This is a genomic window from Streptomyces sp. NPDC050806, from assembly GCF_055586425.1.
Map to the genome: position 1 here is coordinate 980,547 of NZ_JBVJIF010000001.1, position 57,671 is coordinate 1,038,217.

Genomic DNA, 57,671 nt, shown 5'->3' on the forward strand with positions numbered 1-57,671 from the left:
GCACCTTGGGGAAGGCGGCGGCCAGTCGGGGGGCGCTGCGCCAGTGGGTGGTGGCGCGACGGCCGTCGAGCAGTCCGGTCTGGGCGAGGACGAAGGCTCCTGTGCAGATGGCGACGATCCTCGCCCCGCGCCGGTGGGCGGTCCGCAGTGCCGCGGTGACGGCCGGCGGTGCGGGGGCGCCGGGCGGCTGCCAGCCGGGGACGATCACGGTGTCCGCCTGCTCCAGAGCCTCGAGGCCGGCGTCGACGACCATCGCGTAGCCGGCGGTGGTCGGCAGTCGGCCGGGGTGCTCGGTGCAGATCCCGAAGCTGTAGCGGGGCGGCTCATCCTGCGGGGCCGTGCCGAAGACCTCGCTGGCGCAGGAGAGCTCGAAAGGCGACTGCGGCGGATTGAGCAGGGCCACCACCCGATGAGGTCCCATGGCAAGATTGTACCCAAAGGTGTCTTTCTGGACTCTCGGCCGGATGGCCCGCACAGGACATGGTGGACCCATGAGCGAAACCACCGAAACGACAGTGATGAGGGCAGCGGTCCAGGTCGACGGCGAGTCGGCCAGCTACGTGACCGCCGGGCGGCAGGACACCCCGCCCGTGCTGATGCTGCACGGAACGTACTGGAGCCGAGTCTGGCTCCCCGTACTCGGCCACCTCGCCGACGCGGGGCTGCGGCCCCTAGCGGTCGACCTCCCCGGGCTGGGACGCTCAGGAGGCCGGCTCACCCCGGAAACGGCCACGGTTCCGGCCCTCGCCGGCTGGGTGACGCGATTCGTCTCCGCGCTGGATCTCTCCGGCCCCATCGCCGTGGCAGGACACGACATCGGCGGCGCCATCGCCCAGCACCTCCTCGCCCACAGCCGGCTCGACGTGTCCCGGCTCGCCTTGGTCAACTCGGTCCTCTACGACTCCTGGCCCGCACCCCACGTGGCCCGCTTCCGGAACGGGGAGACGGGCGAGGGCGTGCTCGCCGCCCGTCGGCAGGCGATTGCGAGGGTGCTGGCCGGTGTCGCCACTGAGTCGTTGATCGCGGACTACGCGGATCCGTGGACCAATGAGCGGGTGCGCCGCTCCTGGACGGCCCTGGCGGGCGCGGCCGATAACCGCTACACCCTTGACCTCGTTCCCGCGCTGCAGCGGTCCACGACGCCCAAGCTGTTGATCTGGGGGGAAGATAACCTCCATGAGACGGTGGAATACGCCGAACGGTTCGCCTCGGAGATGCCCCACACCACGCTCATCCGCATCCCGCATGCGGATCACATTCCCACAGAGAACGCCCCCGACCGCATCGGCCGCGCGCTCGCCGACTTCTTCACAGCGTAGAGATCTTCGAACTTCCCCAGCGGCGCCCGCTCACCGGTAAGCGCGACAGGTCACCGCCGCAGTCGCTCCACGCACGGTACTTCTCGACGAGCCAGGCGAGTAGCCCGGTCGACGAGTCGGCCAGCCCATAGCTCAGCGTGAGAGGGCGGGTGCTCTGTTGGTGCAGGTACCCGCCTTCTTCCGCGGACCATGCCGCGACGGAATCGAGGTAGTACTGCTCTTCAGGGGTAACACCGGTCGCGTCGTAGGCGACCGGACTGGCGACCGCCGGCGTCGGCGGCGTCGCCCCCGTACTGGCATGGCGTGGCCAGCCGGCGGGCGAGGGTGGTCAGCGCGAGGAAGGAGCTGGGCCACCCGTTGGTCAGGACGATCGGCAGGGCGTCGGGGTGTTCGCCGTCGAAGCGGAGGTATGGGGTATGGGAGCCTCCAGAGTTTGGTTGTCACACACCCGCGTTCTCATGCGACAGCGATGCGTTTCTGAGCCCGGGTCCGCTGTGGGACAAGCGGGCTACGAGTGTCAGTCCGCCGTCAGCATCCGGTGCAGGGGGTCCGAGGGGCCGAGTGCGGTGGCCAGTTCTGCGCTCGTGGGGCTGGTGGCCGGGCCGGGGCGGGTGACGGCGAGGGCGGCTGCGGCGTTGGCTGCCCGGGCGGCTTCCAGCGGTGTGGTGCCCTGGCCGAGGAGTGCGAGGAAGGCGCCGGTGTGGGCGTCGCCGGCGCCGTTGCTGTCGACGACGCGTACCGGTCGGCCGGGTACGTGAACGGCGGGGCTCGTGCCGGTGGCGAGCCAGCAGCCGTCGGCGTCGCCGCGTACGAGTACACCGCCACCGGGCTTGATCCGCCCGGTCAGTGCGTCGGCGGCTGCGGCGTCATGGAGGTCCGACAGCAGCCGGGCCTCGCGGCGGTTGCAGCTGAGCCAGTCGCAGCGGGCCAGGACGCGTCGTAGGTGCTCGGCGTCGATGTCGGCGACCAACGGGCCGGGGTCCAGGCACAGTACGACGTCGTCCGGGAGGGCGGTGGCGAAGTCGGCGAGCGCTGCGGAGGTACCGGGATAGGCCAGTCCGTAGCCGGAGAGCTGGACGATATCGCCGGGGCGCAGGGCGGCCGCCATCCGCGCCGTGTCGTCGGGGGTGAGGGTGCCTTCCGCGCCGGGTGCGGTGGCGAAGGTGCGCTCGCCGCCGTCGTCGACGAGGGCGACGCAGAATCCGGTGTCGGCGTCGGTGCGGGGCGGGAGCGCCACGTCGATCTGTTCGGCCTGGAGAGCGGTGCGTACCCGGTCGCCGAAGGGCCCGGTGCCGTGGATGCCCCCGTACACCGCGGGCAGGCCCATCCGGCGGGCGGCCGTGAGGACGTTGAGGCCACCGCCCACGCGCTGCGTTGTGCCGGAGGCGAGCACGTCGCCGCCGCGCGGGGGCAGCTGCGGCACGCGCATCACGAGGTCGATGATGACGTTGCCGGCGAGGAAGAGGCGGGTGTTCATACGGTGGTCCTCGGCGTCGTGGGGTCGGTGTGCGGCTCGGTGTGCTGGGTCTCGGCGGTCACCGCCTTGTCGAAGGGCCGCAGGAGGGCGTAGCAGGCGGCGCCGACGACGAAGGTCACCACCCAGCCCAGACCGTTGTTGCCCAGCCAGCTGTGGGAGAGCGGGCCGGAGAACCAGATGTCGGTGTCACTGGTCCTGGCCTCGGTGAGCAGCAGTCCGACGACGATCGCCAGCGCCCAGGAGAAGACGGCCGACCAGGCGAAGCCGCCGTTGTACCAGTAGCGCCCGGCGCGTCCGGCGACCATCAGTGCATCGGGGTCGTAGCTCCGGTGGCGCAGCATGTCGACGGCGAAGACACCGACCCAGGCCGTGATCGGAACGGCGAGGATGGTCAGGAAGGTGGTGAACGGCCCGTAGAAGTCCTTGGCGATCAGCATGAAGTAGATGCCGCCCACGAAGGTGATGACGACGTCGAGGCCGACGGCGACCGTACGCTTGGCGCGCACTCCCAGGGTGACCAGGGTCAGGCCAGCGGAGTACACCGAGAGGTGGTTGGAGAGCAGCAGTCCGCCGAACGCCGCGATCAGGTACGGCACGGACATCCACGACGGCAGCATCGCGTCGATGGCGGAGACCGGGTCGGACGCGGCGGCTAGGGAGGTGTCGCCCGCCGAGAGCAATGAGCCGAGGGAGATCAGCAGTACCAGGGGGATGCCGGCACCCCAGGCCGAGGCGAGGACCAGGCGCTTGCCGGGGATGGCGCGGGGCAGGTAACGGGCGTAGTCAGCACCCGCGTTGGCCCAGCCGATACCGGTGCCCGCGGCGATGATGCCGATGCCCGCGATGACGGCGCTGAGCGGCGCGGCCGGGGCGTGCGCCACCTTCGCCCAGTCCACGGTGGCGGCCAGGAAGGCCATGACGACCAGGTTGAGCAGGCCGAAGAGGTAGCTGGCCCACTTGTTGATCCACATGATGGTGGCGTGGCCCAGCCCGCTGATGAGCAGCGTGCAGGCGATGAAGACCAGCAGACACACCAGCGTCAGCACGGTGTTGTGCCCTACGCCGAAGACGATCGTGAGCAGGGAGAGCAGCGCGTAGGCGGCGGTTGTTGTGTTCACCGTCTCCCAGCCGACCCGGCTGATCCACGTCACCAGGGTGGGTCCGGCGTTGCCCCGGCGGCCGAAGACGGCCCTGGACAGGGTCAGGGCGGGTGCGCCGCCGCGCTTCCCGGCGATGCTCAACGCGCCCACCAGCGCGAAGGAGCCGAAGGCTCCGATGACGGCGACCAGTACGGCCTGCCAGATGTTCAGTCCGCGGAAGGCCACGAGCGTGGCACCGAGCGGCAGGCCGAGGAGGGAGATGTTCGCGGCGAACCAGGTCCAGAACATCTGCCCGGCGTGGCCGTGCCGCTCCGAGTCGGGTACGGGCTCGATTCCGCGGGTCTCCACGGCACCGACGCGGTCGCTGACGTGGTCACCGACGTGCTCGCCGGCATGAGCACCGGCGTGGTCATCGGCCTGGTCACCGGCACGATCGCTCGTCGTCGAGTCGGCCATGACGGAACCTCCTTACGAGGCGAGAGGGGAGGCGGGCCGGGGCGGGCCTCCCGGGGAGGGGAATCCCAGGAGCGGGGCTCAGTGTGTCCGCAGCGCGAGCAGGTCGGCGGCGAGTGGCTCCAGATCGAGGGTGTTGACGGAACGGAGGGTGGCGACGGCCTCCGGGGGGAGGGCACGCAGGCCCGCGACGGCACCGGACACCGCGCCCGCGATGGCGCCGATGGTGTCGCAGTCGCCGCCGAGGTTGGCGGCCAGGAGGCAGGCCTGCCAGGGGTCGTCGCCCGCCAGTGCGAGCACCGCGAATGCCGCGGGGACCGACTCCTGAGAGGCGACGCTGGTGCCCACCAGGTCGCTGATGGTGTCCACGGCGTCCTCGGCCGTGGCCCCGGCGACCAGGTCGCGCGCCCAGCGGATACGAGTGGCGATGTCGGCGCCGGCGGACCAGTGGCCGCGTCGCGCCCCCGCCGCGGCCGCGGTCTGCGCGGCGTCCAGCGCGGCGGTGAGGCCGCTGCCGGCCACGGCGGCGCTGACCGCGGCGGCGACGGCCGCCGCTCCGGCGATGCCGATGTTGGTGTCGTGGGTGACCTGGCAGGACTCCACGACGCGGTCGAGGAAGGTCTCCAACGGGTCGTGGGAGAAGGCGATGCCCACCGGGGTGACGCGCATGGCGGCGCCGTTGGTGGTGCCGGTCCGGCCGGTCTCGGTGACGGATACGCCACGGGTCACGGCGTCCAGCGCGGCCTTGGTGGACGGGCCCAGCAGGTCCAGGGAGCCCTTGGCCTTCATCTCGGCCTCCCACTCCAGCAGCGCGGTGGCCAGCTGAGTGGGGTCGATGCGTCCCCGGCCCTCGGCCAGCAGCCGGCCGACGATGAGGGCCTGGTCGGTGTCGTCGGTGACACTGCCCGCGGGCAGACCGGCGGCGACGGGGTTGTCCGGCGGGCCGGCCTCGAAGCCGGTGACCTTGCCGAAACGGGCGGTGATGGCGGTGCGCGACATGATCTGGGTCGGCATGCCGAGGGCGTCGCCCAGGGCGAGACCGTAGAGGGCGCCGAGCGCGCGATCGGTGCGGGGGTCGTTCATGTGCGGTGTTTCCTGGTCTCTCTCAGGGCCTTGCGGGCATGGCCTGCGGCTCGTACGGCAGCGCGGGGGCGGAGGTGCGTTGGTGGTGGGGGGAGCGGCGGCTGTGGTGCGGTGCTGTGAGGCGTTCGCGCCCGGTGTCAGAGCGAGCCCGGCTCTCCGAAGTGGGTGCGCAGCTCGAACCGTTCCGGGTCCAGGAGGCTGACCACGTGCTCGATCGGCGCGCCCGCAGGGGAGCGGCCGATGCGCGTCACACGGAGGAAGGAGGTACCGGCCGTGCGCATCAGCAGCACCGCGTCGATGTCGTTCAGCGGTACGGCGGTCGCACGCTGTTCCCCCGACGCCACCACCATCCCGACCGAGGCGAGCGTAGCGGTGAGCGAGCCGTCGACCAGACCGCGTGCCGGTACCTCCACCAGCTCGTCCTGGAACGGCACCCGGCTGCGCTCCAGCGAGATGCGGGTGCCATCAGCGAGGGTGCGGACGCGGTCCACGGCAAGGAAATCCGCTCGCTCCAGAGCCAGTTCGGCAGCGAGGTTCGCGTCCTGGACGATCTCCAGGTTCAGCACGGTGGTATCCACGGCCGTACCGTGCTCGGTCAGCGCCTGGGACCAACCGTGCCGGTGGTCCAGCACGCTGCCCTCGAAGGTGACGATCGACCCGACCCCGGGGTGGGTCGTGATCAGCCCGTCCTCGGCGAGGAGGCGCAGCGCCTCGCGCACGGTGGCCCGGCTGACGGAGAACTGCCGGGTCAGTGCGTGTTCCCCCGGCAACCGGCTGCCGGGCCGCCGGGCACCGGCCCGGATCTCCCGGCTCAGGATGCGCGCTACGCGCTGATGCTTGCGTGCCTGTTCGGACATGTCCACAGCCTAGGCGTACCTGTCTGAACCTGTCCGTTACCTGGATCACACCGGCGCGCCGCCCCGGGGCGCGGGGCTAGCCGACAGAGGGATCGGCACCGTCCGTCACCGGTGCCAGGACGATCGACCGGAACGCGGCGACCACCGGCCGCAGGTCGATCCGGTGCCAGGCCGCCCACAGCCGCACCGTCTCATCGAGCCACGGCAGCTCCCGTACGACCACGTTCTGGGCGGCCCGGACCATGCTCCGCTGTACGAGGGCCAGGCCGAGGCCGGAGGCGACGAGTCCCGTGGCGGTGAGCGGTTCCGTGGCCTCGAACCGGATGTCGGGCCGGAAGCCGGATGCCGCGCAGGAGGCCATGAAGGCGTCGCGCCAGGCAGGGTCCTGGCTGTCCTCGACCGCCACCCACGGCCGGCCGTCCAGATCCTCCGGGCGGACCTCCGCACGTGAGGCGAGCGGGTGTTGTTCCGGTACGGCCAGTAGTAGTGGGTCCTCCAGCAGCAGTGCGCCGCGCAGATCGGGGTCGTCCTGGGGTGGCGGCTCGGGGACGAGTGCGATGTCCAGGCTGCGCTGCCGCAGGCCCTCGAACTGCTCGGCGGGCGGCAGGTTGTAGAGGGCCACGTGGATGCCGGGGCGCGCTTCGTGCAGGTCCCGCAGTGCCCGGGGCAGCGCTCCGGAGTGCATGGCGTCGCCGAGGTAGCCCACGCACAGGCCGCCCTCTTCGCCGCGGCCGAGCCGGCGGCCCAGATTCTCCAGCCGGTCCGCGTGCCGTAGCAGGGCCTGGGTCTCGGAGAGGAAGGTCCGGCCGTCGGCGGTGAGCCGGATGCGCTGCTGGCTGCGCTCGAAGAGGAGCAGGCCCAGGTCCTTCTCCAGCTGGGCGATCTGCCGGCTGAGGGGTGACTGGGAAATGTGCAGCTTCTCGGCGGCCCGCCCCACGTGTTCCGTCTCGGCGACGGCCACGAAGTACCGGAGCTGACGTAGATCCAGCATGCAAGACCTTTCGTACGGCGTCTCGTAAGACCTCTGTCTCGTAACAGACCTCTGCCCCTTGAGGCCTCTGCCTCTTAAGACCTCTGGGGACTCAAGTGTGTCCAAGCATGTCTTGGACAGTCTCAAGCATCGACCATACCGTCGAACACGTAAGAGAAATGAGTGCGCAGACGGGTGCATATCCGGCCTCGCGTCACTCTGAGTGACAGATGGGAATCAGTTCCATGGGTATCAGCTCACTTCTGCCGGGACGGCTCGGCTTCGGGACCGCGCCGCTGGGCAACATGTTCCGTGCCATTCCCGGCGAGGAGGCCGCCGCGACCGTCCAGGCCGCCTGGGACCAGGGCATTCGCTACTACGACACCGCCCCCTTCTACGGCGCCGGGCTGTCGGAGATCCGACTCGGCGAGGTACTGGCCGGCAAGCCTCGCGACGAGTACGTCCTGAGCACCAAGGTCGGCCGGGTCATCCTGGACGAGGTGGAGGACCCGGCCCACCGCGACCTCGGCGAGAAGGGCGGCATCTTCGAGCACGGTCGCCCGAACAAGATCCTTAACGACTACTCCGCCGACGCCACGAAGCGCTCCATCGAGGACAGCCTCAAGCGCCTGGGAACCGACCGCCTGGACATCGTCTGGGTGCACGATGTCGCCCAGGACTTCTACGGCGACGAGTGGGTGGCCGCTTACGAGTCCGCCCGCACCGGCGCCTTCCGCGTCCTGCAAAAGCTCCGCGACGAGGGTGTCATCAAGGCATGGGGTCTCGGCGTCAACCGCGTCGAGCCGCTGGAACTCACCCTCGACCTGGACGAGCCCCGGCCCGATGCGTTCCTCCTGGCCGGCCGGTACACCCTGCTGGACCACGAGCGCGCCCTGCAGCGGCTGCTGCCGACCGCCACCGAGCAGGACGTCGACATCGTCGTCGGCGGGCCCTACAGCTCCGGCATCCTGGCCGGCGGACAGCACTTCGAGTACCAGCAGGCGCCGCCCGCCATCATAGAGAAGGTCGAGCGCATCAAGGCCCTCGCCGCCCGGCACGGTGTCAGCATCAAGGCCGCGGCGCTGCAGTTCGCCCTGGCCCACCCCGCCACCGCGGCCGCCATCCCCGGCGCCACCCGCCCCAGCCGCATCGCCGAGGACGTGACGGCACTCAACGAGAACGTACCGGCGGCCTTCTGGACGGACCTGCGCACCGAGCGGCTGATCCAGCCGGACGCCCCCGTACCGGGCGCCTGACCCCACCACGCAGACCCACCCGCTCACCCACCAGCCCCACCACCTCATCCGACCCACCACTGCAGGAGACAGAGATGGCCACCACGACCACGTCGATCGACCTTCCGTGGCCCGCGGACCGCACCTGGCAGCTCATCGGCGGCTTCGACTCCCTCCCCGACTGGCTGCCCTACATCCGTACCAGCGAACTCAGCGACGGCGGACGCATACGCAGCCTCACCAACGAGGACGGCGGGACGATCGTCGAACGCCTCCAGGCCTTCGACGACGCTGCGCGCACCTACTCCTACTCCATCCAGCAAGCACCCTTCCCGGTCACGGACTACCTCTCCACTCTCACGGTGCACGAGCTGCCCGGCGGCGCCGGATCGCGGGTGGAGTGGTCGGGCAGCTTCACCCCGGCCGGAGTCAGCGACGACGAGGCCGTAGCGCTCTTCCACGGCATCTACACCGACGGCCTCGCGGCACTCCGGGAAACGGTGACGGCGTGAGAGGCGGCCCCCACCGATTGAATCGGCGCCCCGCAAACGCGCTTCGTGGCGTAGTTGGCTGAGTAGTTGGTTGATAGGGGAGAAGCACGGCCAATGTCTTGTGCCATCTGCCAGTACGGCTACCGGCCCCGGGCGGAGGAGACTCTGCCGGGACGGACGAGCCACAGGGTGAAGCACGGGAGGAGTGGCACGTGGGTGTGCAGCAGTACGACGAGATCGGCGAGGCATTCGAGGGGTTCAAGACCCTGCCGCTGATACGTTACGGCGAGGTGCCGAGCTTTCTCTCCATGGTCGGGGATGTGAGCGGCAAGATGATTCTCGACCTGGCTTGCGGCACCGGTTTCTACAGCAGGGAGTTCAAGCGGCGCGGCGCCGCTGATGTTCTCGGCGTCGATATCTCCGTCGAGATGATCGCCGCCGCGCGGGAGAACGAACGGCGAGACCCTCTGGATGTGTCCTACGAAGTCGCGGACGTGGCCGAGTTGCGGACCCTCGACCGCCGCTTCGACATCGCGCTGGGAGTGCAGTGCCTCAATTACGCCGAGGACGCCGCGGCGATGGGGCGGATGTGCCGCAACATCCACCGCAGCCTGGTGCCGGGTGGGGAGTTTTTCGTGCTCGCTCAGAAACCCGACTACCGATTCGACTGCCCGTCCCTGGAGAAGTACGGATTCCGCTGCGAGCCCACCGGCGAGGAAGGCGAGACGGGACCGCGCGCGCGGGTCACGGCTCTCCTTGACCCGCGTCCCATCAGCATTGTCAGCACGGTCCCGCGTCGAGAGGTCTACGAGGAGTGTCTGCTGACCGCCGGTTTCAGTGAGGTGAAATGGGTCCCGCTGCAGGTATCCGAGGCCGGCATCCGTGAGTTCGGCGAAGAATTCTGGTCGGATCTCCTCGCGAAGCCGCCGCTGGAAATGCTGCGCTGCCGCGCCTGACGACGCGGTCGTGAAAGGACCGGCGAATTTCGTGACCGGTGCGCCGCCGTGGGAGACCTGACGGCGCACCGGGCATCATGACCGGCTCAGCGGTGTCAGCCGTGGGCGCTGCTGGCCTTGTTGTTGAACTTGCCCAGCGATGCCGCGCTCTCGCCCTGGGCGATCTTGACCTTCTTGCCCTCGCCGTTACGGCCGTTGGCGAGGTAGGCGTGGTCCTTGAACGGGCCGTCGCCGTTCTGGTTGTTCTTCGCGGACGAGGTCTTGTTGCTGAAGCCGTACTTGGCCAGGTTGTGCCAGTACTCGTCGTTGAACTTCAGCATGCGGCCCTTGAAGTTCTTGCCGTCGTAGAGGCAGAAGTTGTGCGTCTTGCACTTCTTCCTCTTGGCGAACTCCGCCTTCTGCTCCGCGGTGGTTGCCGCTGCCCGGTCCCAGCAGCGTGCCTTCCCGGACGCCCCGACCTCGCAGACGTCGGCGCCTGCCCAGGTCTCGCTCAGATCGATGGCCGCGCCTCCGAGCGTAGCCTGCACACTCTGTGGCGCCTTCTCCGGCTGTGCTTCCTGAGCGTTGGCGACGCCGGCGAACGCGCCGGCGGTTACGGCGACGGCAGCGGTGACCGACGCGATCTTCATGGTGGTACGCATGATGTTCCTTCCCCCTGGATGGCCCGCCGCGTGCCACTCGTCTCCGAGGTGGCCCCCCGTCCGCTGGGTTACGCGGACTTTCTGGGCGCTCGCGGGCTTCGGTAACCAAGACGCTAGAAGAGACCGCACCTGACGGCCAATGTGCACGGTGCTCAACAAAGTGCTCTAGTTGTGCACGATGCTTTCCGCCGCCCGGGTCGCGGTGATGTCCAGGGCGTGGACGACGTCGTGGATGCCGGTGCCAAGGGTCAACAGATCGAGACCGAGCGCGGCCTCGGCGGCGCGCAGATGAGCCCGGACCGTGTTGCGGCTGATGCCGAGGTGGTGGGAGGCCCGCTGGGCATCGGCGTTGACGTCGATCCACGCCTGAAGAGTCCGGCGGTGCCGTACCTCAAGGGGGCGCAGGAGTGTGCGGGCCCAGGCGACGGCGCGTTCGGTACACAGCAGGTCATGCAGGGTGGCGGATGGTCCACGGTCATCGGTTTCGAGGTCGGGATCGGTGCAGGAGCTGCTGAGGGCGAAGGCCAGGTGGACAGCGGCGCGCGAGCGGACATCGGCAAGATCGCAGCCGAGGGCCCGCTCGGCACGTTGGACATGGGCGGTGACGGTGTTACGGCTGAGGCCGAGGAGGCCGGCCACGGCGGACCGGGGCATGTTCATGGCCAGGCGGGTGATATCGGCGCTGGTCTTCGGGGCGGTGTCCAGCGGATGCAGCAGAGCGCGGGCCCAGCCGACAGCGCTCCGGCGGGGGAGGACGCCCAACAGAGGCGACTGGCCGTGCGAGAAAGCCACGCGGTCGGGGATGGTGCGGGCGGCGGCCAGGGCGTGCGCGGCCTGACTGTAGGCCGCGGCCGTAGCGTCGAGCGGGTGCGTTCCGCTGATGCCCAGCGCGTAGCGTGGGTTGTCGCGGACGAGACGGCGCAAGGTCTCGCTCAGTCCGCCGGCCTGGCCGCCGGAGTGCCCTGTTTCTCCGTCACCGCTCTTGCCGCCGCTCTTGCCACTGATCTCGACACTGGTCTCGCCGCTGGTCCGGTCGCCCGGCTCGTCATCGGCGATGAGGCAGATCACGTGTTCTTTGAAGACGGGACACTGCACCATCAGGTCAGCGCCGTGGTAGCCGGAGGGGTCCTGATGGGCCCGGACGATCCCGTCACGGTCGGCCGACGAGCAGTGCAGCAGGTGGAGACGGAGCCGGCCGACGTCCAGGAGCGGCGGGACAGCACCGGCCGTCATCCGGCGGGCCAGTAGCGGTTCCCCCGCCAACAGTGCCTGCAGTACCGCGAACCGTAGCTGGCGTGCCTTGCGCTGGTAGTCACGCCGGGTTCGGTCGCTGTCCCCGGCCCGGCGCAGCAGTGTGAGGACGCTGCTGGTGTGGGAAATCAGGGTGAGCGTGTCGGCGGTCGGTTCCGCGGCGCCGGCCACCACCAGCACCCGGCGTGGCGTGTGGGGCCCCAGTGCTTCACAGCGCACGTGCAGCCCTTCGGCCTGAGTCGCGGCCGCGGCCAGTTGTCCTTCGCATAATCGCGTGAGCAGCGAAGCGAGCGTACGCAACACCCTCCGGGGAAATCCCGCAGTGGCGCACTCCACCGTTTCCGCATCGTGGGCGACCAGCGCAACGTGTGCGCCGGTCTGCTCGTGCAGCCAGTGGAGAATCCTTCGAACATTCGGCTCCACCCCGCGTGCGGCCTGACGCCGCACCTCACACAGCAGCCCGTCGAGCCGCTCGGCTCGGCCCTGTCCCTGTCCTTGCGCCCCCATGGCACTCACGTCCCCGTCCCCTGCTGCCGACAATCCGCGCCTCCGGTCTACTCTCCGGCGACACACATGCCTTGTGGAGACGCTTCCGTCGAGCGTCCCGCTCGCGCCTCACGAATGCCATCCCTCACAAGGGCGGTCATCCGTGACCGGGCGGTCACTTGTGACTGTGACACCCGCTCTTGGTGGCTGGCGCCAGGCCGAGACACGCCGAACCCGTACCGGATTTCCGCTCTTCCCGGTCCTCGTGGCCCGGACAGCGCTAGCGTCGGGAACCGTGATCGTATGGCTCAACGGCACCCACGGCGCGGGCAAGACGACGACCAGTGCACTCGTCCAGCAACTGATCCCGGATTCCCGGGTGTTCGATGCGGAAAAGGTCGGCGAGACGCTCATGGACATCACGCCGGGGCTGCCCGTGACGGACAACTTCCAGCACTGGCCGCCGTGGCGGCCTCTGGTAGTCGAGACCGCCCGCCGCGTACTCGACTACACCGGCGGCACGCTGGTGATGCCCATGACCGTCCTGGTCGAGGAGTACTGGCGCGAGATCAGCACGGGTCTCGCCCACCATTCCATCCCAGTACGCCACTTCGTTCTCCACGCCGACCAGGGCACCCTTCGCGAGCGCATCGAGGGGGACACCGTTCTAGGCCCCTCCCCGTTCCGCCTCAAATACCTTGAGCCCTACGCCGAGGCGGCTCGCACGTGGCTGCACGCCGAGGCCGAGGTCGTCGACACCACGCACCTCACACCCGCCCAGGCCGCCTCGCGGATCGCTGAGGCCATCAAGAGCTGAGGCCGCCAACGGCATGGAGGCCGCGACACGGAGCCCACGACGCGGGAGCGACAAGGAAGCGTCCTCGACCGGGATCACGGGCAGGTACCGACGCGCAGGAGGGCGTGCTGCTACCGTGCCGCAGAAGTCAACTTGATACTTCTGCGACGGGTGTTGTGCGGAACGCACCCTGGGATGGATGGTCTGGTGGGTGCACAGGGGAGTGTGGAGCGCCCGGGACTGGGGAGCCATCGCCGCACCTACGTCCCGCAGCGCTTGGGTCCTGCCAGATATGCGCTGCAGCTCCTGTCCCTGGTGCCGTTGGCGCTTCTGGTCCTCCTGCTGGTGTTCCTTCTCGGTGAGGTCCTCGGCCTGGCACGCGCCGGCTCAGTCGCGGTGATGTCCGGCCTGATGGTGTGGGGGCTGTCCGCTGCGAGGGCGTTGTGGCGCCGAAGGCGCGCCAGGGAGATCCAGCTCTACGAGCATGGCCTGGTCGCGGTCACGGCCGACGGCTCGGAAGTGGTCTATCCGTGGTCGTCGACCGTGCTCTTCATGGATGGCTGGAACCGCTACAAGCTGGCCAATCCCGACGGGATGGTCAGCACGATAGGAACGGCGCATCGCCCGCCGTTGCTGTCCGGGGAGAAGATCCGAGGAGTGCGTACCCGGACGGTGATCAGGGGCGCCCAGTTCCCGGAGGAGAGGGAGTGGGGTTCGGCGATCCGGCAGGGGGTCCGGGAGGCCCAGGGACGATCGGCTGCCGCGGCGATCCGGAGTGGCGGTGAGGTTGCCTTCGGGGATCTCGTGCTGCGCCAGGACGGGTTGGCCGTGCGGCGCAGGTATGGCCGCAGCCGGGAAGACTTCACTTCCTGGGAGGATGTCGGTTCGGTCGCGCTCACGGACGAGCGCGGTCTCGTCGTGGCCTCGCGAGGAAACGCTGTCCTGCCGCATTGCGTCAAGCCTCTCTACCAGATGCCCAATGCCGAGGCCTTCCTCGATGTCGCCCGGCGACTGCACGAGAGCAGGGCACCGGCAGCGCCGGTTCCGGCTGCCCGCGATGACGAGGACCTGAGCGACACCACCGCGCTCGTGGGGCTGTACGTCACGCTCGGGCTGGCCGCCTGGGCGGCGTGGCGCCTGGCCACCCGGAACGAGATCGACGGTGTGGGGGACGTGCTGCTGGCCGCCCTCGGCGCAGTCATGGGAGGAGTCTTCGGGGCGGTCTTCGGGCTGGGTCTCGCGGCTGCGGTGGCAGTGGCGGGCAGGGCACTTGTCGAAGCACTGCTCCGCTGGATACTGCATCGCCGGTACGTTGCGGCAGGCGCCCTCGTACTCGGTGTCGGCAACCTGGTGGTGGCGCTCGGCCTCCTGCTCCGTGAGTTTCCCGCCCGGCTGATCCCGTTGGTGACGCTGCTCTTCTTCGGTGGCTGGACTCTGCTGCTCGCGGTGAAGCGGTGGAGCGAGTCCGAGCGCTGGGTGGTGCGCCACCTGCCTGACCTTCCCGGAGCAGCGCTGTTCGCCCTTGCCGCCCAGCAGCTCGTCGGCGGCGACGTGCTGACCACAGGCCCGGCCGCCGGGCTGTTCTTCCCGCTGGCGATCTGGCTGTCCTGGCGCGGCTGGCGGAAATTGAAGGACTCGACACGGCCGACAGTGCAGGCGGCGGCCGATCTCGTCCTCTCCCTGCAACTCGGCCTGGTGCTGGCGCTGCTCGTGGTGTGGCTGGCCAACGTGCTGTCGTTCTCTCCGGCTCAAGTCGCGGCAGCACGCCGCGTGCTGGAACAGGTACAGGGGCTGACCGAGGTGCACTGGCTGTACTGGCTGATGGCTTACGCCTTGCTGGCCATCGGCAGCTATGCCGTGCTGCGCTGGCCCGACCGTGTGGCGCGGATCAGGCAGCGGCTGCGTCCGGCCCGCTTCGGCGAAGCCCGGTTGCCGCTGGGTGCCCTCCTCAACTTCGGCCGGCGGTCCCTCGGCGGGATCAACATCGGACTCATGGTCGCCCTGCTGTGTGCCGTCGTACTGGCTCCGGTGTCCGAGGGAACATGGAGGAAGCCGGTGGCGCACAGGTATGCGTTCGAGGCACAGCGCCAGCAGTACGCAGCGGGCGCGGCGGACGCGTACGAGGAGATCCACCGGTACGTCACCACGCACCCCCGGGTCGCTGCCCGGCTGAGGGCAGTGGTGGTGGAGGTGAACCGGGCCGCTCCTTCGCGATCCGGAGAGCCCGTGAACGGGACGGCTCTGGACATCGCACGGCAGGTCGGCCGGTTCCAGGCAGCCACACTCGACCTCGATGACCCGGCCCCGCCGCAACCGGCGGAAGAACCGGAGGCCGAGAACGTCGCGGATCAGCTGGCGCAGCTCGACGAGAGCCAGCAGCGCACCGAAGAACGGGAGACACAGGTCGACCGGTTCGCCGAGCTCGCCTCCCTGGCAATCACCCGCACCTTCGACACTCTCGACCTGGGAGACAACGCGGCCGTGCAGATCGTCAAGGAGTACCTGGGCGGGCTGGTGGAGGACGGCCCGGTGAAGAAGATCTTCCTCAAGTGGGGCGAGCGGGTCGGCCAGGCCCCGCCCGACGGTGACAGGCTCGTCCGCATCGATGTCAGGAGCCTCGCTTTGGCGGCATACGACGGGACACAGGATGCGGTGGAACGTGCCAACGCCGACATGTTCGCCTTCTTCAACCGGTACGGCTTCGGAGTTTCAACCGACCAGCCCTCGATGGCCCGGGTGGTCGACCTCGCGAACGAACACCGGCAACTCCAGCAGGGGGCCGGGAGCTGCCCCGGGTGCGCGAATTCCGGGAACAGCGAAACCAATCCGGGCGGAGGAGGCCGTCGCGGCTGAGCCGTACAGGAATGGACCGGGGCTGGGTTCCTGTTCGGGCAAGTGGGCACGTCCCCGGAGATTTCCCGCGTACAGACAGAGGAGCAATCCGTGAGCAAGACCGAGCAGACCGTCGAGATCCCGCACCTCGGCGGGTCGACCATCGGATACACCTTCGGCAGGCCGTACGATCCCGCGCTCCCGACGCTGGTCCTGATCAACTCGTACACCACCTCGGCCGAGCTGTACCGGCCGCAGTACGCCGACCCGGCGCTCGGGTCCGCGGTCAACCTGCTCGCCCTGGAGCCCTACGGGCACGGCCGCACGAGAGCCTCGTACCAGCACTTCACCTACTGGGACAGCGCAATCGCGAACCTGCAGGCCCTCGCGGCCCTCGGGATTCGCGAGGCCTTCGTCCTGGGGACCTCGCAGGGCGGCTGGGTGGCGGCCCGCATGGCGCTGCTCGCCCCGGACACCGTGAAGGGCCTCATCACGCTGGGCACGTCGATGGACTTCGAAAGCCCGCGCAGCCGCGACCTGGGGTGCTGGGACGGCGTCGAATTCAACACGCCGCTCGTCGATGCCCTCGCCGAGCCGGTCGGAGAGGACTGGGTCGTGCCGGACGAGGTCGTGGACGCCGTGTTCGACACGGCCATGGGCGGCGTCTCGGCCGAGGAACGTGAGTTCTGGCTCGCCACGTACCGTGCGAACTACGCCGGCGACGCCGGGCGTCACCGCCTGCGCCTCAGCACGGTGAACCTGCGGGACCGCGACGGGCTCCACGGCCGGCTGGACGACGTCCGCTGCCCCATCCTGTGGCTGCACGGCACCGCGGACCAGGTGTACTCCGTGGCGAATGCCGAGGAGGAGATCGGTATGTTCTCCCGTTCTCCCGAGGCGCGTCTGGAAGTCATCCAGGGTGGGCAGCACTTCCTGAGCGCCTCGCACCCCGCGGAGGTCAACTCAGCGGCGATCGATTTCGTGAAGCGCTGGGGCTGATTCGTGAAGCGCTGGGCCTGAGGAGGGCGACGAGAAGTCGTACGCTGCCCAGTCGGTGAGCGCGCGATAGCCGAGCCGCTGGTAGAGGGCGTTGCTGGCGGGGTTGGACAGGTCCGCGAACAGGACGACGTCCCTCGCGCCTGCGGCTACCGCGGCCCGGCTCACCTCGGCCGTCACGGCACCCGCGTAGCGGCGACCACGTAGGTGGGCCGGGGTATAGACGATGTCCACCTGGATCTGGCCGCCGATCATCGGGTTCAGCCCCGCGATGGAGACGGGGGTGCCGTCCGGGGTCTCCCAGAGCGTATAGCGCTTGTCGGCGAAGCGCGTGTCGGCCCAGGACCCGGCGTCCATGGAAACCACCTCGCCGACGGCCTTGGCGAACTCGCCGCACCAGAACATGACTTGCTCAAGGTCCTGCTCGCCCAGAACGCGGCCCCGCCCCGCCGGCATCGGATCCGGTGGGGCGAGCGTGCCGAGGCGGTAGAGACGGAGCCGCGTGTCACGGAGCTTCGGCGTCGCCCCGGTGTGCCGCTGCCAGGCCTCGGCGAATTGGGTGGCTGTGCTGTGATCCGCGCTGACGGAAGGCAGGGAGTGCCCGAGGGCGGCCAGGTGAGCGGCGAGCGAGTCGGCCTGCTCGGGCGTGAGCGGGGAGAGGCCGAGAGCACGGGGCGGGAGGCGGTAGAAGGTGGCGCAGACCTCGCCCGCTCGCTCCAGCAGGCCGAAGACGGGGGCGTCGGCACCGAACGATCCCGCCCCACGCGTGCGCACCCTTTCGGCCCACGTCAGCTGCATGACGTGCAGGCCGGGCCGCGAACGAAGGAAGTCCCCGGCTCGGGCGAGAAAGTCGTCGACGTCTGAGGCGAGGTACCAGCCATCCGGGCGCATGCTGCATGGTCCCTCATACGGCAGAAGTGCTCAACGGCTGCCCGCCAGGGTGAGGCGTACGCGAAGGCAATGCCGGCGTGGTGTCTGTCGGTGGCGTATCGGGGCCTGTCGGTGCGATGTCGGTGAGGCTTGGCACCTTTCGAGAGGTCCTGCCGGGTGTCCGTCCGGCTGCGGGTATGGCCGAGTTCAAGGAGTGCGCATGACGATCACCGTTCGCCCGGGAAGCACCGTGATGTTCACCGGTGATTCGATCACCGACTGCCAACGGCTGGAGAGCGAGGACGGTCTCGGGTTCGGCTACCCACTGCGCGTCGCGGGCGAGTGGGCCTTCCGCCACCCGGACCGGCCCGTGACCTGGCTGAACTCCGCCATCGCGGGCCACAAGGTGAGGGACCTCGAACCTCGGTGGCAGGCGGACGTGCTCGACGCGCGCCCGGACGTGGTGTCCATCCTCGTCGGGGTCAACGACATGGGCTGGCACACGCTGGACCCGATGGGGTACGTGATCCCCGTGGAGGAATTCGAAGCAGGTTACGACCGGCTGCTCGCGCCCCTCGCCGAGGCGGGCACGGAGCTGATCCTCATCGAGCCGTTCCTCCTGCCGATCCACGGAGTCGTCGAGGCCGGTGCCGCGCTCATCGGAGAGCAAGAGCGAAAGGAGTGGCGCACCGACCTGGACCCGAAGATCCAGGCAGTGCGCAGGCTCGCCGGCAAATACGGCGCGCATCTGCTTGACGCCGACCGCATGTTCGCAGAGCTCGCCACGACGACCGGGCCGGAGTACTGGTCCGCAGACGGCGTACACCCGACGCCGGCCGGTCACGCCGCACTCGCGGCGGCCTGGTTGCGCCTGGTCGCGTGACGGGACAGCACTGAACGGTCGGCACGAGAGGTCCGCACGAGAGAGGAGCGGTTCATCGGGCGCCTTCTTCGGTGGGTGGCCGGAATGGGGGGCGGCGAGGGAGCGTGCAGGGGAGGCGCTTGCGGGGAGCGCTCCCAGAATGGATCCCAGAGGTGGGCGGTGCTGACCGTTATAAGGTCACCGTCCGACCCCGTCAACGCGCGGTGCAGCGATGGCGAGGACTTGCCCGTGTTCTGTATTGCCTGTCCGGGGGAGGAGGGCGCTCGCCGGGGCGGGGGTGTGGCGTGCCGCCGCCCTCGGCATGGGGGGTGGCCTGGCTCAACGGTGCCATTGAGGCGGAGTGTGTCGAGTGTGGTCACGAACACAGAGGAGCGGTCGGTGACGCATCTGTGCTGCTGGGGGCGGTGTGTTCACGTCGTTTCCCTTGGCGCCAACGCCCCTTGTTGCTGGGGCTGTTGACGGCTGGTGCGGGACGTGGGTCAGTGGTTCGGGGCTACGTGCGCCACGTCGGTGCCGGTTCGGCCCCACCTGACCTGCACACCGATCTCTGCGCGCCAATCTCTGCGCACCTGCCTCTGCGCACCGCGTGCTGCCTCTGCGACCTCGGGGTCCGCGCGGTGGCATTCGTACAGCTGGGTGCGGGAGCGCTCCCGTCATCAAGGAGGCCTGTCACGATGCACACTCCTTCCACTGTCCGCAGCACTGCCGTCACATCGACTCACGCCGCCGTTGCACTGCCTCGTACCGCCGCACGCCGGCGTCGGTGGACCCGCGGTGTCCGGTCCCGGTCGAGCGTCGTCGTCGGAGCGCTGGTGACCGCCCTCTGCGCTCCGGTGGCGATGGCCGGCCCGGCGCACGCCGCGACCGAACTCTGCCAGCCGTTCGACTCGTTGAGTGTCGACGGTGGTAGATACATCGTCCAGAACAACGTCTGGGGCGCCTCCACCCCACAGTGCCTGTCCGTCGACGGCACGTCCTTCACCGTCACCCGTGCCGAGCACAACAACGCCACCAACGGTGCCCCGGCCTCCTACCCCTCCATCTACGCGGGTTGTCACTACGGCAACTGCACCACTGGCAGCGGCCTGCCGCGCCGGCTGGACCAGTTGAACGAGGCGGTGAGCAGCTGGTCGACGTCGTCTCCGGACGCGGGGGTGTACGACGTCGCCTACGACCTGTGGTTCGACCCGAACCCGAACCCCACCGGGCAGAACGCCGGCGAGCTGATGATCTGGAACAAGTTCCGCGGCGCTGTGCAGCCGGTGGGGACGAAGGTCGCCTCCGGTGTGTCCGTGGCCGGTGCCACCTACGACGTGTGGGCCGGGAACATCGGCTGGAACGTCATCAGTTACGTCCGTACGAGTGCCACGGACGCGGTGACCTCCCTTGACCTGCGCGCCTTCGCGCGGGACGCGGCTGCTCGCGGCTCGCTCGACGCGTCCTGGTACCTGACGAGCGTGCAGGCGGGCTTCGAGCCGTGGCAGGGCGGCCAGGGCCTGCGGACCAACTCCTTCTCGCTCAACGTGCGATGAGTGCCGGAGCGGGTGGCAGTACGCCGCCGGGACCGGACCGCGACGTGCTGCGCTGAACAGGTGGCCCGTCGTGTGATCCAAGAGCTGCCTTGAGGGAGCCCCGCGCGCTCACGGACTGCGGTACAGGGTGCCGTCGTGAGTGTGCGGGGCTTCCCCGCGCTGTCCCGCTGCGGGGCTCCCCGCGCTGTCCCGCCCGTCCGAGTCGTCCTCGTCGTTTCGCCTGCCCGAGTACGGCAGAACGGGTACTCTTCCCGAGAGGCGTGGGAGCGCTCTCATTCGTTGTGCGTCGGGAATCGCCACTGCTGAGGCGGTCCATGCGGTAGTAGTGGCCGAGACAGCAGTGGGACGGCGGCCGCGCACGGACGGCAGGGCGCGGGGAACAACCGGCAGGGAGGCCGACATGGTGGGGCAACGCAACCCGCAGGCACGGCCGACTCTGGAAGAAGTCGCGCTCCGGGCCGGTGTCGGGCGCGGCACGGTGTCCCGCGTGATCAACAACTCGCCACGGGTGCGGGAGTCCACCCGCCTGGTGGTCGAGCAGGCGATCGCCGAGCTCGGTTACGTGCCCAACCGTGCCGCCAGGGCTCTCGCCGGCAACCGCACGGATGTCGTGGCCCTGGTCATCCCCGAGACCGAGAAGCAGGCGTTCGCCGAGCCGTACTTCTCCGACCTCATCCACGGTGCCGGAAACGAACTCGCCGACACCGACATGCAGTTGCTGCTGACGTTCGTGCGGACGGCCAAGGAGCGCGAACGCTTCGCCCAGTACGCCCGTGCCGGGCGTGTGGACGGCGTACTCCTCACCTCCATGCACGTCGACGACCCGCTGCCGGACATGCTCGCCGATCTGGACGTGCCCACGGTGCTGAGCGGCCGCCGGTCCAGCGAGGAGCCGTGCAGCTACGTCGACAGCGACAACATCGGCGGTTCCCGGGCCGCCGTGCAGTACCTGATCGACGCGGGGCGCCGCACCATCGGCACGATCACCGGTCCGGGAGACATGTACGCCGCGCAGTGCCGGCTCGCCGGCTACCGGCAGGCGCTCGCAAAGAGAGGGTACGGTGACGAGCCGTCCTTGGTCGCGGAGGGCGACTTCACGGAAGCGGGCGGCCGGGCGGCCATGGAGCGGCTGCTGCGGGCCGCGCCGGAGCTGGATGCGGTGTTCGTCGCCTCGGACCTGATGGCGCTCGGGGCGCTGGGAGCGCTGCGCGCGCAGGGACGCCGGGTGCCGGACGACGTCGCGGTCGTCGGCTTCGAGGACTCCGAACTCGCCCAGCACTCCGATCCGCCGCTGACCACGGTGCGCCAGCCCATCGACGAGATGGGGCGCACGATGGTCCGGGTGCTGTTGGAGGAGATCGCCAACCGCAGTGCCGCCTGGCGGCATGTCATCCTGCGCACCGAGCTCGTACGGCGCGAGTCCGCCTGAGGCGTCCGGACAGTGGCCGGTACGCGCTCAGGCGGTGGGCGCGATGTATTGAGGTGGCGAGGACTCAGGGCCGGCCGACGCCGGTGACCTCGCCGTTGCCGCCGTCGAATACGACGTCCGAGCAGCCGTAGAACGTCTCGGTGCTGTCGGAGCGCTGCCAGACGGAGTAGATGACGTGGTGGCCGCTCTTGCCGGAGGGCAGGTCAGCGGTCCACTTGTAGGCACCCTCAACACTTCCGACCGGTCCGGTCACCGGCGGGTGGTCGGCCGTCGCGAACGGCTCGTCCTCCAGATCGTCCCAGGTCAGTGGCTGACTGGGGTCGTACCCGTCCTTCGTCACGTAGACGTGGAACCAACCGGGGTGGGCAGCCCACGCGTTGTAGGAGAAGTTCAGCGGGGCACCGGCCGTGAGATGGGTGACCGGCCACTGCATGCTCGGCTTGTCGAAGCCGGAGAAGTTCGGGTTGCCGCCGCTGCACAACTGGCCGTCGGGGATGAAGCCTTCGGTACGGCCCGCGCCGTCGGAACGCAGCACGGAGAACCAGTTGTAGAGCGAGTTGGCCCCGCTCTCGGCGACGGCGGCGGCGCAGGCGGGGTTGATGGGCTGGATGTCGCCTTGCGGCGACAGGCCGTCCTTCCAGCACAGGAAGGTACGGCTGCCCGGAGTCATCATGGCGCCGTGCGCGGCGGCCGGCGGCGCGGCCGTCACGACCAGGCCGAACGCGGCCGCCGCTGAGAGGGCGGAGGCCAGGGAGAACCGGCGCATGGTACGGCTGCGGCCCCTCCTCCGGGTGCCGGTGGTGCGTCTGTCGTGGCCGCGGCGCGGGCCGATGGGGGAGTGCATGAGCGGAGCCTCCTTCGATGCGGTGCGGGCGGTGCGTTGCAGGGGCGTGCTGGGCGTGCTGGGCGTGCTGGGCGAGCGGGCGTGTGGGCGGCGGGGGCCGGCCCCTTCCGGGCCCCCGCCGCCGCACCTGTTCATCCGTCGAACGTCACAGTGCCGGGTGGGCGTTCTTCAGCAGTTCCTGGAACTGCGCGGAGAACCATTTGCCCGACAGCGGCGCGTCGGGCAGCGCACCGGACTTGTGGTAGTTGTTGCGGATGTTGCCCTCGTACGTGGGGTCGCACATCTGGTCGAAGCCCTTGCCCTCGTCGTTGGGGATCTCCTTGCTGGCACCGTCGGACTCGCCCGGCGGCTTCATCCACACGTACGCGTCGATGCCCGTGGCCGGGGCCGCCTGGGGCCGTTCGCCGAGGCCCGCACCCGACTGGTTGCACCAGTTGCCCAGATGCAGCCGTCGGTCGTAACGGCCGCCGTCGACGTAGGTGTCCACGCTGGTCTGCGCGCCGGGGCCGGACGGGCGGGCCGAGCCGCCCCAGCCGTTGCGGGACGTGTCGATGAGCATGCCGATGTCGGACCGGAAGCCCTTGCTGATCAGCTCCTGGCGGAAGGCCTGCGCGAAGGACAGCTCATCGGTGTAGCGGTTCCAGTCCACCCACTTCGACTGACGCACGGAGACGCCGTTCACCTGGTCGTTGATGGAGAAGTTGTCCTCCTTCAGCGCACTGTAGTTGGCGGTGTTCGTGATGAAGCCGTGTACGTTGGCCACGGTACTGCCCTCGGCGGTGGCCGCCTGCTGGAACAGCTGGGCGGAGGCGCCGAAGTTGTCGTCCCAGCCGAGCCAGCCGTGGTGGCCGGCGTCGACGTAGTTGTAGACGTTGCCGATCGCGCCCAGCTTGTTGAGCGCGTACCCGACGCCCTTGATGTAGTTGCCGTTGGCCAGCATCGTGTTGCAGTTCGCGGTGGCGGTCGGGCGGCCGCCGGCGTTGGTGACGAGGTTGGGCAGCGAGTCGATCTCGACGGTGGTGACGATCCGCAGGTTCGCGTAGGCGGGGTCGGCAAGGATGGCGGCGATGGGATCGATGAACTCGCTCTTGTACCGGTCGATGTCGTTGGGGCCGAGCTCGCCGTTGGAGGCGAGCGCCGCGCAGTCACGGCCGGGGAGGTTGTAGACGACGAGCTGGATGACCGTGGGTTTTCCGTTGGCGGACTGCTTCACGGCCGCGTCGAGGTGGTCTCTCAGCCCCATTCCGCCGTTCGCGCCTTCGATGGCGGCGATGCGGTCGAGCCAGACGCCCGTGGGCTGGTTGGCCACCTTGCTGCCGCCCGGCTCCGCCGCGGCCCGGGCCGACCATTCGGGGTTCACATAGACCTGGGCGCCCGCGTAGGGGTTGTCGACCTTGGCGGCGGCGGGCGCAGCGGCGTGGGTGCGCTGCGTGTCGGTGGCCGCGGCGGCGGTGCCGTCCAGGGACAGGGCGGCCCCGGCGGTCGCGGCGAGCAAGGTGCACGCCGCGAGCGCGGTCGCGCGGAACGACTTCCGTGGTGCGGTGATGCGGCTCATGTTCGGTCCTCTCACTGCTCGTGCGGTCTCGGTTCGTGCGGGTGAGAAGGTGCTGCGGACATCGGCCCCCGTCGGTGACGCGTGGCAGGGCCATGCGTGGTTCGACATCGATATCCGGCGCCCGGTGTCAGGCGGACGCGGTGCCGCGTGTCCGTACGCGACGGCGCCGCACCCCGCCCGGGGCGAAGGGAGAACAGGTGAGGCAAGTGCGGGAAGACGGGCCACCCGCTCGCCTCCGGCAGGAACGGTTCATGGAACCGCTCCCATTTGTCGCTCTGGAACCGTAGCGCCGAATTACGCTTCGGCAACAGGCGCACGACGAAACTCGACACACTTCGCTGATTTGTCGCCCACGGATCCTCAACTCCCTGTGTGGCAGGCACTCTTGACGCATCTGGCGCACAGTCGAACTATGGGAGCGCTCCCGTATATCTGTCCTCCAGCCGTCCCATCCGTCCGATCGGAGTGCAGCATGAGACATCCGGCGTACAGCCTGAAAGAGCAGGCAGGACGGCGTCCCTCGTCCAGGCGTACCTCCTTGCTCCTCGCGGTCCTCGTCACCTTCTTCCTGGCGGCGGTGACCGGCGCCCAGGCCGCGCTCGCCGCTGGTGCCGGTACCACCACGGGTGCCGGTGTCGGGACGACAGCCGCCCGGGGGTCCGCCGCCGGGCTGCACGTGGACTCCGGGCGGATCGTCGAGCGCAACGGTGCCGACTTCGTCATGCGTGGCGTCAACCACGCCCACGCCTGGTACCCGGACCGCACCACCACCGCGCTGCGGGACGTCAAAACCCTGGGCGCGAACACCGTACGAGTGGTGCTCAGCACCGGTGACCAGTGGACGAAGACCTCGGCCGCCGACGTCACGCAGATCATCGCGGAGTGCAAGCAGAACCGCCTCATCTGCGTGCTGGAGGTCCACGACACCACCGGGTACGGCGAGCAGGGCGCCGCCGTGAGTCTCGCCAGGGCGGCCGACTACTGGGTCGGCATCAAGAGCGCGCTGGTCGGCCAGGAGGACTACGTCGTGGTGAACCTCGGCAACGAGCCGTACGGCAACACCGGGTACACCGCCTGGACCGCCGACACCACCGACGCCATCCGCAAGCTCCGCGCCGCCGGCCTGCACCACCTGCTGATGGCGGACGCACCCAATTGGGGCCAGGACTGGTCCTTCACCATGCGGGACAACGCCCCGTCGGTGTTCGCGGCGGACCCCCAAGCCAACACCGTCTTCTCCCTCCACATGTACGGCGTGTTCGACACCGCGGCCGAGGTCGGGGACTACCTGAACCGCTTCGTGGCCGCGAAGCTGCCGATCGTGGTGGGCGAGTTCGGCGACCAGCACTCCGACGGCAACCCCGACGAGGACGCCATCATGAGCACCGCGAACACGCTGCGCCTGGGCTACCTGGGCTGGTCATGGAGCGGCAACGGCGGGGGAGTGGAGTACCTCGACATGGCCACCGGCTTCGACCGCAACCAGCTCACCAACTGGGGCCGACGGATCTTCCAGGGCCCCGACGGCATCCAGAGCACTTCCCGGGAAGCCACCGTCTACAGCGGATGACGCATCGTCACGGCTGGTGCCAGGGGACCCCTCACGTCCGGTGGCTTCGTGGAGGGTCGGCATCAGCATGACGCTGGAGCGGCGGTGCCGTCGGGCATTCCGGATGAGTTTCGGGTCCAGGTGAACTTGTGGTACGCACTCGCGGGACTGACTGTGCCATCCACAATGATCACGATTGCATCGAGGTGCACGCCCAGAATCTTGGAAGCGGGCGCATGCAGAAGTTCCGCATGCGCGACCACGGAAGCCGGCCCAGACATCGGCGAGGCTAGAGGGGACACGCGGCATCCTCGGTCGCGTGGCGGTAGATGCCCAGTTCGGGGGCGCCGGGAAGGTGCTGGACGGGTACCGGGGAGTCGAAGTAGTCGGCGCACGCCTGCCACACCCCCGGGTACTTCGCTTTGGCCGCTGCTGCCTCGCCGGGAGGAGCCGAGCCGTTTGCGTAGTCGTCGATGACGATTACCGCGCCGGGGGAGAGGCGGGGAACGCAATGGGTCAGGCCGATCATGATGGAGTCGTACAGGTCGCCGTCCAGGTAGGCGAAGGCGATCGAGTCGGGCAGACGGCGCGGCAGGGTGTCGGCGAACCACCCTTGGTGCACAAGAGGGTGAGGCAGTCCGAGCCGGTGGTGCAGTTCCGTCACCTCCGCGGGCCCCGCTGCGAATTCGCCAGCCGGCACGCCGGCGTTGTCATGTGCCCCACCGGGCGGGAGCCCTTGGAAGGAGTCGAAGGTGTGCACCGTGCGGGCTTGGCCGAGCATGGTGAGGACAGTCCGCATCCAGGCCGTCATCGCGCCGCGGTAGCAGCCCAGCTCCACCACATCCCCCGGCACGTTCGCGCGGATCACCGCGTCCAGCTCCTGCTCGATGGCGTCCAGGCGGCCCCGGTCCACGGTGCGGGTGTACTCGGTCTCCAGCACGGCCCGTACGTTCTCGATGTTCTCGGGCATGGCGCTCCCTGTGGTCGTGGCCCGGCCTGGTGGCCGGGCGGTGGCACGCCGTGACGTACAACGCTCCTGGACCGGTGAAGGTGATGGTTCTTCCGCCGTAGCGCCCAAGCGCGGCCCTCGATGCGGTACGGCGGTGCACAGCCGCAGAGAGTCGCCGGTCTGGCCGAGGGAATCGGGGCGGACCAGGCGTGACCTGTGCCGGGGGTGTGCCGTTGGATGCAGCGGGCCGGACGGCCCTCGTGCGAGGCCAGGAGGAGGCGCCATGACCGAAGAGCCGATGATCTGCGACCAGGTGGTGATCGGGGCGGGTTTTGCCGGGCTGCATTGCGCGGTGGCGCTGGCCGATGCGGGCTTCGAGGTCTCGGTGCTGGAACGGGCGGCCGAGCCGATGGCGGCGGCCAGCCGCCACAACTGGGGCCGTATCCATCACGGATGGCACTTCGCCGGGAGCCTGGCCACCGCGCTGGAGTCCATCTCCTGCGCGTTCGAGTTCCTGGAGGAGTTCGGCGACCTGATGACACCCGTGACCGCTCCCGGTGCCGGCCGGATCGCCGGACAGGGCCCGGGCTCTTGGGTGGCGCTGGCGCACGGCTCCTTCACCTCGCGGCATGCGCTTGTCCAGCGTGCCGAGGCGATGCGCGCCCACTACGCCGCCGAAGCCGCGCGGCGGTCGGTGACGTTCGGCAACGCCGAGGACTTCTTCCGGCCCCTGCCCGACAAGGTTTGGACGCGTCACCTGTCACCTGAGCGGGTGCAGATGGCAGCCGCCACGCTGGAGCCCTTCGTCGACCTCGACGCCCTGGCCGAGCGAGTCGTGCATCGCGCGCTGCGGCACCCGCGCGTGACGGTGCTCACCGGCCACGAGGTGACCGGTGCTTCGGCGGCCCACCCCGGCGAATCCGCCTCGGCCGTCCGGCTGGACATCCGTACCCCGGACGGACCCCGCACAGCGCATGCCGAACGCGTCGTCAACGCCAGCTGGTGCTCCCGCGCCACCTTGGACGCTGCGATGGCCGAGCACTGCCGCGGCCTGCTGCCCGACCCACCCTCGACCTACCGGCTGAAGGCGTTCCTGCGCCTGCGGCTGCCGCCCGCTCTGCACGCTCATCCGTCCTGCATGGTGATCCACGGACCGTTCACCGTGTTCCGCAACCTCGGGGACGGCACCGCGCTAGCGGACTACGCTCCGGCTTCCACCCTCGATATCCACCCCGGCGGCGTCCCCGACTCCTGGCCGCAGGGTCCCGCCGACCGTACCGCGTCCACCGCATGGCCCAGCGATACCGGCTTGGCCAAACGCATCCTGTACGGCGCAGATGAGTTCATCCCAGGCCTGGCCGCCGCCACGGTCCTCACCACCGTTACCGGCGTGCTCTACAACCCGGGCGACGCGGACATCCATGACCCCAGCACCGCCATGCACCACCGACTGGGCACCGGCGTGAAGGCCGTCTCCCCCCGCTGGCTGTCCCTCGACACCGGCAAACTCACCTGGGTCCCCCGCCTCACCCACCAAGTGCTCTGCCACAGCTGAACCGCGGACCGTGTGCCCGCAGCGCTCGGTCGACGCAACCGCTTCCCCGGCACGGTGCACACTGGCGTGTGAGTGGGCGGCGGCGTAGCAGCAGATAGGCGCCGGCAGCGGAGTGTCAGTGGCTGCTCCAACAGCGGGGCACGGGAGGCGCCGGCGCCGCGTACGAAGCGACTCGTTGCAGCCGGCTGCGGACGGGGCATGGGCGTGGACTGGCACTTCGCTCACGCCTCACCGCGCGAGGCCTGCTCGGCCCGGCCGGCTCGCCGTTGAATACGGGCCGCAGGTGCGGGCCGGTCGTGTGCTGCCCGGGCCGGTGCTGACCGGGGCCTGGGACGGCCTGGGGGAGGCGGAGCGGTGTGCGACCGCGCAGCAGACGGCGGCCGGGCGTTTGGGGCGGCCGGAGGAGGTGGCCGAGGCGATTGCCTTCCTGCTCAGCGCGGAAGCGTCCTACCTCACGGGTGCGGCGCTGACGGTCGACGGGGCCTGGGGCGTGGCCAAACCCGGAGTGTGACAGGGCGCATCCTGCGTGCCGCACCGTCGTTGTCGATCATGGCGCCTGCTTGCGGTCGCCGTTGCCTCAGTGCGGAGCCCTGTGTGCACGGGCTGACCGCCTCGGATAGAGAGCTGGATGGTCACCGTATGCCGCTTCAGTACCTGCGCGGGGACGCGGACGTCGCCACCGGCCGCGCCCTTGTCGCAGTCCTGGCCCGCGAGGGCGCCGACTGCCTGCTGTCCATGGCACGTGCCGCCGTTCGGGCGCGTGGGCTGACCCGGCTGCACGGCCCTTACTGCATGGCCCGCCGCTTCGCCGGACTGGCCACCACGCCCTTCGACAGCGACACCACAGCTCGCCAGAGCTGGCAGCTGCCCGGCGGCGGTCGGGCCGAGGTCGCTCTGCGGACCAACCAGAGCGACCTCACGGTGCTGTGGGAAATCTTCGTCCGCCGCTGCTACGAACTACCTCTGCCTCTTGAGGGGCGGCTTGCCACGATCGTCGACGTCGGCGCGAACGCCGGCCTGGCCGCCGCCTACCTGGCCGCCCGCCACCGCCCCGAACGGCTTCTGGCCATCGAACCGGTCGCAGCCAACCTGGACGTGCTGCGCAGCAACTCTGCCCTGGCTGCCAGGCCGTGGATGATCGAGCCGGTGGCGGCTGCGGCGCGGCCAGGTCCTCTGGAGCTCTACGTCAGTGGTCACTGGTGTACCGCCACCTCGGTCCCGTCCATCGGCAAGCACCGGCTGACCGGTACCCACCGCATCGAGCACGCCATGCCCCGCCCGCCGGTCACCGTACGCGCCGACACCCTGGACGCGATCCTCGACCGCAACGCGATCGACCGTGTCGACCTGATGAAGATGGACATCGAGGGAGGCGAAGAGGACCTCTTCACGGGCAGCCCCGTCTGGCTGTCCAGGGTCGACCGGCTGCTGATCGAAATCCACGACAAATACATCGACGGCACCTCCGTGCGCACCGCGCTGCGCGCCGAGGGCCTGAGCCCCGTGCATGCGCCGTCGCTGAATGACGCGGCGCCTCCCGACCAGGCCCTCGAACTGTGGGTCAGGGGCCGGTCGTGACCGCCAGGCAGGGCAGCTCCCGGGCGTCACCGGCCCCGCCGGCCGAGTCCGGGAGAAGACCGCCACCTTCTCCCGCCCGCGACTGACGACCAGGAGGCGATGGCGCTGCTGCCCCGGACCTGTGTCGTCGCCCGGCAGGCATCGTGCGGAAGCACGTGGCCGCGTTCCGACCTGCCTCTCGGTGACCGCGGACCTGGTCAGCCGGTCGGCGCGGGGAAGTGGCGTCGGAAGGTGAACGCCTCGGGCGACGGGCGCTTGACGCGCAGGGCGTCGAGCCGGGCGAATCCCTCCTCCTGGGTGAGGGGTTCCCCACCGGATGCCACCACAGGACGGAACTGCGCCTTCAGGTACGGCTTGTACCATTCACGTCTCCGCCGCAGCGCGCCGCCGTGCAGCCCGCCGTAGGTGAAGGCGGAGAGCGAGCCGAGGTCCTCCCAGAGCGTCAGGTTGAGGATCCAGGGGTCGTCGGGATCGCCGTTGACGACCTCCAGCCGACCCCAGGAGCGGCTGAGGCCGGCGGCCGGAGATCATGGGAAAGGAGGAGCGCCGGCGGGCTGGAGGAACGATGGATGGTGTCTTTGAAGGGGCCGAGGCCGCCTTCGAGGGGCGGCGGATCTTGGTGGTGGACGACGATGCGGCGATCCTGCGGTCGCTGCGGCGGGGGTTGCGGCTCAACCGGTTCGCCGTGGAACTGGCCGGGGGCGGGCGAGCCGCCCTGGAACACATCCGACGAGAACCCGTCGACGCGGTCGTCCTGGACGTCTCCATGCCCGACCTCAGCGGGATCGAGGTGTGCCGGACACTGCGGGCGCAGGGCGATGACATGCCTGTGCTGATGCTGTCCGCACTGGATGAGACGGCCGACCGGATAGCGGGGCTGCAGGCGGGCGGGGACGACTACCTCGTGAAGCCGTTCGCACTGCAGGAGCTGGTACTGCGGCTCGACGCGCTGCTGCGGCGACGGTCCGGCGGCCGGACCGTCGCGGCTGTTGCGGACGAGGAAACGGTGCGGGTGGGCGGCCTGGCACTGTGCCCGGCATCCCGCCAGGCTCGGCTGGACGAAGCCCTCCTGGATCTCACCCGGCGCGAGTTCGAGCTGCTGGAGGTGCTCGCCCGCAATGCCGGCATCGTGCTGACCCGGGACCAGTTGCTGGAGCGGGTCTGGGGCTATGACTTCGCGGTACGGACGGACGCCGTGGACACCTTCGTCAGTTATCTGCGTCGCAAGACGGAGAACGGCGGGCGGCCGCGGATCGTCCACACCGTGCGCGGCGTCGGCTTCGTGCTGCGCGACGACAGCCTCTCGGGACGCTCGGCATGACGGCCTACCGTACGAAGCGGTGCCGCCCGGAGGCTCGTACGAAGCCGCGGCGCACGAGGGGATTCAGGATGTCGTTGCGCCTCGGTGGAAAGGCCGCCCCGGGGCGTGGTGTCCGCATGAAGTTCTCCACCCGTATCGCGCTCGCGGTCGGCGTGGTCGTACCGGTGCTCGTCCTCACCTCCGGCTGGCTGCTCTATCTGCTCGTCGCGCACGATCTGCACGTCGAGCAGGACAACCATCTGCGGGACCGCGCCGACGCGGTGACACGGCAGGCCCGGCAGCTGCTCCGTGTCACCGCCAAGGGCCGCCCCGCCGCCGCCCAGCAGCGGGAACGGCAGATGTACACCGCCGCGCTGGACGTGGGTATCCGGGTCCGGGGCCCGTTCGGCACCGTCTCAGGAGGACCGCAGCCCGACACCCGCACCCAGCTCCCCGATACCGAGGGCCGGCCGGTGACGGTGCACGAGCGCACAACGGAGCGCGGCGAGGGCGGCGCCAGGAGCTGGCGGGTGCTCTCGCGCGAAGTGGACGGCTCCCGGCCCGGCGTGCGAGGCACAGTGTGGCTGTTCATGCCCGACACCACGCACCAGGCTCGCCTCGCCTCCGTACGCCGTCGTGTGGTTGCCGTCGCCGTACTGGGCGCGCCGGTTTCCGCGCTCCTTGCCTGGGCGACCGCCTCCCGGGCGAGCCGCCCCCTGCGTCGGCTGCAGCAACGTGCCGGCAGGCTCGATCCGCGAGGCGGCACCTCGCGGCTGGACCACGTCCCCACGGGGGTCCGCGAGGTCGACGACCTGGCCGGGACACTGCAGACGCTGCTGACCCGCTACGACGAGCAGGTGGCCCACACCACCCAGGCGCTGGACACGGCGCGGTCCTTCTCCTCGGCGGCCGGCCACGAGCTGCGCACCCCCTTGATGAGCATGCGCACCAACCTGGACATCCTCGCCGAACACCCGGATCTGGGCCTGGCGGACCGCGTGGAGGTGGTCGACGAGCTGCGCGAGGAGCACGCCAGACTGCTGAGCCTGCTGGTCATGCTGCGGGAACTGGGCAAGGGCGACCTGGTCGAGGCGGATGCACTGGGCCCGGTGGACCTGGGCGAAGTGGCGGAGGCGGCGGTGGCGGACGCCCGCCGCCGGGACCGTACGGCGAGCATCACGCTCTCCGCTCCGCTCTCCGGTGTGACGGTGACCGGGTGGGAACCCGGCATCCGCACCTGCCTGGACAACCTGCTCGTCAACGCCCTCACGCACGGCAGGAACCGTGTGGACGGGCAGGCCCGTATCACGGTGTCCGTGCAGGCCGACGAAGCGCATATGGCGGGCCGGCCTGTCATGCTGACCGTGGACGACGACGGGCCCGGCATCCCGGCCGAGCTGCGGGAGACGGTCTTCCGGCGCTTCCATCGCGATCCGCGCAGCACCGGTTCCGGCCTGGGCCTCACCCTCGTCGCGCAGCAGGCCGCACTGCACGGTGCGACGGCGTGGGTGGAGGACGCGCCGGGAGGCCACGGCACACGATTCGCCCTCCGCTTCCCGTCATCGCACAGTGCCGCGTCACATGCGGCGCTGCCGGTGCAGCGTGACTGGCTGGCCGGTGCCACCGCGGTCACGGCAGCCCGGCGCCACCCACAAAGAAATCACAAAGACGGTCCCTAACTTGTGCCGCGGCGCGGCCGCCGGGCCGCGTCGCATGCCGGAAAGGAGACCGTTCATGAGGTCAGCGAAGAGCACCATCATCGCGGCTGTCGCGGCGGCCACGCTGCTCGGCGGTGGCGCCACGGCGTTCGCCACCAGCGGCGAGGGCGCAAGCCACGCCTCCGACAGCGCCGCTCAGCAGACCGACGGCGCCACGAAGCAGGACAAGAAGCAGGACAAGGGGAACAAGAAGGCGCACGTCCCGAAGAAGGACGGTGCTCGTCACCTCTGCAAGCACGCGCCCAAGATCGAAAAGCGCATCGACAAGGCCGTGCAGCGGCTGGACGGCAGCGCTGCGAAGCCCGGCTCGATCGCCCGGCTGGAGAAGCGGGTGGACAACGCGAAGAAGGCCGGCCACGACGAGATCGCGACCTACCTCGGGGACCGTCTCAAGGACCGTAAGGCCCGTGTGTCCCACTTGAAGGAACGCAAGAAGAACCTCGACAACGTGTCCGAGTGGTGCACCAAGCACGACAACCGGCGCGACGCGGACAGCGGCAACAACGGCACGAGCAGTGGGAACAACGGCAAGAACGCCGACGGCGAGAGCTGACGCTCGTCATCCGGCGTTCGAGGGCTGACGGTACAGCCTGAACCGACGAAGCAGCGGTACGTGCGTACCGCTGCTTTGGCTTGGCGTCGCCGACCGCAGCGCGATCCGCGCCGGCGGGCCGGGGGACCGGAGCCGGAGGGGTTGCTACTTCCAGCTATGGACCCGGATCTTGGTGTTCTGTTCTCCCGGCGCCAGGGTGTAGGCGTACGCCCCGCAATTCGCGTCCCGGTAGAAGTCCCAGGACTGGTCGTCGTTGTTGTAGACGCTCCCGGCGGAGATGCCCGGGGTCTCCCCGCAATCGTGGCCACTCGGGTTCTCGTCGACTGTCATGTTGCCCGCAAAGTTTTCCTCGGTCCAAAAACACACGTACCCTTCGGGGCACCTATCGGATTCCTTGGCGGACGCCGCCCCAGCGGGGCCGGCAATAATAGAGACCGAAGCGATGGCCAAAGCGCCGAATGTGGCGCAGAAGCGGCGGATACGCACAGGCTGCCTCCTTGATGCGAGTGCTGATGTCCCGGAAATTCTTGCCCCCCAAAATTCCGGGAAACTTCGTTTCCGTGCATTCCCTCGCACGAGTGAGGTGCGAGGGGATTCTCTTTTTTTGGGGTGTTCGGCGAAGAGGGGGCGCGAGGTGTTGCAGTGGTCCGCCGGTGCTGTGAGTTCGCAGTGAGTATTGTCAATCTCTGGGACTGTTGGGGCGGATTGAAATTGGCCTCGAATCACTGTGGTCCGGGGATGCCGCAGCTCATGACCGATGGCTTCGGCGCGCGAGGTAAGCGAGGTCAGCGAGGTCAGCGAGGAAAGCGAGGAAAGCCTTCTGATTTTCCCTGGGTTATTCATTGCGAGTGCCGTCTCCGCTCTGGGGATAAACGTTTTTTGCTTGTCCTGGCGGGGCGATGAGCTGAATCCTTTCGGCGCTCAGATCGGTCGCAGAATATTTAGTCACTCGATGGAGTTAATCGGCCCGGCAGGCGCGTCCGACTCTCCGCCACGGGTAGTTCGAGGATTCAAGGCCCGAGATGATTCGGGTCTGTCTCGTGTACTTGCCTGGAGGGGTGGATGAGCCATGCCTGGACGTGAAGTAGAGGGTGTTGAGGAACCGACCGCAGGCCAGCAACAACCGGATTCCGGTGCACCGGGTCAAGGAAATTCCTCAAGCACTTCCGGAAGGGAAGTCCCGGGGGTTGGGGAGCCGAATACCGGCCAGCAGGGCGGGGAATCCGCAGCGTCCGCGCTCACGATTCCCCAGCAGCAGCCGCCCCCCGTGGTCGCCCCGGACCGGCAGAAGGAACCCGTAGGCTCTCCTCCGGACGGAGGCGGCCGGACCTTCGCGACGCAGGAGCGCATCGACGAGGTCGCTCGCGCCATCCTGGTGATGGACGAGAACGAGCAGCCGCTCACCGAGAAGTACCTCGGTGTGCTGCGCGACGGCCTGCCGGCTTCCGGTACCGCCCTGAAGGACGTCCTCGTCCTCGGCGCCGGTCCTTCCGGCCTGTACGCGGCCCAGCTGCTCAAGCAGGCCGGTCACCGGGTGACGGTGTTGGAAGCCAATGGCAACCGCGCCGGCGGACGCATCAAGACCTTCCGCAGCGGCGGCCACGAGCATGCCCAGCACCCCTTCGCCGACCCGCGCCAGCACGCCGAGGCCGGCGCCATGCGGCTGCCGAGCCAGCACAAGCTGCTCATGACGCTCCTCGACAAGCTGCGGATCCGCAAGGAGCCCTTCCGACTCGTCGGCGAAGACACCAACGGCAACAAGACCGACGCCACCTGGATCGTGGTCAACGGCGTGCGCGTGCGGCACGGGGATTACCAGACCTGCGAGACCGAGCGGAGGAAGATCAACGAGAGCTTCGGCGTCCCCGAGAAGTACCTCAACAAGCCCGCCAACGAGATCCTCCACGATGCGCTCAAGCACCTCAAGAAGAAGATCGAAGGCTCCGAGGCGCAGCAGCTCCAGGGCTGGAAGGACATCATCAGGGAATACGGCGCCTTCTCCATGCGCCGTTTCCTGCGCGAGGCCGCCGGGCTGGACGAGGCCACCATCGACCTCATCGGCACCCTGCAGAACGTCACCTCCCGCCTGTCCCTGTCCTTCCTCAACAACTTCATCGACGAAGCCCTGATCAGCCCGAAGACCACCTTCTACGAGCTGCACGGCGGTACCGCCGTCCTCGCCGACAAGCTGCTGGAACCGGTCCGCGACGAGGTGCACTTCGACCGCCGCGTCACCCGCATCGAATACCTGGACCCGGAGCGCGGTCCCCAGCCCGATGCGCCGCAGGTCGCCGATGCCGCAGGCAAGCGGGTATGGGTCGACACCGTCACCGAGGGGCGCGACGGGCAGCTGCCGGAGCGCAAGCAGTACAGCGCCGACGTCGCCATCGTCACCATCCCCTTCTCCGGGCTGCGCCAGATCCAGATCGCCCCGGACATGTCCTACCTCAAGCGGCGCGCCGTCATCGAGCTGCACTACGACGCGGCCACCAAGGTCCTCCTCGAATTCAGCCGCCGCTGGTGGGAGTTCAGCGAGGACCAGTGGCGGACCGAGCTCGACGGTATTCAGGAGGGGCTGTACCAGAAGTACGCCGATGGCACAGCCCCTGACGACTCCTCCCTGCTGGGCATCGCCCCCACCGAGCATCCCCACCACATCAGCGACGCCCAGCGTGCCCACTACGCCGCCGACCGCTGGATGGCCAAGAACCAGCCGGACGCGGTCGAGGTCATCGGCGGCGGCTCCATCAGCGACAACTCCAACCGCTTCATGTTCCACCCCTCGAACCCGATCACCGGCACCAAGGGCGGCGTCGTGCTCGCCGCCTACTGCTGGTCGGACGACGCGGTGCGCTGGGACAACCTCGACGACGAGTGCCGCTACGCCAACGCCCTGCGCGGACTGCAGGAGGTCTACGGCCAGCGCATCGAGGTCTTCTACACCGGCGTGGGGCAGACCCAGAGCTGGCTGCGCAACCCGTACTCCTACGGCGAGGCCTCCATCCTGCTGCCCGACCAGCACACCGAGGTCTTCCCCGACATCGGCACCGCGGAGGGCCCCCTCCACTTCGGCGGCGACCACACCTCGCTCAAGCCGGCCTGGATCGAAGGCGCCCTGGAATCCGCCATCCGCACCGCGCTGGAAGTCCACACCCAAAGCTGACCGGCCGCCGCGACCACAGGAGAACCGGATGACGACGACCACCACCACCGAAACCGGCACGGCCACCCCGAAGAGCGGCACGGCGCTGCCATTGCGCTACAGCACCCAGATCCAGGGCGACATCCTCGCCGGGTTCAAGAAGGACCACACCACCGTCCTGTTCCTGCACTTCACCGACGCCGTCAAGGCCCGCGGCTGGCTGACGGACCTCATCCCCAGGATCGCCACCACCGCCCAGGTCACCCGCTTCAACGAGGACTTCAGCGCCCACCGCCGCGCCGGCGGCGGCACCGACCCGGAGCACCTGAAGGTCACCTGGCTCAACTTCAGCGTGACCTACCCCGGGCTGCAGCTGTTCACCGGCAACGACCAGATCTTCGAGAGGGACCAGGCCGACACCACGCTGGAGGCCTACCGGCAGGGCGCCGCCGCCCGTGCCGAACTCATCGGCGATGTGGACGCCAGCGCCCCCGAACGCTGGTCCTACGGCGCCGGTGACGAAGCCCGTGCCGTTCACGGCGTCCTCACCCTCGCCTCGGACGACGACGAGGAACTCATCCACGTCATCGAACTCCAGAAGAAGGCCATCGCCCAGGCGGGTGGCACCGTGGTGTTCCACCAGCGCGGAGCCGTCCTGCCCGGTCAGCTTGCGGGGCGTGAGCACTTCGGCTTCATGGACGGGGTGAGCCAGCCCGGAGTGGAGGGGTACGACGAGCCCGACCCCGATGACCCCACCCAGGTCAAGGGCAAGCCGGGCATGCAGATGATGCCCGCGGGCGAGTTCATCATCGGCTACGACCGCATCGACGCCGAACCGGCCCGCGCCTCCTACCCGGAAGACAAGATCCCCGCCTGGATGCACGACGGCTCCTTCCACGTCGTACGCCGCCTGGCCCAGGACGTGCCCGGCTGGTGGAACCAGGTCGACCAGGCCCTCCAGCAGCTCAAGGCCAAGGGGGCGGTCCCCGAGGACACGACCTCCGACTGGCTCGCCGCTCGCATGGTCGGCCGCTGGAAGAACGGCACGTCGCTCATCAAGTGCCCCATGGCAGAGCCGACCGATGGTCAGCAGCCCGACAACGAATTCGACTTCGCCGACGATCCCGACGGCCTGGTCACACCGCTGTTCTCCCACACCCGCAAGAGCGCACCCCGCGCCGGCCTCGTCAACGACGGCAAGAAGGTCCCCGAGATCCTCAACCGCAGGCGCCGCATCATCCGTCGCGGCAGTCCCTACGGCAAGCCCATCGCCACCGACGGCAGCCCCGGCGGCCGCCCCGGGGACGAGCGCGGCATGGCCTTCTCCTGCTACCAGGCCGACATCGTCGGCCAGTTCGAGTTCACCCAGATCCGCTGGATCAACAACGACGACAACCCCCAGGGCCGTACGCCCCCGGCCGGCCCCGACGCCATGATCAGCGGAATGCTGACCGCCGTCAGCGACGGCAACATCGGATTCGAGGGAAAGAACAAGGAAGGCGCCCGCACCAGCACCCAGGTCTGCATCAACCCCTTCGTCACCACCGAGGGCACCGCCTACGCCTTCTCCCCCTCCCTGGACACCCTGCGCCGCCTCACCGACGGCCGCCTGGAGGGCGAAGTACCCGACATCCCGACCCACGACCCGCACGGCGCCCACATCGACGCCATGCTGCCCAGCTCCTCCCATCCCGGCCGCTACTGGTCCTTCCAGGGCCGGACCGTACGCCCGGCAACCGAGACCAAGGGCAGCGAAACCACCGACCTCCTCGCGGGCCCCAGCCACTCGATCGCCTCCTGGCCCGCCCTGCACAACATGGACCGTGTCGACGCCGTCCTGCCGATCCACGACGAGCCCGGCCAGTACTGGGTGTTCTTCACCGGCGAGGACGGTGCACAGCACTACCGCTACCTCGGCGTGGAGGACACCGGCGCCGATACCCCCGGCAGCCGTCACAGCGGCGCCGACGCCAACCCCGTCTCCACCTGGGGTTCGCTCGCGGACGTGACCCACGTCGACGCCTTCGCCCCGGTCCCGGACGCGCAGCCGGACGCCGAAGGCAACCACCGCTACTGGGTCTTCCACACCACCTCCGCCGGGCAGCGCTACCGCACCATCTCCATCAGGCCCGCCCCGCACGGCGACACCAAGGTCTTCGACGACGGCCCGATCAGCGACTGGACATCGCTGGCAGGGGTGGAAACGGTCGACGAGATCGTCCCCGTTCCCGGCAAGCAGCGCGAGAACGGCGAGAGCTGGTTCTGGGTCTTCCACCGCGACGGATACCGCATCATCGGCGTCGCCGACGGAGCACACCACACCGACCGCATCGTCCAGCAGGACCGCCCGCTGGGTGAATGGAACAGCCCTTCCTGAGCGCGTCGGGCGGCGCACACACACGGCCGAGGGTGGTGCCGGCACCTGCGCGCTCCCCGCGGCTACTCGTTCCCAGGTGGTGGTCGCTGGCTCATGGCTCGGGCTGGGGCGGCCGGAGGAAGCCGCGGTCTGTGCCCGCACCGCTCTCGCGGCCCTCACACGGCTGCGGCTCCGCTCTCTCTCCGGGCGCCGCCTGTGCGGCCCGAACCGCCGGTACCGGTACCCGGCCGCCTGGACGCCGTACCGGGTCGCGGGAGTATTCCGCCGGTGATCAGACTGCCGACGACCCGGTCCAGGTAGGACGCGTCCAGCGACGGCGGAGAGAGGCCTGCGCGGCCGAGTACCGCCCAGGTGGCATCCGAGCGCACCGTAGGCGCGCGGTCGGTGGCGTGGCCGTCTTCGGTGCCGAAGGCGTAGTGGAAGACGTCGCTGAGTATGGTCATCGGCTGGATGTCCGGGTGGGGCGCGGCGGCGTCGACAGCCTCCCACCACTTGGCGGGCGTGACTGCTTCGAGCCGGTAACCGGCGCGGCGGGCCGCGGCGAACAGGTCCGACAGCGGCAAGGGCTCCGGCCGGACCAGGTGGAAGGCATGACTGTCGGCGTGGGGGAGCCCGGCCAGTGTCACGATGCCGCGGGACACGCTTTCCACTGTGCCCACCGGAACCGTGGCCGTGGTGTCGGGGGCGCGGCCCAGGGCGATGACCGCTCGGAGAAGCGGTACGAGGAGATCGGCTTCGAAGGTGTGGCCGGTGCGGGCATCCGCAGTGATGATCCCCGGCCGTACCAGGGTGACCGGCAGGCCGCGCCCGGCCGCTGAGCACAACAACCGCTCGGCCCGTGCTTTGCTCCGCGGATAGCCGAGCGGTCCTGCGGTCGCGTCGGAGGCCACCGTGTGCTCGTCGACGACGGGCATCCCCGAACTGCATGCTCCCAGGAGGGTGCCCAGTGTGGAGACGTAACAGATGCGCGGTGGGCGCCCGTTGAGCCGGGCAGCGCGTTCGGCGAAGGCGATGACGGCGCGGGTGCCGCTCACGTTGACCGGTGCAAGCTGCTCGTAGTCGGCGGCCAGGTTGACGGCCGCGGCGCAGTGGATGATGCATCCGACGGATTCCGCGAGCGCATCGTAGGACCGTGGTGTGAGGCCCAGCAGGGGGCGGCGGACGTCTCCGGGCACCGGGATTACGCGGCCGTGCCACGCCGCGGCCTCCTCCCCGCCCTGCTCCAGTCGCCCGGCGAGCCTGGCGGCCGCGGTGCTGCGGTCGTTGCCGCGGACCAAACAGTGCACGGTTGCCGCGGTACCGGCGACCAGGTCGGCGCAGACATGGCCGCCCAGGCTCCCGGTCGCGCCGGTCAGCAGTACCGTTCGCAGGGCGCGGGCGCCGGTCATGCCGCGCGCTCCGCCCGTTGCTCGGCCAGTTCGGCCAGTTCGGCGGCGAGTGAGCGCAGACTGGTGGTGCTCATCAGCCGGGAGACCGGGACGTCGATGCCGTGTTCCTTGCGCAGTCCCGTGCGCAGTTCCAGGGCCATGAGGGAGTCGAGGCCGAGCCGGTTCATGGACCGGCTCCGGTCGATCTGGGCGGGGCGCAGCCCCAGGATGCTGCAGAGCCGGCTGACGATGTACTCCTCTACGGCGGCTCCGTCGGGGTGGTCTGCGGGCGTCGTGTCCGCGGCCGTCGTGGCCGTATCCGTGCCCGTGACCGCGCCCGTGTCTGTGTCCGTGCCCGTGTCCGTCTTCGTTTCAGTGGTGTCAGTTTCCTTGTGGGCGTCGGGGAGTGCGGTGCCGTTCGTCGCTGGGGAGTCGGTTTGCTGCGGTGACAGGGCGTTCTGCGGCTCGGCGGCGGGACCAGGCGTCTCCTGTGCCGTGTGTGCCGCGGACAGCTCGTGCAGGAGCGGGGCCTCGGCGTCACCGGGATAGGCCTGCAGGTAGTGGTGCCAGTCGACGGGAGGCCAGATGGCGTGTTGTCCGGGCGCGGTAAGCCACCTGTCGAACAGGGCGGGGGCGTCGGTGGGACGGATGGAGCCCATCCCCTGCGGGCGGACATCGTGGCCGCTCTCCTCGCTCAGGCGCGCGGCCAGCCCGACCTCCTCCCAGTAACCCCAGTTGAGGACGGTCGCGGGCTGCCCCATCGCAAGGCGGTGGGCGGCCAGTGCATCGGCGAAGGCGTTGGCCGCCGCGTACGCTCCCAGATGGGTGCCGAGGGTCAGGCCGCCGAGTACGGCGGCGGCGGACGAAAAGAGGGTGAAGAATTCCAGCGGCCGGTGGGCGAAGACACGGTGCAGTGCCCAGCCGCCGGCCACCTTCGGGCGGAAGGTGTTGTGGAGTTCCTCCGGACCCAGGTCCGCGGCGCTTCCCGGGCTCAGCACGGCCGCGCAGTGGGCAACGCCTGCCACCGGCGGCAGTCCGTCACTCTCCCGCCGGTCGAGCACAGCGGTGAGCCCCGTAGCGTCGGCGGCGTCGAGAGCGAGGTACTCGACCTGCGTGCCACGTCCCCGCAGGTCTTCCAGGAGTTCGGCCCGGGGATCGGTCTGCGCCATCGTGGAGAGTTCGGTACGTCCGGTCAGCAGCAGGTGCCCGGCGCCCCGTTCGGCAAGCCACTGCGACAGCAGCCCGCCGACTCCGCTGAGGCCGCCGGTCACCAGGTACGTGGCGTCGGAGCGGATCCGTACCGGTTCCTCGTGCGGTTCCGCCCGGTCGGTGGCGGGCCCGGCAGGAAAGGACAGGACTACCTTGCCCGTATGACCCGAGCGTGCCATCAGCCGGAAGGCGTCGGTGGCTTCTTCAGCGGGGAAGACACGGGGCGCGGGCGGCTCCAGTCGCCCTTCGGCTACCAGGTCGGTCACCGTGTGGACCAGTGAGCCCAGCGTTCCTCGGTCTCGCTCGTACAGATCGAGGAGGTTGACGGGCAGGTAGGAACGGCCCTCGGTGAACACCCCCATGGGCAGCGGCCGGTTCGCTGCAATGTCGTTCACGGCCAGGTCGACGTAGCGGCCGAAGGGATTCAGCAGCGAGAAGTTGGCCTCGACGGCTTCTCCGACGAGGGTGTTGAGGACCACGTCGACACCGCCCTGTTCCTCGTCGCGCAGCTCCTGGGCGAATTGCGACGAGCGCGAGTCCGCGACCTTCTCCGCCCCCAGCTGTTCCAGCAGGCGGCGTTTGGCAGGGGTACCGGCCGTGGCGTACACCGTGGCCCCCAGCATGCGGGCGATGCCGATCGCCGCCTGCCCCACTCCGCCGGTGGCCGAGTGGATGAGTACCCGCTCTCCCGAGGCCAGGCGTGCGCGGTCCACGAGTGCGTAGTACGCCGTGGCGTGCGCGGCGGGCAGGGCTGCGGCCTCGGCCAGGCTCAGCCCGGCCGGCTTCCGGCGCACCAAGGGGGCCGGAGCCACCACTCGGCTGCTCATCGCGGGATGGACGAACGCGAGGACCTCATCGCCGATGTCCAGCCCTGTGACGCCGGTTCCCACGGCAGCGACGGTGCCGGAGCATTCGCACCCCAGCAGGGGGATGTCGCCTTCCGCGCTCCCGTCGGTGCGGGTCGCTGCGAGAACATCGTGAAAGTTGATCCCGGCGTGCGTCACCTCGATCTCCACCTCGCCCGGCCCCGGCGGCGCGGTACGGGGCACATCACGCATGCTCAGTGCGCCGTCCCCGGTCTCGGCCTGGACGGTACGTGTCGGTGCGCAGGCCGTTGGTACGGTGGGCGCACCGAGACGTGGGGCCAGCACCTTTCCACCACGGAGTGCGATCCGGGTCTCGGGGGAGCGGGAACCGACCACTTCCATCAGCGCCGCGACGTCCCGCGCAACCTGCTCCTGCGGAACCTGGTCCTGTGGAACCTGGTCGTGTGATGCCGACGTCGCCGGGGGCAGGTCCACCATGGTCAGATGCACGTCCGTGTTCTCCCGGTCGGCCACCGGGCCGCGCCCCCACACAACGGACTGCCACGGAGCCGGTACGGTGTCGTGTTCGCCGACCGCCTGGGCACCGCGGGTGACCACGTACAGCTGTGCGGCGGCGTCCGGGGGCGGCACCATGGCGCGTACAAGGTTTCCGAGCGTGGCGCAGCGCATTACTGCCGCATCCTGCACGTCGCTCGGTGTCGCCGTGTCGGCGTCGAGTTCCTCGCGGTCGTGCCGGTCGGACCACAGACAGATCACGCCGTCGAGCGGCCGATCCTGCGCCGCCTCCTTGAGCAGCGAGGCAATGGCCGCCTCGGAGCCGGGCTCAGCTGCGGCTGGAGTGACGGTGTGGCCCGCCGCGGTGAGGCGACGGACGAGGGCCCGGCCGACGTCTCCGGTGGCGCCCAGCAGCAGCCAGTTCCCGCCGATGGTGGCCCGGGACGCGTTGAGCTGTACCGGCAGCCACGACAGGGGCTGCTCCCAGTCCAGGTGGTCGCGATCCGTGTCGTCGTGGTGCGCCTGCCCGTCGTGATGCGGTCGATTCGTGTCGTCGCGGTGCGCTCGCTCGGCCTGGTGCGATCGATCCGCGTGGTCGTCGTCCGCCTGCTCGTGGTAGTGCTGCAGGTCGTGGCGCTCTGACGTTGTCGCCGGGCGTGACGCCGTACGCAGTCCGCTCACCGCCATGACGGTGTTCCCTTCGCTGTCGGTCACGACGATGTCGGCCGTTAGGTTTCCGCCGTCCCGGCGAGTGACGCGCGCATGCGCCCATGCCTCCCCCGTGGGCTGTGGCGCGGCGGCCCAGAGGCGCTCGACGCCGGCGAGCAGCAGGCTGCGTGGGCCGCCCGCCTCCGGCACGAGCGGGATGGCGGACTGCAGGCACGCGTCCAGGAAGGCCGGATGAACCCGGTGGTCACCGGCCGGACGCGCGGTGACCCGGGCGAGGCATTCGTCCGGTGCGAGCCACAGTTCCTCGATCCCGGCGAAGGCCCCACGCCAGGCGTTCCCGGCGGGGGAGTACCGGAGGTAGAAGCCGGCCCCGTCCAGCCGCCGGGGGCAGCGGCGCCGCACCGCTTCACGGTCCTCAGCACGCCCGCGTTCCGAGGTGCGGTCCCCGGCCCGACCGGTGGCGTGCGTCGTCCAGGTGCCGGTCTCGTCACTCCGGCTCTCCACTGCCAGCAGGCCGCCGTCCGCCGACCCATCGGCCCCGGATCCGACTCGCAGTCGTACGGCAGTGTCCTCTTCCAGCGCCAGCGGCTCCTCGAACTCGACGTCACGCACTTCACCGGAGGGTCCGGCAGTGTGCAGCAGGATGTCCAGGAACCCGGCGCCGGGCATCACGGCGGTGTCCCCGACCCGATGATCGAGAAGAAACGCGTGACGCGTGAGATCCAGTGGTGTCCTCAGTAGGGGATGCTCCGACTCCCCGGCGGCCTCATCGGCTGTCTTCGGGGCGGTCTCCTCAGCCGCATTACCGGCGGTCTCGTCCGTTGTTTGGCCGGCGGTCTCCTCGGCCGGGCGGGGGCTGCCGATCTCCGGCCACCGGTAGGAAGGAGCCTGGTACCAGTGGCGCTCGCGCTGCCAGGGGTAGCGCGGCAGGCGCTCCGAGCGGCCGCCGGTCGGGTGGACCGCGTCCCAGTCCGGGTCCGTGCCCGCCTCGTACAGTTGGCCCAAGGACCGGTAGAGGGAAGCGAGTTCGGGGTGCCCCTGCCGCAGCGAAGCGAGCACCAGCGCGCGTCCCTCGGAACACACGCTCAGCGCCGGCGTCAGCAACGGGTGGGGAGAAATCTGCAGGAAGGCGACCGGTTCCTTGCCGAGCGTGCCGCGGACCACGGGCTCCAGCAGCACGGTGTCCCGGAGGTTGCGCCACCAGTAATGGTGGTCGAGGCCGGTCCCCGGGACCTCCGCGCCGGTGACCGTCGACAGGAACGGTACCTCGGTGGGCCGGGGCGTGAGCTGGGCCATGGCGTCCAGCAGTGGGCGGCGCACCGGGTCGATCTGCTCACTGTGTGCCGCGTACGCCACTTGGACCGGCCGGCAGTCCATGCCGCGCTCTTCGCAGCCGGCCACCACCCGGTCGATCTGATCGGCCGATCCCGAAACAACCGTGGCCTCGGGGCTCTCCGCGACCGCGACGGCAGCGCCCGGCGCGAGCTCGGACAGCAGCGCGCGGGTGGCGTACTGTGACATGCCGAGCCTAGCCATCGCGCCGGGCGGTGCGAGCCGGTCGATCAGCTCCGCACGGACGCAGCTCAGCCTTCCCGCCTCCTCAAGACTGAGCGCACCGGCGCAGTACGCCGCGGCGATCTCGCCCTGGCTCTGGCCGATGACAGCCGTGGGATGTACGCCCCACGCCCGCCAGTGATCCGCAAGCGCGCAACTGACCGCCCACAGTGCGGGCTGTACGAGGGCGGTACGCCGTTGCCATGAGGCGTCTTCCCCGTTCAGTGCTTCAAGCAACGACCAGTCCGTGTGCTCGGCGATGATGGTGTCGCAGCGTTCCAGCGTGGTGCGGAAAGCCTCGCTCTCGACGGCCAGTTCACGGCTCATGCCCTGCCACTGCGAGCCCTGCCCCGGAAAGACGAATACCACTCGCGGTCCACCGGGCTGCGCGTTCGGTGCCTCGACGGAGCCGTCGCCGCCGATCCCACTCGGGTCGGAGGGCGGCCCCGCATCCAGCAGCTCGGCCATTTCGTCGGTGGACTCGGCGGTCAGCGCGAGCCTGCGCTCCCAGTGCGTACGCCGGCACGCGGCCGCGGCACACAACTCCCTGAGGTCCACGGCGCGACTGCCATCGCCGGGGCGCAGGAGATCGCGGTAGGAGTGCGCAAGTGCGGCCAGTGCCTCCGGGGACCGGGCCGAGAGGGGGAGCAGTGCGGGTCCGCTCGCCGATGCCTCGGGTCCGCTCGTCGATGCCGGGGGCCGTTCCTCCTCCGCCGGCGGCGCGGAGCCCAGAACGAGGTGCACGTTCGTTCCCGTGGCCCCGAAGCTGTTCACCCCGGCCAGGAGCGGCCGGGGCCGGGACGCCAGGCCCACCGTGTCCGCGGATACACGGAGCGTGCGGCCGCTCCAGTCCACGGCGGGATTGGGGGTGGTCAGATGCGGATTGCCGGGGAGTTCACGATGCTCCATGGACAGTACGGCCTTGATCAGCCCGGCCACCCCGGCAGCCGCCTCGGTGTGGCCGATGTTGGCTTTCACCGTGCCTGCGGGGCACGGGCCTGCCTCCCGGCCGCGCTGCCCCATCACCTCCTGGAGCGCGCCCAGTTCGACCTGGTCCCCGAGTGCGGTTCCGGTTCCGTGGGCCTCGATGAAGTCCATGTCGGCCGGGTCACGGCCCGCCATACGGCACGCCTGTCGCACGACCGCCACCTGAGCGGGTCTGTTGGCCGCGGCCAGTCCGTTCCCGGTGAACCCGTTGTTGTTGGTCGCGGTCCCGAGGACGACGGCTCGTACGCGATCGCCGTCCGCCAGTGCGCGGTCCAGCGGTTTGAGCAGGACCATGCCCACGGCCTCACTGCGCACGAAGCCGTTCGCCGATGCGTCGGCGAACTTGCAGCTGCCGTCCGGTGACAGGCCGCCTGCCCAGCCGAACGTGAGGTGCGTGTGGGGGGTGAGGATCAGGTTGACGCCGCCGGCCAGGGCGGTCTCGCACTCGCCGGTCCGCAGGCTCTGACAGGCCAGATGGACGGCCAGCAAGGAGGAGGAGCACGCCGAGTCGACCATGAGAGAGGGACCGTCCAGCCCGAACACGTAGGACAGCTTTCCCGAGTAGGCGGCGCGGGAGGCCGCCCCCAATTCCGAGTAGATGTCCAGTTGGTCGAGGTCCGGGGTGTGGCGCAGCCAGTAGTCGCTCGCGACGCTTCCGACGAAAACCCCGGTGCGTACGGAGGAAAGGCGCTTCAAGGGGAATCCCGCGTCCTCGACGGCCTCGTACGACGTCTCCAGCAGAAGGCGCAGCTGCGGGTCGGTGCGCGCGGCTTCACGGGGAGACATGTCGAAGAAGAGGTTGTCGAAGAGGTCGATACCTGGCAGATATCCGCCGCGGTCGGTGGGAATGCGCCCGGGCGTGCGGGGCTCGGGATCGTGCAGTTCGTGCATCCAAGCCCGGTCGGCGGGTGCGGTATCCACCGTCTCCCTGCCGGATTTCAGTACGTGCCACAGCGCGTCGAGGTCGGGTGCGCCAGGGAAACGCCCACTCATGCCAACGATGGCGACGGGATCGCCCGGCTGGTCGAGGGCCCGTAGGTGGTTCGGCCCACTCGGCCCACTCGGTTCATCCGGTCCACTCGGCTCATTCAGCCATTTGCGTGCGGTAGGACCAGCGGTAGATGCGGACGTAATTTCCCTGCTCATCTTCCTCCTCTTCTCCTGTGTCTTCGAAGTGCTCGTACCCCGCGTAGAAGGGCACGTTGATCCGGTCTTGGAGCCGTTCGTCGGGCACCACAAGATGGCGCTGCTCACTGTCAATGCCCGTCGGTCCACCGGTGAGACGGACGTGGGTCTGGTTCATGTCGTTCTCCCGGAGCGGGATCGGAATCGGTGTCATCGCCTGCAGGGCGAAGCCCGCAAGGAGGCGCCGGAACGGATGGGCCGAGGAGCGGAACGCCGGGAGGCATCGTCCGCTCAGGACGTGCTCCGCGAGCGGACTTCGAGAGCCGCGCTGAGCAATGAGCACTGGCTGTACGCCGAGCGGCGAAAGGACGCCCCTGACCATCCGGCCCGCCCCTGAGGCGAAGTGCCGTGGCCAATGGCTGACCCGTATCACGCAAGTGGTCGATGGCCGTTTGTTGGGTGCACCGGGATGCCTTCCCGAGCCTGAAACCAGTTATCCGTGGTGAATACGGCGCACAGGGGCGTAGGGGACGCATGGCGAGCACGGGAAGTATGCATGATTACCCGATGAACGCCCCCGGCTGCTGCGACGCAACGGCGAGAGGGCACGCCGCCGCCCCGCACCCATCGCCCTGCCCTGCCTCGACGTGCGGACCGGAAGTCGTCGGCTTGGCCAGGAGGCGGTGACAGAGTCGGGTGCGGGGCGGTGGCGGTGTGGCGGCCCGGGGGTCACTGGCGGCCGGTGGCGCGCTTCATTTGATCCGGTTCGCGAGCGTGGTGGCGTTGTGTACGAGGTATTCCAGGGGACCGCGTCGGAAGAGGCGGGTCCATACGACGGCCAGCAACATCGCCGCCACGGTGAACGCGGACAGTGCGAACAGACTGCTGGGCAGCTCCTCGTCCCACAGGGCCCAGATCCCCACGATGTGCAGGACATAGACGGTCAAGGACATCATGCCGATCGCGGTGACCGGTGTCGCCAGGCGCCGTACGCGCGGCAGACGGTCCACGGCGATGAGGCAGCCGGCCAGCACCGCGAGTGCGACGCCGGTGCTGCCCACGATGGAGAAAGTGGTCTGGCTGTGCGGCGCCGCCACCAGCAGCCATTCGCGAAACGCGCCGTCGGGTTCGCCGACAGTGTCCGACCACCAGGCCGAGCCGGCGGAGCCGCCGTCCGTGCGTGCGGCGATGGTGGCGTACGCGTTGGGGACCAGGTGCAGGGCGAGCCAGGATCCGCCGTAACCGAGCACGGCCAGGCCGACACCGGTAAGCGCCAGGCGGCCGCGCACGCGGGTGAGGTCGAGCCGCGCCACCGCCATGCCGGCGATGACGAACGGGATCCAGGTCAGGATCGGGTAGGCGCCGGTGAAGAGGATTTCGAGGAAGCCGTCCGAGTCGGTGATCTTGGCGAGTGGGTCGAGGGCGATGACGGCGTCGGCCCAGTTTCCTTCTTCGATGGAGACCTTGATCAGGTACAGGTCTTGAGGCAACACCAGTGCGCTGGCGGCGGCGATCACCGTGAGGGTGGCGGCGCGCAGCCGGTACAGGGGCAAGGCCAGGAGGAAGAGCAGTGCGTAGCAGGCGAGTATGACGTCGATCTGGGTGTTCAGTGCGACGAGTGCGAGTCCCATGGCGAACAGAACGGCGGCACGGATCACGACCCTGCCTACTGCCTGCCGGCCCGCGCGTCCGGTCCGGGGTTCCGGGCGGCCGGTGAGCAGGACCAGGGAGAAGCCGGCGAGGAGGGCGAAGAGGGCGGAAGCACGGCCGTATGCGGTTTCCACCAGGAAACCCGACGTACCGCCGTCCATCGGATCGGGGCCCAGGTGAGCGGCGTACATGCCCAGCACGGCCAGGCCGCGAGCGAGGTCGATGCCTATCAGCCTGTGGGTGGTCGGAGCGGTGGCGAGGTGAGCGGGTCGGGCCGGTTCGGTAAGAGTTCCACCGGCCCGGGACGAATTAGGTGCCATTGGCCCAACATGACTGGTGCATTTGAAAGGTGAAATGGTCGGGCGGTATTCGGCGACATGGTGCGCCTCTTCGCACGTGGTGCCGTTCTTGTCGGTGCGAGAGAGGTGTGGGTGACCTCGGGGCTCTCTTCCGCTGTCCCTACGCCCAACAGCAACGATCGCAATCGGCCAGCTTGGCGTGGTGCTCCCGATCTATCGTGGTGGGTGCAGGACCTCGACGACGCTGATCTGGGCTTGAGTCGGAGGCGGTGGGGAGGCGGTGGGGGGCGGATTGAGGTCGGCTTCGCACGTCGCGAAGCTGCAGCTCGCGGGTCTGGTGGACAAGCGACTCGCGGGGCGCGCGACCCGCTCAGAGCGGCCGGAAGATGCGTTCCCGGGAGTCGTAGGCGGACATCTCGCCTGAGGCGATGTCGTAGAACCAGCCGTGCAGCCGTAGGCGCCGCTGGCGCAGACGCAAGGCGACGCAGGGGTAGGAGCGTACGTGCTCGAGCTGCGTTTCCAAGTGACGTTGAGTGGCGACGCCCCTTCGCTGCTTTGAGGCGGGCCGGGACCTGAATTCGGCGCGCTGCAGCCAGCGGTTGAACAGTGCCATGCCCGGCAGTGACCTGCCCACCACCAAGTCCTGCACCGCGTCACAACAAGAGTGCCCGCACACCACGATGTCGGGTACCTGCAAGGCGATGACGGCGTATTCGAGGGTGGCTCCCACCCCGCAGTTGGCCTCGATCCTGTGCCGGGGAACGATGTTGCCGGCGGTGCGCAGTTCGAAGATCTCGCCCGGCCGGGCACCGGTGATCAGCGAAGGGACGATGCGCGCGTCCGAGCAGGAGATGAAGAGGGCTTGAGGACGTTGGCCGTCGGCGAGCGCGGCGAAGTCACCACGTTGCTCGGCGACGCTCGTCGAAAATGCGCGGGCGTGCTCGATGAGTGATTGCATGGTGGCTGCCCCGTGTGGTCGGTAAAGGGTGGCTCCAGTGGGAGAACCGTTGCTTGCGGAAGTGGCGGTGCGGTTTCACGACGCTGTTCCACGGTGTACGACGCGGTTCCACGACGTACGCCGCGTACGGCAGGCGCGTCCGCTGCCGCTCCTCAGCCGTGCTTACCTGCGAGGTGATCGCATTGTGCGGCCGGTGCGGTGGCCCCGACGATGAAGCCGGCAGAGGAATTGCCGAACCGAAGGGCGGGGCGCAATCGCAGGGGGATGCGGAGGGCAGTACGGTCCGGGCGGTGTGGCGAGACATGCGGGGGCGGCTACCGCGTACATGAGACGTGGCAGCCACGGGTGGTAGGCGGTGAAGTGCCGCCTCGTTGCATCGCTCGGCGTTCACACTTACCAAACTACTACGATGCGTAGAAGTTCGGTTTGCCTCGCTCGTGTCTCTACTGCGTCTCTACTGCCGTCACTTGGATCAGGCGGCCCGCAGAGCAGAAAGAAGGGCAGGTCGAAGGCGTTGAGACCATTCGGAGAACTGGAATCGGACATCATGCGTGTGGTGTGGGCGGCCGAGGGGCCACTCAGCATTCAGCGCATCACCGACGTCCTCAACGAGGCGCGCCCACGGGCGTATACGACGGTGATGACCGTCACCGAACGTCTGCGTACCAAAGGCTGGTTGGAGCGGACCAAACAGGGCCGCTCGTACCGCTACCGCGCGCTGCGCTCGGCGGACGACTATACGGCCGAACTCATGGAGCAGGCCCTGGAGTCCTCCACCGACCGCGCCAACGCTCTGCTTCATTTCGCCGGTCGCCTCGACGCGGCGGAGGCCGCTGCCCTGCGCCGGGCGCTGGACACCATGCCCGCCGTTTCCGACACCGACAGCTGAGGCCATCATCGTGATCGTCATCGCTGCCTTGTTCGTCTACGCCATCCTGCTCGGCGGGCCGGTCGCCCGCCTGCTGACCCGTGCCCGTTGGGTCGCCCACTTTCCCCAGGTCGCCCTGCGGAGCTGGCACGTCTGTGCGCTCAGCCTGCTCGGCTCGCTGGTGGCATTCCTGCTCCTGGTCGCCCACGACCTCTGGGAACACGGCATGGTGTGGCTCTTCGACGCCGACGAGCCACTGGTGCACGACGCGTACGGTGGCTCCTGGCTGGTGGCCGACATACCGAGTGCCGCACTGCTGATCCTGTACCTGGGGGCCGTAACGCTGGTCGGTCTCACCGTCCGGGGCCTCTGGAAACTCCACCGGGAACGTGACCGCCACCGGCTGACCGCCGACACCCTGGGGACGCACGACCGGATCCAGGACCTCGACGTACGCGTACTGACGCACCCGGCTCCAGCGGTCTTCTGCATCCCCGGAACACGCAGTGGCTCACGGATCGTTGTGACCAGCGCGGCCCTCGACATGTTGTCCGAGACCGAGCTCGCTGCTGCCCTCGAACACGAAAGGGCGCACCTGAAGTTCCGGCACCACCGGGCCTTCCTCGCCGCCGACGTCCTTACCGCGGCTCTCGGGTGGAGCGGCCTGTCACGCAGGTACGCGCAGCAGGTGCGGCGCCTGGCCGAGATGGCGGCGGATGATCAGGCGGCGCGAAAGCACGGGCGACGCTCCGTGGCCTCCGCGCTGCTGGAGATGTGCACCGCAGGCCCGGCAACCACCGTCTCCGGTCTGCCGGCGATGACCGGCACGGATCCGGCCGAGCGCATCCGCCGCCTGATCAAGGCCACACCACCACAGGCCAAGCCTCTGGTGCCTGTGGTGAACCTGATCGTGGCCGTTGTCGTCCTCGCGCTGCCCCCGGCACTCGCGCTGGCCCCCGCGGCCTTCCTCGCCGGCACTGCTCACTCCGGGGGCTGAGTCGTACCTTCAGCCCCTCCCACGCCTCCGCGACCTCGGCCAGCGGTCACCGAGTGCTGACACTGCCGGCCGGTCAGCTCTGCGTCGGCAAGGGGGATCGGTAGAGCCTCCCGGCCGGGCTTTTCTGCTTCGCCGTCGACGCCGGCCGCCCGGACTATCCCAGCTTCTTCACCGAGGTCAGCTACTACACGGACTGGGTCAACGATGTGGTCAAGGCCTGACACCGCCGCCTCGCGGGCGCCTCCTCGTATGCCGCGTAGGCCCCGGAACGGCCCGCCTGTCGTGCAGCCGCACAACAGGCGGATTGTCATCGCGCGATGTCCCGGCGCCGCTGAAGCACACTCCTGAGCGCCGCACCGCCCCGGCGACCGTTGGCGGCATTCAGCACAGCACTGCCATGCCCGGACTGGTAGGCCTGCCCAGCAGCCGCCCGGCGCCGCCCAGAACTCCGTGGAACTCCGCGCCTGAAGCTGAGCACGACGGGGCCACCGGCGTGCTCACCGGCCTGATCGGAGCTATCGCCGCAGTGGGCCTGGACGCCCACCTCGTCCGTCGGCTGCGCAGAGGTGCGTGCCGAGAAAACCAACGGCCCCTGACCCTGGCGCCTCCCGGAGTGGAGCTCTCCCGCTGCCTCGGCCGCACAGCTTTCGGCCCCTGATCGCTGACGACACGGCCGTCCTGAAAAGGAACCGAGTTTGGCTGGTCAGGCCCGGCGGACGGTAGACGGAAGGTTTTTCAGACGGTGTAGGCGGTCCAGCCGACGGTCTCCGGGCCGTGCACGCCATTGCCCGTGACACCCGCCCCGAAGAGTTCGTTCATGCGAATGAGGAAGCCGGTCTCGCTCATCTCGTGCAGCCGGATACCCGGGGTGTCGGATCCGTTGAAGGTCTGCACCGTGGTCTGGACGATGACTTCCGAGCCGGCCGGGAACGGGGTGGGGAAGTCGACCCGAGAAAAGGTGCTGGTGTCCCCGCCCTTCGTCGCGACAGGGCTCTGCGACGACAGTTCGACCTTGCCGGTCTGGATCATGCTCATGTGCAATCTCCTTCGCTGAGTAGCAACAGAGAAAATCAAGCGCCGGACATGACGTCACAGAAAGCGTCTTTCGCGATATTTCGCACGCGGCCTTAATGGCGAGCTCGGGCGTGAACCATCCCGCCCCCGCACGAAAGGAAGCACCAGCCCGAAGCATCGCTGAGTACCTCTGCCGCCCGCTACCGAACGTCACAGAGCAGCGGTTATGGCACAGCCACGGAGAACACAACGCCATCCATGCCTACCGGGCTCGTCGTGCCAAGACCAGGGCCGGGAGAGCAGCGTCGGCCGTCCATGAGGGCGCAATGGACGTGCCGCCCGAACACCTGCCGGTGCCGACTGAGCCTTCGGCCGCCCGGACACCCACCGGTCGGCCGACCCTGCGGTCCGCCGGCTCACGGTCCGGTCAGATTGCTCAGTGCGCGGTGAGCCCACCGTCGACCACAAGCTCCGAACCAGTGACGAACGAGGATTCGTCGCAGGCGAGGAAGAGGATTGCGGGGGCGATCTCGTCGGCGCGGCCGGCCCGGCGCATGGGGGTGCGTTGGATGTCCGGCTGCTGGTCGCCCTGGTCGTCCAAGAGTTCCTGAATCATCGGCGTGGCGATCACCCCGGGATGCACCGAGTTGATCCGTACTCCCTGCCGGGCGTACTCGACCGCGGCGGTCTTGCTCAACAGGCGCACCGCGCCCTTGGACGCTTGATACGCCGCGGCCGCGCCGCTTCCCACCAGGCCGAGCACCGACGACGTATTGATTACTGACGCGTTGCCGCCGGCCCGCAGGAGTGGCATCGCCGCCTTCATGCCGAGCCAAGTGCCCTTCTGGTTCACGTCGATGACGCGGTCCCAGGCCTGCTCCCGGGTGTCCTCGATGCCCGGCCAGTCCAGGATGCCGGCGAGGTTCACCAGCACGTCCAGCGTGCCGAATCGATCGCGTACGACGGTGATCGCCGCGTCCCACTCCCGCGCTGAGGAGACGTCAAGGCGAGCAGCTACCACCTCCACGCCGCGTGCTTCGAGCCGGTGGGCCAGGTCTCGCAGAGGGCCTTCCGCGATATCGGTGATCACCAGCTTGGCGCCTTCGCGCGCGAAGAGTTCGGCGGTCGCCGCGCCGAGGCCGCCGGTAGCGCCAGTGATCAGCGCGACCTTGCCGTCGAGTCGTTGTTCTGTCATGGAGATGAGTTGGTCCTTGAGTCTCGTTGAAATTGAAGTTGATGCTGAGTGGGGGCGTCTTCTCGTTTCGCAGGCCGCGTTCGCCCCGTGGTGAGGTCGCCTCGGTGTCGTGTAGATGCTCACGTGGCCTTCGGGCGCATTTCTTCTCGAAGCTGAAGCGTGGTCAGTGGGTCGTCACTGGGCAGTCCAGCCGCCGTCGACGGTCAGGAGCGCGCCAGTGATGAAGGAGGCCGCGTCGGAGGCGAGGAAGGCGACGGCTTCGGCGACCTCGTTGGGGTGTCCGATCCGTTCGATCGGGTGGGCGGGGCCGAAGGAGGCGAGCATTTCGCGGCCGTTGTCGACGACGCCTTCCATGATGTCGGTGTCGATGACTCCGGGGAGTACGGCGTTGGAGCGGATGCCCTTCGGACCGCCCTCGATGGCCAGCACCCGGGTGATTTGGGCCAGGGCGCCCTTCGACGCGGCGTAGGCGGTCTGCGTGGCGAAGGCGACGAGTGAGGAGACGGAGGCGATCGAGACGATCGCGCCGCCACCGCAGGTTTCCATGGCGCGGAACGCCTCCCGTGCCTGGACGAAGTTGCCACGGGCGTTGACCCGCAGGATGGCGTCGAAGTCCTCGGTGGTGGTCTCGGTGACCGGCTTGTTGAGGGTGCGGCCGGCGTTGTTGACCAGGATGTCGAGCGAGCCGAAGCGGCTGGTCGCGAGGGCCGCCGCGTCCCGGGCGAGTGTCTCGTCGGCGACGTCACCGACGAGTGCGGCGATGTTGTCGGGGTCTTTCGCGGCGAGCTCCTCGACGGCCTCGGATCGGTCGGTGACGACCAGGCGGGCGCCGCGGGCGTGCAGAAGCGTCGCGGTGGCGTGGCCGATGCCGCGGGCGGCTCCGGTCACGACGGCGACTCGTCCGGTGAGATCCCACGTGGCGGGGACGGTGGGGTGGGCAGGAGCGGCGGGCTGGTGCGGTGTTGTGGTCATGGATGCTCCGGTCGGCGTCGGTTTCAGGCGGATGTCAGATGGCAGATGTCAGCGCTGCTGGACAGGGCGTACGACGATCTCGTTGACGTCGATGTCGGGCGGCTGCGCGAGCGCGTACGAGACGGCGCCGGCGATTGCATCGGGCCCGATCGCATGGGCCCGGTAGGCGCGCATGGCCTCGGCGGCCCCGGGGTCGGTGATGGTGTCGGCGAGCTCGGAGGTGACGACGCCGGGCGAGACGGTCGTGACCCGAAGGAAGGGGGCGGACTCCTTGCGCAGGCCCTCGGTGATCGCCCTGGCCGCGTATTTGGTGCCGCAGTAGACGGCGGCGGTGGGCACGACCTCGTGGGCGCCGGTGCTCGCGATCGTGACGAAGTGCCCCGAGCCCTGTGCGGTGAACACGGGCAGCGCAGCGGCGATGCCGTGCAGCAGGCCACGTACGTTGACGTCGATCATCCGGTCCCACTCGTCGACGAGCAGGGAGTCCAAGCGAGACAGGGGCATGACACCAGCGTTGTTGACCAGGACGTCGACCCGGCCATGGCGGTCATGCGCGGCCTGAACAAAGCCGGCGACGTCCGCGCGGTTCGTCACGTCCAGCCGTACCGGAAGCAGGCTGCCGCCGGAGCGCTCGGCCGACTCGGCCGTGCTCCGCGCCAGCGCCTGCAGCCGGTTGGTGCGGCGGGCACCGGCCACCACCCGGTGCCCGTCGGCTACCAGCCGCCTGGCGAGGGCCGCGCCGATGCCACTGCTGGCGCCCGTGACGAGGACGACCTTGCCGCCGGCCACTTCGGTGCTTTCCGTTTGCTGTGTGGTCATGGCCTCAAACCTCGCCCGAACGGTGCACCCGCAGGAAGGGCGGCCTGTTCCTGGGTGCAGCGCACCCAGGAAGACGCGAGGGACCGCACCTACGATGGCGGCATGGCACGCTCAGAACTCGGCGCCTATCTCACCACCCGGCGCGCCCGCATCACTCCAGCCGAGGCGAACCTCCCCGTCACGGGGCACCGCAGGGTGCCGGGGCTGCGGCGCGAGGAGGTGGCGCTGCTCGCGGGGGTCAGCGCCGACTACTACATACGCCTGGAGCAGGGCCGGGAGCGTACGCCGTCCGCGCAGGTACTCGATGCCCTGGCGGCCGCCCTGCGGCTGGACGAGGACGGCCGCCTGCACCTCTTCCGGCTCGCCGGTCTCGGCCCGCAGCCCCGGACTGCCGCCATCGTGGAAAGGGTCGAGCCGAGTCTGCTCGCCTTGATGGACGCCTGGCCGCACAACCCGGCCATCGTCTACAACCACGCGTACGACGTCCTCGCAACGAACGCGATCGCCGACGCGCTCTTTCACGGCTGGGCACACTCCCGCAACCTCATGCAGATCGTGTTCACCGACCCGGCCGCCCGCACCTTCTACCGCGACTGGCACGAGGTCGCGCGCAACTCCGTTGCCGGTTTCCGGCTCCACCACGGAGCGGCGCCGGACCACCCACGCGTACGGCAGGTGCTCATCGAACTACTGCGCACCAGCACGGAGTTCGCCGACCTGTGGGCCCGCCACGATGCACGCGGCAAAACGCTGGAGAGCAAACGCTTCGTACACCGCGACGTCGGACCACTGACACTGACCATGCAAACCTTCGCCGTCCGCGCCGCACCAGGCCAGGAACTCGTCGTTTACCACGCCGAACCCGCCTCGCCCAGCAGCGAGGCCCTCACGCTCCTCGGCTCGCTGGCCGCGACCTCGCGCCAGAATTCCTGAGCCGTAAAGCACGACGTGGCCACGGCTGGAGTGCGGTGCGTGCAGGCCGACCCCGTGGGCCAGCCTGCACGCAGGCGTCCGGTAGCTGCTGCCTAACCACCGGTCTCCCGTAGATTATTCTATGGAAGCCTTGAGCTGGGAGGGCCCTGAGCGCCCCTGAGCATCACATGAGACTTCACGACCGTATGCCACGGTGGATGGACGGATGGCTTGGCCGGACGGCTGGACGTGGCAGCTCACGCAGCCTTGCTCTCACAAGCGGGCGAGCCGTCTCCCGGAAGAAATCAATGGTCTCTCAGAGGCTTTGACGGTCTCTCGGGGGCTATGGGGCCGGATGTGCCGGATGTCCACCGACCGAACCGGATGCCCGGCGGACCACGGAGGCGGCGATGTGGCGCAGCTTGACGTTGGTCTGCTGCGACATGGTGATCAGTATCTGGAAGGCTTCGTCGGGTGCGATGCGCCGCTCGGCGATGAGGATGCCGATGGCCTGGTCGATCGTGGCCCGCGAGGTCAGTGCGGACTTCAGCTGCGTGTTCTCCCGCTCCAACTGCTTCATCCGCTCCAGACGCCGGAGGGCGTGCGCGAGAATCGCCTCTTCCGGCGACGATGCACCCGGCGATGTACCCGCCGGTGCATCGGAGGTGGCGCCCTCGATGTGGTCACGATGGAGTGGTGTGATGTCCTCCACTTGGTGGAGCAGGGCCGCCACAGAACCGTCGTGGTTACGCAGCGGGGTGGTGAAGGCGCTCCAGTGCCGCTCGGCAAGGTCGCCGTCACGGTCGGGTGAGGCGATGTCGTACCGCAAGAAGGGCACCGCATCCGGCTCTGCCCGCCGCAGCACGCGACGTAGCGACGCGGTGAGCCTCGCCGCACCGTCGCCCCTGGCAGCGTCAGGGTGATGTGGGAAGGCTTCGAAGATTCGCCGGCCGAGCAGGTCGGTGTGGCAGCGGGCC

Annotated in this window: 44 protein-coding genes and 2 pseudogenes (2 of these 46 cut by a window edge); 22 read left to right on the top strand and 24 right to left on the bottom strand. The window is 69.3% G+C overall.

All coding sequences use genetic code 11. The annotated features are described in order from the left end of the window. Positions 1-421, bottom strand: the start of a protein-coding gene (locus ACZ6WH_RS04440) for a GlxA family transcriptional regulator (protein WP_469725899.1). It extends 563 nt beyond the left edge of the window; the window shows 421 of its 984 coding nt (coding positions 1-421); it begins with the start codon at positions 419-421; the stop codon falls past the left edge of the window. A 70-nt stretch (positions 422-491) separates the two neighbouring features. Between ACZ6WH_RS04440 and ACZ6WH_RS04445 the strand changes: the two genes are divergently transcribed. After that, positions 492-1,319 carry an alpha/beta fold hydrolase gene (locus tag ACZ6WH_RS04445; RefSeq protein WP_469725900.1) on the top strand — a complete coding sequence of 276 codons (828 nt, stop codon included), beginning with the start codon at positions 492-494 and terminating at the stop codon, positions 1,317-1,319. A gap of 517 nt (positions 1,320-1,836) precedes the next feature. On the opposite strand, the gene ACZ6WH_RS04450 is transcribed toward ACZ6WH_RS04445, so the two are convergent. The 5 genes from ACZ6WH_RS04450 to ACZ6WH_RS04470 form a co-directional block, all read right to left on the bottom strand. Then, a complete protein-coding gene (locus tag ACZ6WH_RS04450) occupies positions 1,837-2,796 on the bottom strand; it encodes a PfkB family carbohydrate kinase (RefSeq protein ID WP_469725902.1) in 960 nt (319 codons plus the stop codon). After that, positions 2,793-4,352 carry a purine-cytosine permease family protein gene (locus ACZ6WH_RS04455; RefSeq protein ID WP_469725903.1) on the bottom strand — a complete coding sequence of 520 codons (1,560 nt, stop codon included), beginning with the start codon at positions 4,350-4,352 and terminating at the stop codon, positions 2,793-2,795. Before ACZ6WH_RS04455 ends, ACZ6WH_RS04450 begins: the two co-directional genes overlap by 4 nt. A gap of 78 nt (positions 4,353-4,430) precedes the next feature. Then, positions 4,431-5,432, bottom strand: coding sequence for an ADP-ribosylglycohydrolase family protein (locus ACZ6WH_RS04460; RefSeq protein ID WP_469725905.1), 1,002 nt, complete (start codon positions 5,430-5,432; stop codon positions 4,431-4,433). Positions 5,433-5,569: 137 nt separating this feature from the next. Beyond that, the gene (locus ACZ6WH_RS04465; RefSeq protein ID WP_469725906.1) at positions 5,570-6,289 is read right to left on the bottom strand and encodes a GntR family transcriptional regulator; all 720 of its coding nucleotides are present in this window, start codon (positions 6,287-6,289) and stop codon (positions 5,570-5,572) included. Positions 6,290-6,365: 76 nt separating this feature from the next. Further along, complete coding sequence (locus ACZ6WH_RS04470) at positions 6,366-7,280, bottom strand: LysR substrate-binding domain-containing protein (protein ID WP_469725908.1); 915 nt, start codon at positions 7,278-7,280, stop codon at positions 6,366-6,368. Positions 7,281-7,504: 224 nt separating this feature from the next. Here ACZ6WH_RS04470 and ACZ6WH_RS04475 point away from each other — a divergent pair, with 224 nt between their 5' ends. The 3 genes from ACZ6WH_RS04475 (at position 7,505) to ACZ6WH_RS04485 (ending at position 9,941) form a co-directional block, all read left to right on the top strand. Further along, positions 7,505-8,515, top strand: coding sequence for an aldo/keto reductase (locus ACZ6WH_RS04475; RefSeq protein WP_469725909.1), 1,011 nt, complete (start codon positions 7,505-7,507; stop codon positions 8,513-8,515). A gap of 74 nt (positions 8,516-8,589) precedes the next feature. Continuing rightward, positions 8,590-9,006 (top strand): SRPBCC family protein, encoded by a 417-nt coding sequence (locus tag ACZ6WH_RS04480; RefSeq protein WP_469725911.1) that lies wholly within the window; start codon positions 8,590-8,592, stop codon positions 9,004-9,006. Between the two features lie 191 nt (positions 9,007-9,197). Further along, complete coding sequence (locus ACZ6WH_RS04485; RefSeq protein WP_469725912.1) at positions 9,198-9,941, top strand: class I SAM-dependent methyltransferase; 744 nt, start codon at positions 9,198-9,200, stop codon at positions 9,939-9,941. A gap of 95 nt (positions 9,942-10,036) precedes the next feature. On the opposite strand, the gene ACZ6WH_RS04490 is transcribed toward ACZ6WH_RS04485, so the two are convergent. Further along, positions 10,037-10,582 carry a peptidase inhibitor family I36 protein gene (locus tag ACZ6WH_RS04490; RefSeq protein ID WP_469725913.1) on the bottom strand — a complete coding sequence of 182 codons (546 nt, stop codon included), beginning with the start codon at positions 10,580-10,582 and terminating at the stop codon, positions 10,037-10,039. Between the two features lie 165 nt (positions 10,583-10,747). Then, positions 10,748-12,280 carry a helix-turn-helix domain-containing protein gene (locus tag ACZ6WH_RS04495; RefSeq protein ID WP_469725914.1) on the bottom strand — a complete coding sequence of 511 codons (1,533 nt, stop codon included), beginning with the start codon at positions 12,278-12,280 and terminating at the stop codon, positions 10,748-10,750. Positions 12,281-12,614: 334 nt separating this feature from the next. On the opposite strand from ACZ6WH_RS04495, the gene ACZ6WH_RS04500 reads away from it, so the two are divergent. The 3 genes from ACZ6WH_RS04500 to ACZ6WH_RS04510 all read left to right on the top strand — a co-directional run bounded on the left by ACZ6WH_RS04500 (position 12,615) and on the right by ACZ6WH_RS04510 (position 16,946). After that, a complete protein-coding gene (locus ACZ6WH_RS04500; protein WP_469725915.1) occupies positions 12,615-13,136 on the top strand; it encodes a DEAD/DEAH box helicase family protein in 522 nt (173 codons plus the stop codon). Positions 13,137-13,310: 174 nt separating this feature from the next. Then, on the top strand, positions 13,311-15,968 hold the full coding sequence (locus ACZ6WH_RS04505; RefSeq protein ID WP_469725917.1) for a hypothetical protein: 2,658 nt from the start codon (positions 13,311-13,313) through the stop codon (positions 15,966-15,968). A 90-nt stretch (positions 15,969-16,058) separates the two neighbouring features. Continuing rightward, on the top strand, positions 16,059-16,946 hold the full coding sequence (locus ACZ6WH_RS04510; protein WP_469725918.1) for an alpha/beta fold hydrolase: 888 nt from the start codon (positions 16,059-16,061) through the stop codon (positions 16,944-16,946). Here the strand turns inward: ACZ6WH_RS04510 and ACZ6WH_RS04515 are convergent. Continuing rightward, on the bottom strand, positions 16,911-17,834 hold the full coding sequence (locus tag ACZ6WH_RS04515; RefSeq protein ID WP_469725920.1) for a GNAT family N-acetyltransferase: 924 nt from the start codon (positions 17,832-17,834) through the stop codon (positions 16,911-16,913). The genes ACZ6WH_RS04510 and ACZ6WH_RS04515 overlap by 36 nt on opposite strands. Positions 17,835-18,033: 199 nt before the next feature. Here ACZ6WH_RS04515 and ACZ6WH_RS04520 point away from each other — a divergent pair, with 199 nt between their 5' ends. From ACZ6WH_RS04520 to ACZ6WH_RS04530, 3 genes are all read left to right on the top strand, one after another. After that, a complete protein-coding gene (locus tag ACZ6WH_RS04520) occupies positions 18,034-18,696 on the top strand; it encodes an SGNH/GDSL hydrolase family protein (protein ID WP_469725922.1) in 663 nt (220 codons plus the stop codon). Positions 18,697-19,508: 812 nt separating this feature from the next. After that, positions 19,509-20,228 carry a GH12 family glycosyl hydrolase domain-containing protein gene (locus ACZ6WH_RS04525; protein WP_469725924.1) on the top strand — a complete coding sequence of 240 codons (720 nt, stop codon included), beginning with the start codon at positions 19,509-19,511 and terminating at the stop codon, positions 20,226-20,228. A 400-nt stretch (positions 20,229-20,628) separates the two neighbouring features. Continuing rightward, positions 20,629-21,657: a LacI family DNA-binding transcriptional regulator gene (locus tag ACZ6WH_RS04530; RefSeq protein WP_469725925.1), complete on the top strand. Its 1,029-nt coding sequence runs from the start codon at positions 20,629-20,631 to the stop codon at positions 21,655-21,657. A 67-nt stretch (positions 21,658-21,724) separates the two neighbouring features. On the opposite strand, the pseudogene ACZ6WH_RS04535 reads toward ACZ6WH_RS04530, so the two are convergent. Then, a pseudogene (locus ACZ6WH_RS04535) lies at positions 21,725-22,423 on the bottom strand (lytic polysaccharide monooxygenase auxiliary activity family 9 protein); the annotation flags it as partial. A 223-nt stretch (positions 22,424-22,646) separates the two neighbouring features. Beyond that, positions 22,647-24,056 carry a glycoside hydrolase family 6 protein gene (locus ACZ6WH_RS04540; protein ID WP_469725927.1) on the bottom strand — a complete coding sequence of 470 codons (1,410 nt, stop codon included), beginning with the start codon at positions 24,054-24,056 and terminating at the stop codon, positions 22,647-22,649. A gap of 538 nt (positions 24,057-24,594) precedes the next feature. Here ACZ6WH_RS04540 and ACZ6WH_RS04545 point away from each other — a divergent pair. Then, positions 24,595-25,626 carry a glycoside hydrolase family 5 protein gene (locus ACZ6WH_RS04545; protein WP_469725929.1) on the top strand — a complete coding sequence of 344 codons (1,032 nt, stop codon included), beginning with the start codon at positions 24,595-24,597 and terminating at the stop codon, positions 25,624-25,626. A 268-nt stretch (positions 25,627-25,894) separates the two neighbouring features. Here the strand turns inward: ACZ6WH_RS04545 and ACZ6WH_RS04550 are convergent, their stop codons facing one another. Beyond that, entirely contained in the window at positions 25,895-26,575 is a 681-nt protein-coding gene (locus ACZ6WH_RS04550) for a TylF/MycF/NovP-related O-methyltransferase (RefSeq protein ID WP_469725931.1), read from the bottom strand. A 262-nt stretch (positions 26,576-26,837) separates the two neighbouring features. Here ACZ6WH_RS04550 and ACZ6WH_RS04555 point away from each other — a divergent pair, with 262 nt between their 5' ends. From ACZ6WH_RS04555 to ACZ6WH_RS04565, 3 genes and pseudogenes are all read left to right on the top strand, one after another. Continuing rightward, positions 26,838-28,109 carry an FAD-dependent oxidoreductase gene (locus tag ACZ6WH_RS04555; protein ID WP_469725933.1) on the top strand — a complete coding sequence of 424 codons (1,272 nt, stop codon included), beginning with the start codon at positions 26,838-26,840 and terminating at the stop codon, positions 28,107-28,109. A 256-nt stretch (positions 28,110-28,365) separates the two neighbouring features. Further along, positions 28,366-28,620: pseudogene (locus ACZ6WH_RS04560) on the top strand (SDR family oxidoreductase); the annotation flags it as partial. A gap of 128 nt (positions 28,621-28,748) precedes the next feature. Beyond that, positions 28,749-29,687: an FkbM family methyltransferase gene (locus ACZ6WH_RS04565; RefSeq protein ID WP_469725934.1), complete on the top strand. Its 939-nt coding sequence runs from the start codon at positions 28,749-28,751 to the stop codon at positions 29,685-29,687. A gap of 197 nt (positions 29,688-29,884) precedes the next feature. On the opposite strand, the gene ACZ6WH_RS04570 is transcribed toward ACZ6WH_RS04565, so the two are convergent. Beyond that, on the bottom strand, positions 29,885-30,178 hold the full coding sequence (locus ACZ6WH_RS04570) for a DUF3291 domain-containing protein (RefSeq protein ID WP_469726275.1): 294 nt from the start codon (positions 30,176-30,178) through the stop codon (positions 29,885-29,887). Positions 30,179-30,252: 74 nt separating this feature from the next. Here ACZ6WH_RS04570 and ACZ6WH_RS04575 point away from each other — a divergent pair, with 74 nt between their 5' ends. From ACZ6WH_RS04575 to ACZ6WH_RS04585, 3 genes are all read left to right on the top strand, one after another. Beyond that, complete coding sequence (locus tag ACZ6WH_RS04575) at positions 30,253-31,008, top strand: response regulator transcription factor (protein ID WP_469725936.1); 756 nt, start codon at positions 30,253-30,255, stop codon at positions 31,006-31,008. A gap of 116 nt (positions 31,009-31,124) precedes the next feature. Next, positions 31,125-32,666: a sensor histidine kinase gene (locus ACZ6WH_RS04580; RefSeq protein WP_469725937.1), complete on the top strand. Its 1,542-nt coding sequence runs from the start codon at positions 31,125-31,127 to the stop codon at positions 32,664-32,666. Positions 32,667-32,721: 55 nt separating this feature from the next. Next, positions 32,722-33,258 (top strand): hypothetical protein, encoded by a 537-nt coding sequence (locus ACZ6WH_RS04585; protein WP_469725938.1) that lies wholly within the window; start codon positions 32,722-32,724, stop codon positions 33,256-33,258. Positions 33,259-33,402: 144 nt separating this feature from the next. Here the strand turns inward: ACZ6WH_RS04585 and ACZ6WH_RS04590 are convergent, their stop codons facing one another. Further along, positions 33,403-34,101: a peptidase inhibitor family I36 protein gene (locus tag ACZ6WH_RS04590; protein WP_469725940.1), complete on the bottom strand. Its 699-nt coding sequence runs from the start codon at positions 34,099-34,101 to the stop codon at positions 33,403-33,405. A gap of 424 nt (positions 34,102-34,525) precedes the next feature. On the opposite strand from ACZ6WH_RS04590, the gene ACZ6WH_RS04595 reads away from it, so the two are divergent. Then, on the top strand, positions 34,526-36,421 hold the full coding sequence (locus ACZ6WH_RS04595) for a flavin monoamine oxidase family protein (RefSeq protein ID WP_469725941.1): 1,896 nt from the start codon (positions 34,526-34,528) through the stop codon (positions 36,419-36,421). 28 nt (positions 36,422-36,449) lie between these two features. Continuing rightward, the gene (locus tag ACZ6WH_RS04600) at positions 36,450-38,777 is read left to right on the top strand and encodes a Dyp-type peroxidase (RefSeq protein ID WP_469725943.1); all 2,328 of its coding nucleotides are present in this window, start codon (positions 36,450-36,452) and stop codon (positions 38,775-38,777) included. Positions 38,778-38,932: 155 nt separating this feature from the next. On the opposite strand, the gene ACZ6WH_RS04605 is transcribed toward ACZ6WH_RS04600, so the two are convergent. From ACZ6WH_RS04605 to ACZ6WH_RS04625, 5 genes are all read right to left on the bottom strand, one after another. Then, on the bottom strand, positions 38,933-40,165 hold the full coding sequence (locus ACZ6WH_RS04605) for a thioester reductase domain-containing protein (RefSeq protein ID WP_469725944.1): 1,233 nt from the start codon (positions 40,163-40,165) through the stop codon (positions 38,933-38,935). Beyond that, the gene (locus tag ACZ6WH_RS04610; protein ID WP_469725945.1) at positions 40,162-47,031 is read right to left on the bottom strand and encodes a beta-ketoacyl synthase N-terminal-like domain-containing protein; all 6,870 of its coding nucleotides are present in this window, start codon (positions 47,029-47,031) and stop codon (positions 40,162-40,164) included. Before ACZ6WH_RS04610 ends, ACZ6WH_RS04605 begins: the two co-directional genes overlap by 4 nt. Further along, entirely contained in the window at positions 46,970-47,188 is a 219-nt protein-coding gene (locus ACZ6WH_RS04615; RefSeq protein WP_469725947.1) for a DUF5988 family protein, read from the bottom strand. The genes ACZ6WH_RS04610 and ACZ6WH_RS04615 overlap by 62 nt, the downstream gene beginning before the upstream one ends. A gap of 574 nt (positions 47,189-47,762) precedes the next feature. Next, on the bottom strand, positions 47,763-48,980 hold the full coding sequence (locus tag ACZ6WH_RS04620; protein WP_469725948.1) for a DUF418 domain-containing protein: 1,218 nt from the start codon (positions 48,978-48,980) through the stop codon (positions 47,763-47,765). 349 nt (positions 48,981-49,329) lie between these two features. Then, positions 49,330-49,917 carry a carbonic anhydrase gene (locus ACZ6WH_RS04625; protein WP_469725950.1) on the bottom strand — a complete coding sequence of 196 codons (588 nt, stop codon included), beginning with the start codon at positions 49,915-49,917 and terminating at the stop codon, positions 49,330-49,332. Between the two features lie 514 nt (positions 49,918-50,431). Between ACZ6WH_RS04625 and ACZ6WH_RS04630 the strand changes: the two genes are divergently transcribed. Next, entirely contained in the window at positions 50,432-50,806 is a 375-nt protein-coding gene (locus tag ACZ6WH_RS04630; protein WP_469725951.1) for a BlaI/MecI/CopY family transcriptional regulator, read from the top strand. 10 nt (positions 50,807-50,816) lie between these two features. Then, complete coding sequence (locus ACZ6WH_RS04635) at positions 50,817-51,782, top strand: M56 family metallopeptidase (protein WP_469725952.1); 966 nt, start codon at positions 50,817-50,819, stop codon at positions 51,780-51,782. Positions 51,783-52,517: 735 nt separating this feature from the next. Here the strand turns inward: ACZ6WH_RS04635 and ACZ6WH_RS04640 are convergent. The 4 genes from ACZ6WH_RS04640 to ACZ6WH_RS04655 form a co-directional block, all read right to left on the bottom strand. Further along, a complete protein-coding gene (locus ACZ6WH_RS04640; protein ID WP_469725954.1) occupies positions 52,518-52,817 on the bottom strand; it encodes a hypothetical protein in 300 nt (99 codons plus the stop codon). Positions 52,818-53,232: 415 nt separating this feature from the next. After that, positions 53,233-53,991, bottom strand: coding sequence for an SDR family NAD(P)-dependent oxidoreductase (locus ACZ6WH_RS04645; RefSeq protein ID WP_469725955.1), 759 nt, complete (start codon positions 53,989-53,991; stop codon positions 53,233-53,235). Between the two features lie 174 nt (positions 53,992-54,165). After that, positions 54,166-54,963 carry an SDR family NAD(P)-dependent oxidoreductase gene (locus tag ACZ6WH_RS04650; protein WP_469725956.1) on the bottom strand — a complete coding sequence of 266 codons (798 nt, stop codon included), beginning with the start codon at positions 54,961-54,963 and terminating at the stop codon, positions 54,166-54,168. Between the two features lie 48 nt (positions 54,964-55,011). Beyond that, positions 55,012-55,782 (bottom strand): SDR family oxidoreductase, encoded by a 771-nt coding sequence (locus tag ACZ6WH_RS04655; RefSeq protein ID WP_469725957.1) that lies wholly within the window; start codon positions 55,780-55,782, stop codon positions 55,012-55,014. Between the two features lie 102 nt (positions 55,783-55,884). On the opposite strand from ACZ6WH_RS04655, the gene ACZ6WH_RS04660 reads away from it, so the two are divergent. Further along, complete coding sequence (locus ACZ6WH_RS04660; protein ID WP_469725959.1) at positions 55,885-56,715, top strand: helix-turn-helix domain-containing protein; 831 nt, start codon at positions 55,885-55,887, stop codon at positions 56,713-56,715. A gap of 322 nt (positions 56,716-57,037) precedes the next feature. Here the strand turns inward: ACZ6WH_RS04660 and ACZ6WH_RS04665 are convergent, their stop codons facing one another. After that, on the bottom strand, positions 57,038-57,671 hold the 3' portion of the coding sequence (locus ACZ6WH_RS04665; RefSeq protein WP_469725961.1) for an ANTAR domain-containing protein. 140 nt of this gene lie beyond the right edge of the window; 634 of the gene's 774 nt are visible here — the last part of the coding sequence; the start codon falls outside the window, past its right edge; its stop codon occupies positions 57,038-57,040.

Excerpts from the sequence above, each read along its gene's own strand:
- ACZ6WH_RS04445 (WP_469725900.1), top strand. The coding sequence starts at position 492 with ATGAGCGAAACCACCGAAACGACAGTGATGAGGGCAGCGGTCCAGGTC.
- ACZ6WH_RS04450 (WP_469725902.1), bottom strand. The coding sequence starts at position 2,796 with ATGAACACCCGCCTCTTCCTCGCCGGCAACGTCATCATCGACCTCGTG.
- ACZ6WH_RS04455 (WP_469725903.1), bottom strand. The coding sequence starts at position 4,352 with ATGGCCGACTCGACGACGAGCGATCGTGCCGGTGACCAGGCCGATGAC.
- ACZ6WH_RS04460 (WP_469725905.1), bottom strand. The coding sequence starts at position 5,432 with ATGAACGACCCCCGCACCGATCGCGCGCTCGGCGCCCTCTACGGTCTC.
- ACZ6WH_RS04465 (WP_469725906.1), bottom strand. The coding sequence starts at position 6,289 with ATGTCCGAACAGGCACGCAAGCATCAGCGCGTAGCGCGCATCCTGAGC.
- ACZ6WH_RS04470 (WP_469725908.1), bottom strand. The coding sequence starts at position 7,280 with ATGCTGGATCTACGTCAGCTCCGGTACTTCGTGGCCGTCGCCGAGACG.
- ACZ6WH_RS04475 (WP_469725909.1), top strand. The coding sequence starts at position 7,505 with ATGGGTATCAGCTCACTTCTGCCGGGACGGCTCGGCTTCGGGACCGCG.
- ACZ6WH_RS04480 (WP_469725911.1), top strand. The coding sequence starts at position 8,590 with ATGGCCACCACGACCACGTCGATCGACCTTCCGTGGCCCGCGGACCGC.
- ACZ6WH_RS04490 (WP_469725913.1), bottom strand. The coding sequence starts at position 10,582 with ATGCGTACCACCATGAAGATCGCGTCGGTCACCGCTGCCGTCGCCGTA.
- ACZ6WH_RS04505 (WP_469725917.1), top strand. The coding sequence starts at position 13,311 with ATGGATGGTCTGGTGGGTGCACAGGGGAGTGTGGAGCGCCCGGGACTG.
- ACZ6WH_RS04515 (WP_469725920.1), bottom strand. The coding sequence starts at position 17,834 with ATGCGCCCGGATGGCTGGTACCTCGCCTCAGACGTCGACGACTTTCTC.
- ACZ6WH_RS04520 (WP_469725922.1), top strand. The coding sequence starts at position 18,034 with ATGACGATCACCGTTCGCCCGGGAAGCACCGTGATGTTCACCGGTGAT.
- ACZ6WH_RS04530 (WP_469725925.1), top strand. The coding sequence starts at position 20,629 with ATGGTGGGGCAACGCAACCCGCAGGCACGGCCGACTCTGGAAGAAGTC.
- ACZ6WH_RS04540 (WP_469725927.1), bottom strand. The coding sequence starts at position 24,056 with ATGAGCCGCATCACCGCACCACGGAAGTCGTTCCGCGCGACCGCGCTC.
- ACZ6WH_RS04550 (WP_469725931.1), bottom strand. The coding sequence starts at position 26,575 with ATGCCCGAGAACATCGAGAACGTACGGGCCGTGCTGGAGACCGAGTAC.
- ACZ6WH_RS04555 (WP_469725933.1), top strand. The coding sequence starts at position 26,838 with ATGACCGAAGAGCCGATGATCTGCGACCAGGTGGTGATCGGGGCGGGT.
- ACZ6WH_RS04565 (WP_469725934.1), top strand. The coding sequence starts at position 28,749 with ATGCCGCTTCAGTACCTGCGCGGGGACGCGGACGTCGCCACCGGCCGC.
- ACZ6WH_RS04575 (WP_469725936.1), top strand. The coding sequence starts at position 30,253 with ATGGATGGTGTCTTTGAAGGGGCCGAGGCCGCCTTCGAGGGGCGGCGG.
- ACZ6WH_RS04580 (WP_469725937.1), top strand. The coding sequence starts at position 31,125 with ATGAAGTTCTCCACCCGTATCGCGCTCGCGGTCGGCGTGGTCGTACCG.
- ACZ6WH_RS04585 (WP_469725938.1), top strand. The coding sequence starts at position 32,722 with ATGAGGTCAGCGAAGAGCACCATCATCGCGGCTGTCGCGGCGGCCACG.
- ACZ6WH_RS04590 (WP_469725940.1), bottom strand. The coding sequence starts at position 34,101 with ATGAATAACCCAGGGAAAATCAGAAGGCTTTCCTCGCTTTCCTCGCTG.
- ACZ6WH_RS04600 (WP_469725943.1), top strand. The coding sequence starts at position 36,450 with ATGACGACGACCACCACCACCGAAACCGGCACGGCCACCCCGAAGAGC.
- ACZ6WH_RS04605 (WP_469725944.1), bottom strand. The coding sequence starts at position 40,165 with ATGACCGGCGCCCGCGCCCTGCGAACGGTACTGCTGACCGGCGCGACC.
- ACZ6WH_RS04610 (WP_469725945.1), bottom strand. The coding sequence starts at position 47,031 with ATGAGCAGGGAAATTACGTCCGCATCTACCGCTGGTCCTACCGCACGC.
- ACZ6WH_RS04615 (WP_469725947.1), bottom strand. The coding sequence starts at position 47,188 with ATGAACCAGACCCACGTCCGTCTCACCGGTGGACCGACGGGCATTGAC.
- ACZ6WH_RS04620 (WP_469725948.1), bottom strand. The coding sequence starts at position 48,980 with ATGGCACCTAATTCGTCCCGGGCCGGTGGAACTCTTACCGAACCGGCC.
- ACZ6WH_RS04625 (WP_469725950.1), bottom strand. The coding sequence starts at position 49,917 with ATGCAATCACTCATCGAGCACGCCCGCGCATTTTCGACGAGCGTCGCC.
- ACZ6WH_RS04640 (WP_469725954.1), bottom strand. The coding sequence starts at position 52,817 with ATGAGCATGATCCAGACCGGCAAGGTCGAACTGTCGTCGCAGAGCCCT.
- ACZ6WH_RS04645 (WP_469725955.1), bottom strand. The coding sequence starts at position 53,991 with ATGACAGAACAACGACTCGACGGCAAGGTCGCGCTGATCACTGGCGCT.
- ACZ6WH_RS04650 (WP_469725956.1), bottom strand. The coding sequence starts at position 54,963 with ATGACCACAACACCGCACCAGCCCGCCGCTCCTGCCCACCCCACCGTC.
- ACZ6WH_RS04655 (WP_469725957.1), bottom strand. The coding sequence starts at position 55,782 with ATGACCACACAGCAAACGGAAAGCACCGAAGTGGCCGGCGGCAAGGTC.
- ACZ6WH_RS04660 (WP_469725959.1), top strand. The coding sequence starts at position 55,885 with ATGGCACGCTCAGAACTCGGCGCCTATCTCACCACCCGGCGCGCCCGC.